The following is a 57,671-nucleotide window of genomic DNA, read 5'->3' on the forward strand; positions in this document are numbered from 1 at the left end:
GAGCTCGCGAAGATCCTGCACATCGATCGCGACCCCAAGCGTCGCGGCATGTTCTCGTCCCGCAAGATCCGCGGCCTGTACCCGGTCAAGGGCGGTGCGGAGGCGCTCGACGCGCGCCTCGCGGAGATCTTCCGCGAGGTGGACGAGGCGATCGAGGACGGCGTGTCCTTCCTGGTGCTGTCGGACCGCGACTCGAACCCCGACCTCGCGCCCATCCCTTCGCTGCTGCTGACCTCCGCGGTGCACCACTACCTGGTGCGTACCCACCGCCGCACGCAGCTGTCGATGGTCGTCGAGGCCGGCGACGTGCGCGAGGTGCACCACGTCGCGCTGCTCATCGGCTACGGCGCGGGCTGCGTCAACCCCTACCTCGCGATGGAGACGGTCGAGGACCTCACCAAGCGCGGCTACCTGGGGGACATCACGCCGGCGCAGGCCACATACAACCTCATCAAGGCGCTCGGCAAGGGCGTCCTGAAGATCATGTCCAAGATGGGCATCTCCACCATGGCGTCGTACCGCGGCGCACAGGTCTTCGAGGCGATCGGCCTGTCGAAGGAGCTGGTGGACCTCCACTTCAACGGCACGCCCTCGCAGATCGACGGGGTGGGCCTCGACGTCATCGCGGCCGAGGTCGAGGCACGCCACGCCGACGCCTATCCCGCGTCGGGCGAGCTCCCGCCGCACCAGACCCTGCGGACGGGCGGCGAGTACCAGTGGCGCCGCGACGGCGAGGAGCACCTGTTCGACCCGGAGACGGTCTTCAAGCTCCAGCACTCGACCCGCACGCGTCAGTACGACGTGTTCCAGCAGTACACGGACCGCGTCGACCACCAGTCCAAGCGCGCGATGACCCTGCGCGGCCTGCTCGAGTTCAACTCGGGTCGTACGCCCGTCGACATCGACGAGGTCGAGCCGATCAGCGAGATCGTCAAGCGCTTCAACACGGGTGCGATGTCCTACGGCTCGATCTCGCAGGAGGCCCACGAGACCCTCGCGGTGGCCATGAACCGCCTGGGCGGCAAGTCGAACACGGGCGAGGGCGGCGAGTCCGTGGACCGGCTCTACGACCCCGAGCGTCGCAGCGCGATCAAGCAGATCGCGTCGGGCCGCTTCGGTGTCACCAGCGAGTACCTGGTCAACGCCGACGACATACAGATCAAGCTCGCGCAGGGGGCCAAGCCCGGCGAGGGCGGCCAGCTCCCGGGCAACAAGGTCTACCCGTGGGTCGCGCAGACGCGTCACTCGACGCCCGGCGTGGGGCTCATCTCCCCGCCGCCCCACCACGACATCTACTCGATCGAGGACCTCAAGCAGCTCATCCACGACGCGAAGAACGCGAACCCGAAGGCACGCGTCCACGTGAAGCTCGTGGCCGAGGTCGGCGTCGGGACCATCGCGGCCGGCGTCGCGAAGTGCAAGTCCGATGTGGTGCTCATCTCGGGTCACGACGGCGGCACGGGAGCGAGCCCGCTCAACTCCCTCAAGCACGCGGGCGCCCCGTGGGAGATCGGTCTGGCCGACACCCAGCAGACCCTGGTGCTCAACGACCTCCGCGACCGCATCGTGGTCCAGGTCGACGGCCAGCTCAAGACCGGCCGCGACGTGGTCGTGGCGGCGCTCCTGGGGGCCGAGGAGTTCGGGTTCGCGACCGCTCCGCTGGTGGTGTCCGGCTGCATCATGATGCGCGTGTGCCACCTCGACACGTGCCCGGTGGGCGTGGCGACGCAGAACCCCGAGCTCCGCTCGCGCTTCTCCGGCAAGCCCGAGTTCGTCGAGACGTTCTTCGAGTTCGTCGCGCAGCAGGTCCGCGAGCACCTCGCGGCGCTCGGCTTCCGCTCGATCGCGGAGGCGGTGGGCCACGTCGAGGCGCTCGAGACCCGTGCCGCGATCGACCACTGGAAGGCGCAGGGGCTCGACCTCGCGCCGGTGCTCGCGCGCCCCAAGGAGGGCGCCGCGCTGCTCAACGCGACCACGCAGGACCACGGCCTCGAGGCGGCGCTCGACAACGAGCTCATCGCCGAGGCCGAGCCGGCGCTCGAGCGCGGCGAGCCGGTGCGGATCTCGCGCGAGGTGCGCAACATCAACCGCACCGTGGGCACGATGCTCGGCTACGAGGTCACGCGCCGGTACAGGGGAGCGGGGCTCGAGGACGACACGATCGACGTGACCTTCACGGGCAGCGCCGGCCAGTCGTTCGGTGCGTTCGTCCCGCGCGGCATCACGCTGCGCCTCGAGGGCGACACCAACGACTACGTGGCGAAGGGCCTGTCCGGCGGCCGCGTCATCGTGCGCCCGGCGCGCGAGTCGATGCTCGACGAGACCCGCGACGTGATCGCGGGCAACGTGGTCGGCTACGGCGCGACCGGCGGCGAGATCCTCCTGCGTGGTCAGGTGGGCGAGCGCTTCCTGGTGCGCAACTCGGGAGCGACCGCGGTCGTCTCGGGCGTGGGCGACCACGGTCTCGAGTACATGACGGGCGGCACGGCCGTGATCCTGGGCCGCACCGGCCGCAACCTGGGCGCGGGCATGTCGGGCGGTACGGCGTATGTGCTCGATCTCCGGCCGGAGCGTGTCAACGCGCAGGCCATCGCCTCGGGCGAGCTCACGCTGAGCGCGCTCGACGCCGAGGACCAGGTGATCGTCCGCACGCTGATCGAGCGGTTCGAGCAGGAGACGCAGTCGCCGGTGGCCCGAGAGCTGCTGGCCGACTGGGGCATGACGGTGGCGCGCTTCACGCGCGTCCTGCCGGCACAGTACGCACGCGTCCGTGAGGCGCTGGCCGAGCTCGATGCGAAGGGCGGGGACCTCTCCGCTCCCGGCGCGTGGGCCGAGTTCCTGGAGGTGACGGGTGGCTGACCCGCGTGGATTCCTGAAGGTTCGCGAGCGCGAGGTCCCCGCGTATCGCCCCGTCCCCGTGCGCCTGCGCGACTGGGCCGAGGTGAAGGACGAGCTCGGGCGTGACGAGGTGGTGCTCAAGCGCCAGGCGGGCCGCTGCATGGACTGCGGCATCCCGTTCTGCCACCAGGGCTGCCCGCTGGGCAACCTCATCCCCGAGTGGAACGACCTCGTGTGGCGCGGCCAGTACGCCGATGCGATCGAGCGTCTGCACGCGACCAACAACTTCCCCGAGTTCACGGGCCGCATCTGCCCGGCCCCGTGCGAGACGTCCTGCGTCCTGGGCATCAACCAGCCTGCCGTGACCATCAAGAACGTCGAGGTCGAGATCATCGAGCACGCGTTCGAGGACGGCAACGTCACGCCGCACATCGCGCAGCGCCACACCGGCAAGACGGTGGCCGTGGTGGGCTCGGGGCCCGCGGGCCTGGCCGCCGCGCAGCAGCTCACGCGTGCCGGTCACACCGTCGCGGTGTACGAGAAGGACGACCGCGTGGGCGGCCTGCTCCGCTACGGCGTGCCGGACTTCAAGATGGAGAAGCACGTCATCGACCGGCGTGTGGTGCAGATGGAGCGCGAGGGCACGCGCTTCCGCACGGGCATCACCATCGGCGAGGACATCACGTGGGACGACCTCCGTGCGCGCTACGACGCGGTCCTCATCGCGACCGGCGCCCCGGTGCCGCGCGACCTGCCGCTGCCGGGCCGCGAGCTCGACGGCATCCACTACGCGATGCCGTACCTGTACCAGGGCAACCAGGTGGTCGCGGGCGAGGAGGTCGCGGACCAGATCCACGCGAGCGGCAAGCACGTCATCGTGATCGGCGGCGGCGACACCGGCTCGGACTGCATCGGCACCGCCCTGCGCCAGGGTGCGGCGAGCGTCACCACCCTCGCGATCGGCAAGAAGCCCCCGACGGAGCGGCCGACGAGCCAGCCGTGGCCCACCGACCCGCGCCTCTTCGAGGTGTCCTCGAGCCACGAGGAGGGAGGTGAGCGCGACTATCTCGCCTCGACGGTGGAGTTCATCGGTGATGACAATGGTCACGTGACAGCGCTGAAGGTCGCCGTGACCCAGTACAACGCCGATGGCTCCCGCACCCCCACTCCGGGGACCGAGCGCGAGATCCCCGCGGACCTTGTGCTCATCGCGATGGGCTTCACTGGGCCTGAGGTCACGAACCTGCAGGCACAGTCGCAAGTAGCGTTGACCCCGCGCGCTCAGATCGAGCGGGCTCACAACTACGCGACCACCCAGGACGGTGTGTTCGTGGCCGGCGATGCCGGTCGCGGCGCCTCGCTCGTGGTCTGGGCGATCGCGGAAGGCCGGGCGGCTGCAGCCGCCATCGATGAATACTTGACAGGGAGCACCGAGCTCCCGGCGCCGGTGACGGCGCACACAACGGCGCTTCGCGCCTGAATACCAAGGTTGGAGAACATGCGTAACGCGAAGATTGTCTGCACGATCGGACCGGCCACCGCGCCGATCGACCAGATGCGCAAGCTCGTGGGGGCGGGTATGGACGTCGCCCGTATCAACCGCAGCCACGGCTCCGCCGAGGAGCACGAGCAGGTCTACCGCAACATCCGTCAGGCGGCGGAGGAGACCGGCCGCAACGTCGCCGTGCTCGTCGACCTCCAGGGGCCGAAGATCCGTCTCGAGAAGTTCGCGAACGGCCCGCACGAGCTCGCGGTGGACGACGTGTTCACCATCACCACGCGTGATGTCGAGGGCACCAAGGACATCTGCGGCACCACGTTCAAGGGGCTCCCGGGCGACTGCAACCCCGGCGACACGCTCCTCATCGACGACGGCAAGGTCCGCCTCGAGGTGACCGAGGTCACCGACACCGACGTGATCACCAAGGTCGTCGTGCCGGGCCCCGTGTCGAACAACAAGGGCATCAACCTGCCCGGCGTCGCGGTCTCCGTGCCGGCGATGTCGGACAAGGACGAGGCCGACCTGCGTTGGGGCCTCAAGCTCGGCGCGGACTTCATCGCGCTGTCGTTCGTGCGCAACGCGGCGGACTACGAGGACGTCGCCCGCATCATGAACGAGGAGGGCCGCACGGTCCCCGTGATCGCCAAGGTCGAGAAGCCGCAGGCGGTCGAGAACCTCGCCGAGATCGTCGACGCGTTCGACGGCGTCATGGTCGCCCGTGGCGACCTGGGCGTCGAGCTCCCGCTCGAGGAGGTGCCTCTGGTCCAGAAGCGCGCGATCGAGCTGTGCCGCTCGCAGGCCAAGCCGGTCATCGTCGCCACGCAGGTGCTCGAGTCGATGACGCACTCGCCGGTCCCGACGCGTGCGGAGACCTCCGACTGCGCCAACGCGATCCTCGACGGCACCGACGCGGTCATGCTCTCGGGCGAGACCTCGGTGGGCGACTACCCGATCGTCACGGTCGAGACCATGGCCCGCATCGTCAAGAACACCGAGGAGAAGGGCTACTCGCGCATCGCGCCGTACCTGTCGACGCCGCACACCCGCGGTGGCGCCATCACGCACGCGGCCGCCGAGATCGCCGAGAACCTCGACATCAAGTACATCGTCACCTTCACGCAGTCGGGCGACTCGGCGCTGCGCATGTCGCGCCTGCGTCCCTCGACCCCGATGATCGCGTTCACGCCCTCGGCGGACACCCAGAAGCGCCTCGCGCTCTCGTGGGGCATCCAGGCGGAGCTCGTCGAGAAGGTCGAGTCGACGGACGAGATGGTGAACCTCGTGGACGGCTACCTCAAGTCCTCGGGTCGCGCCGTCGACGGCGAGTACGTGGTCGTCGTCTCGGGCACCCCGGTGGGCGTGCCCGGCACCACGAACTCGATCTTCGTGCACAAGGTCGGCCAGGTGCGCGGCTAAGCGCCAGCATCCCTGAGCGAGGGCCCCGTCGGCTTCGGCCGGCGGGGCCCTTCGTCGTCCTCCCGGGGCGAAGGACGTTCGGGGGTCGAAACGATCCGACCGACGGAAGTCGTCTACAACGATTGACAAAGCGGGCGAAACCTCGCAAGGATGCGTAACTGTGTGAACGCGCACAATTCGCGAACCTCCACCCCTACACAGCCGTAGGGGGCAGATGGGTCCGCGAAAGTGAGCGATCACATCTGCGGTACCGGGTGGCACGCCACCCGGGTGCGGGCGGGTGTCGAACGTCAAGGAGGACGTAGGCATGGACGATGCGCGGCGGGCTCCCGTCACGGTCGACCCATGCGCGGCATCAGGCCCGTCGGGGCAACCCTCAGCCGACGGCGCGGCGCGCGATGGCGCGCGCCCGTAGCCGTGCATCCCACCTCAGGAGGAGAAGACAGATGACAGCCACCCTCGGGGAGCGGCGCCGGTTCACGGCGCTGCTCACGACGGCGATGATCGCGGCGCTCGTGATCGCGCTCCAGTATCCGGCCGGGCCGGCACGCGCGGCGGTGACCGCGACGCTGCTGGCCCAGTACGACTTCTCCGCGAGCGACGGCACCACGGTGCCCGACGCGAGCGGCAACGGCAACGACGCCAGCATCATCGGCTCCGGCGCGAGCATCGATGGCGATGTGCTCACCCTGCCCGGCGGCGCGAGCGGCAGCGGCGCCGCCTACGTCCAGATGCCGACCGGCATGTTCGACGGTCAGGACACGGTCACCATCAACACGTGGCTGCGCAACCAGACCGGGACCGGCTACTACGCGGCCATGTTCTTCGGCACCACGGAGACCCTGCCGAGCCAGTACTGGCTCCTCAACCCCGCGACGCCGAGCGACGGTCGCTTCAAGACCGTCATCACAGGCTCCCTCGACGCGGCCGCGCCGTGGTGGACGGAGGTGGGGATCAGCCCGACCGACGCCGCCAAGGGGATCGCGGGGCCCGTGACGGACCCCGGGGCCTGGCAGATGTACACCACGGTCATCACCCCGACGTCGATCACCGGCTACCTCGACGGCGAGAAGGTCGGCACGGTGGCGACCACCCGCACCGTGAGCGACTTCGGCACGGACCTGGTCGCGTACATCGGCCGCTCGTCCTACCCCGACATGTTCTACGCGGGCGGGGTCCGCGACGTCGCCATCTACACCGAGGCGCTCTCCGACGCCCAGGTCACGGAGCTCTTCGTCGGCGACCTCACCGACGAGGAGGCCGTCGCGGCCGACCTCGCGGCGCTGACCATCCCGAACCTCGACGACGTGCGCGGCAACATCACGCTCGCGTCCGCCGGGGCGAACGGCTCGTCGATCACCTGGGAGTCCTCGGACGAGTCCGTCATCACCGCCACCGGCGAGGTGACGCGTCCTGCCACGGGTGCGGACCCCGCGACCGTGACGCTCACCGCGACCGTCACCAAGGGCGAGGTCGCCGAGGTCAAGGTCCTCGAGGCGACGGTCGCCCCGCTGCCGGCGGATGCCGACTACGAGGGCTACTTCTTCCCGTACTTCGAGGGCGAGTCCAGCACGGTGGGCGAGGAGATCTACTTCGCGACGAGCGTGGGCGACGACCCGACGAGCTGGAAGGAGCTCAACAACGCGGAGTCGGTGCTCCAGTCGACCATGGGCGAGGAGGGCATCCGCGACCCGTTCATCATCCGCTCTCCCGAGGGCGACCGCTTCTACATGCTGTCGACGGACCTCAACATGTTCGACCGCTACGGCAGCTACGACTTCGGCACCGCGCAGGAGACGGGCAGCCGTCGCCTCAACGTGTGGGAGTCGGACGACCTGGTGACGTGGAGCGCGCAGCGGTCCATCACGGTGTCGAGCGACCTCGCGGGCAACACGTGGGCCCCCGAGGCGTTCTACGACGCCGACGCGGGGGAGTACGTCGTCTACTGGGCATCGAACCTCTACGAGACCTCCGACACGACGTCCCGCGACTACACCACCACCTACAACCGCATGATGTACGTCACCACGCGTGACTTCGTGACGTTCACCGCGCCGCAGGTGTGGGTCGACGTCAAGCGGGGCACGGGTCGCGGCATGATCGACGCGACGGTGGTCGAGGACGGCGGAACCTACTACCGCTTCATCAAGGACGAGGCCACGTTCGACATCCGCCAGGAGCGCTCGACCGACCTGACCGCGACGGTGTCCGGCACCCTTCCCACGGAGGGCTCCGAGGGCTGGCAGCTGGTCAAGGAGCACATCGGCGTGGGCGAGCCCAACCCGTGGGGCGGCACGTTCACGCAGGGCGAGGGCCCGACGGTGTTCGAGGACAACGAGCAGCCCGGCCACTGGTACATGCTGATCGACCAGCCGAGCTACCACGGCGGCGAGGGCTACATGCTGTTCGAGACCGACGACATCGCCTCGGGCGACTGGACGTCGATCCCGTCGGCCCAGCTCCCGTCGAGCGCTCGTCACGGCACCGTGCTGCCCATCACGGCCGATGAGCAGGCGGCCCTGCTGGCCGCGTACCCGGACGACGAGCCCGCGGAGTACACCATCACGGTGGACGATGCGGCGACGGGCGCGGAGATCCCCGACAGCATGTACGGCGTGTTCTTCGAGGACATCAACTGGGCGGCCGACGGCGGGCTCTACGCGGAGCTCGTGCGGAACCGATCCTTCGAGTTCCTGCCCATCGACAACTCGTCCTACACCGGCATGACCGCATGGTCGACCACGGCCACCGGCGACGGCGCGGGCACGGCCACCACCGTGAACGACGACGAGCACCTCAACGAGCGCAACCGCACGTACCTCCAGGTCGAGCTCGACAACCCCGACGGGGGCACGTACGGCGTGCGCAACGGCGGATTCGACGGCGTCGCCCTGAAGGAGGGGGCGCTGTACGACTTCTCCGTGTTCGCCCGCACCACCGCGGAGGCCGGCACACCGCTGACGGTGTCCCTGGTGGACGCGGACGGCGCGGCGCTGTCCGACACCCTCGCGCTCACCGTCGGCGACGACGGCTGGGCCAAGTACGAGGGCGTGCTCACCGCATCGTCCACCACCACGTCCGGACGCCTCGACGTCCAGGCGGGCGGTACCGGCACGCTCCGGCTCGACATGGTCTCGCTGTTCCCCGAGGACACGTACAAGGGCCGGACCAACGGTCTGCGCAAGGACCTCGCGGAGAAGATCGAGGCCCTCGACCCGGGCTTCATCCGCTTCCCGGGCGGCTGCATCGTCAACGTCGACAGCCACCTCGGCTACGACGAGGACTCCGACTACGAGCGCTCGCGCTCCTACCAGTGGAAGGACACCATCGGCCCGGTCGAGGAGCGGGCCACCAACACCAACTTCTGGGGCTACAACCAGTCCTACGGCCTCGGCTACTACGAGTACTTCCAGTTCGCCGAGGACATCGGCGCGATGGCGGTCCCGGTGGTGCCGGCGCTCATGAACGGCTGCGGCCAGTCGCTCATCGCGGGCCAGTACGACAACCAGGAGCTGCTCGACCGCCACATCCAGGACGCGCTCGACCTCATCGAGTTCGCGCGCGGCGACGCCACCACCGAGTGGGGTGCGGTCCGCGCGGAGATGGGTCACCCCGAGCCGTTCGGGCTCGATCGCCTCGAGGTGGGCAACGAGGAGAACTACCCGGTGGAGTTCATCGAGAACTTCGTGCAGTTCCGGGACGCGATCCAGGCCGTCTACCCGGACGTGATGGTGATCTCCAACTCCGGTCCCGACGACCAGGGCGCCTCGTTCGACCTCCACTGGGAGCAGAACGTCGCGAACGATGTCGACATGGTGGACGAGCACTACTACAACAGCCCCAGCTGGTTCCTCCAGAACAACGATCGCTACGACTCGTACGACCGTGAGGGTCCGCTGGTGTGGGTCGGCGAGTACGCCTCGCTCGACAACCGCTGGTTCAACGCGCTGTCGGAGGCCGCCTACATGACGGGTCTCGAGCGCAACGCGGACGTGGTGCAGATGGCGTCCTACGCGCCGCTGCTCGCGAACGCGAGCCACTACCAGTGGTCGCCCGACATGATCTGGTTCGACAACGACGAGTCGTGGGGCTCGGCCGACTACGAGGTTCAGAAGCTCTTCATGAACAACGTGGGCGACCGGGTCATCCCGACCGACGCGACCGGGGACGTCATCGAGCCGACGCCGATCGGCGGCACCGTGGGCCTCTCCACGTGGGCCACCGCGGCGAGCTACGACGACGTCACCGTGACCGACCCCGACGGCAACGTCATCTTCGAGGACGACTTCGACGACGGCGACGCCGACGGCTGGACCTCCCTGGCGGGCATCGGCTCGTGGGCGGTGCAGGACGGCGCCTACGTCCAGTCGAGCACCAGCGCGCTCAACACGCTGGTCTCGGCGCCGTCGTTCGAGGCGGAGGAGTACGACCTCAACCTCAAGGCCACCAAGATCTCCGGCGCCGAGGGCTTCCTCATCGGCTTCGGGGTCAAGGACTCGGGCAACTTCTACTGGTGGAACCTCGGCGGGTGGAACAACACCCGTCAGGTCATCGAGAAGGCGACCGACGGCGCGAAGGAGACCCTGTTCGCGCAGGAGGGCCGCAGCGTCGAGACCGGTCACGAGTACGACATCACCATCTCGGTGCGGGGGACCCATGTGGACCTCTACCTCGATGGCGTGCTCGAGGGTTCGTTCGACGACGACGCGGTGACCGAGCCGTTCGCCCAGGTCCTCACCGAGGACGATGCGACCGGTGACCTCATCCTCAAGGTCGTGAACGCGCAGCGCCGCGCCGCGACCACGCAGATCGACCTCGGGGAGCGGTTCGTGGCCTCCGAGGCCGAGATGACGCAGATCGTCGCGAAGCAGGCGGCGGTCAACACGCGGGTCTCGACCCCCGTCAAGCCCGAGACCACCACGGTCGACGGCATCGCGTCGCAGTTCGAGTGGACGTTCCCGGGCAACTCGGTGACGTTCCTGCGGATCAGCACCGCGAAGGTCACGGGCTTCGCCCCGCCTGTCGACATGCGCGACGTCAACGTCGTGCAGGCAGGCAGCGCGGTCCCGTTGAAGTTCTCCGCGGAGCTCGCCGGCGAGGCGATCACCGATCCGGGGCAGGTGCGGGTCGAGGTCGCGGAGATGGAGTGCGGCGCCGACCCGTCCGAGGCGGGCGACGGCGTGGTCGTCGACTCGTCGCGGATCCGGTACGACCAGCGCTCCGGACAGTTCGTCTACATCTGGAAGACGGACAAGAGGGAGGCCGGCACCTGCTACGCGGCGACGGCGACGGTGGCGGGAGCGCCGGCGTCGACCGGGGTGACCGCGACCTTCGAGCTGCGTGCCAAGGGTTGGGACAAGCCGAACCCGTGCCCGGCGCATCGGCCGGGGGAGGAGCCCCAGGCGACCAAGGCGAAGGTGGTGAAGACCAAGGCCTGATTCCTCGGGGATGACGAGAGGCCCCGTCGGCGGACGCCGGCGGGGCCTCTCTGCGCGGCAACGCATCCTGGTGGGACGATGCGCGGCCGTCCTGCGCTAGCGGTCCTGGTCCTGGTCGAACAGCCAGTCGAGGATCACGTCGTTGGAGTACGTCGGGATCCATGACAGGTGGCTGAAGATCGGCGTCGTGCCGGACTCGATGGTGGTGAACAGGTGCGCGCTGCCGGTGTGGCGCGCCTCCTTGACGGCGGCCTTGGCCAGGGCCTCCTGCGCGTCGTCGGCGAGCAGGCCGGACCACTCGGTCCACACCACGGGCGTGCCGGCGGCCTCGAACGCCTCGAACACGCGGAAGTCCGAGCCGTCGGCGTAGTAGTCGACCACGAAGTCGTCCTCGGAGTGCACGGCCCAGATCGGGAGGTCCGCGAGCTCCGCGGCAGCCGCCTCGACATCGGCGACGCCGCCGCCGCAGACCACGACGGCGCCCGCGAACAGGTCGCTGTGCTCACCGAGGATCGCCCACGAGCCGTACGAGCCCATCGACAGGCCCGTGAGGTAGACGCGCGAGGTGTCGACGTCCGGGTGCGAGGCGATGAAGTCCTCGACAAGGTCGACCACGGCCTCCTGCATCTGCGGGGCCCACCACGCGCCCTTGGTGCCGTCGAACGGGTCCGCCTGCGGCGACAGGACGTAGGCGGGGTCCGTCAGCTGCCGCTCGTCCGAGGCGAAGACGGTGGAGATCTGGTTGCCCGCGAGCTGGCTGAAGTTGTTCGACCCGCTCTCGCCGAAGCCGTGAAGCGAGACGACCAGCGGGTACTTCTTGCCCTTCTTCTGGCCGTTCGTCTCGGGCGTGTAGTAGCGGTAGTCGAGCACCGGGCCTGCGTCCGTCGCGAGAGTGCCCGACGCGTACTCGTCGATGAGCAGGTTCGCCACGTCGCTGTTGGCCACGACGTTCCCGGGCTGCGCCTCGACAGTGATGCGAGGCGACACGATGTCGCCCACCTGGGCCACGGTGTAGCCGCCCGTGAGGTCGTAGTAGTGCGTGATGGTGGTCGACCAGTTGACGTAGGAGGCGGTCGCGGCCGCATCGTCCTCGTCGAGCTCGAGGATCACGTAGCGGCCCGCGCGCTGCTTGCCGGTGATGTCCGGCGAGCCGCTGGTGTAGGCGGCGGTCACGGTCCGCTCGCCGACGAGCGGGGCGATGCCGCCCGCGCCCAGGTCGACCTCGACATCGAACGCATCGACGTCGACGCCGGTGCCGCCGAGCCTTAGCACGCGGTCGTACTCGACCGCGATCGCCGTCACCTTGAGGCCGGACGGCGCCACCTCGGTGATCACCGTCGCGTCGACGACGCTCGCGTCGGCGTCGTGCGCGGGGCTCGCCGATGCGGCGGCGCCGCACGCGGTCACGGCGATCGCGGCGGTGGTGACCGCCGCGGTACGGGTCCACGGAACTGGCATGGGTGCTTCTCCTCGTTGAGATCGCTGTGTCCCGGCGTCTTCGTCGGGACGCCGGCCGGGGATGAGCCCGGCCGACGTTCGGGACGCTAGCGATCCCGATGAGCGAGGGTTTGTCCCACAGTGCCTGAATGCACGAACTGTCGTGTTCGCCGCAAGATCTGCGGCCCGGGACGCGTCAGTCCTGGTCCTCGCCGGGACGCATGGCCTCCCAGTCGCGCGGACCCAGATCGGGCACCTTGCGCTCGTAGCCGTCGCGGAACAGGGGGGAGGAGATGAGGAAGTCGGCCGTCGCGACGTTCGACGCGATCGGGATGTTCCACAGGGCACCCAGGCGCAGCAACGCCTTCACATCGGGGTCGTGGGGCTGCGGCTCGAGGGGGTCCCAGAAGAAGATCAGCATGTCGAGCGCGCCCTCGGCGATCTTCGCGCCGATCTGCTGGTCGCCTCCCACGGGGCCGGACAGGAACCGGTGGACCTTGATCCCGAGCTCGTACTCGAGCATGGTGCCCGTGGTGCCGGTCGCGTACAGCTCGTGCGGGGCCAGCGACCCCTTGTTGAACGAGGCCCACTCGAGGAGCTCGGCCTTCTTGTTGTCGTGCGCCACGAGCGCGATGTGGAGCTGTCGCGCGGGGGCGTTGCTGGGGGAGGTGTCGTCTCTGCTCACGCGTCGAGCATGTCACGGGATGGTCCCGGGCGAGGCATGGATGCCGCATGCGTCGGCGCATGGGCGGCGAGTACCCCGGGTGGGATTCGAACCCACAACACCGCGGGTTTGAGCCGCGTGCCTCTGCCAGTTGGGCTACCGGGGCGAGGGCACTAGGCTAGCGCCTGTGACTGATGACATGGACACTCCCAAGCCGGAGCAGGAGACCCAGCCCACCAAGCGCGCGCGTCGCGCGGTCGTCGCGGAGGACGAGGCGCTGATCCGCATGGACATCGTCGAGACGCTCCGTGAGGGCGGCTACGACGTCGTCGGCGAGGGCGCCAACGGCGAGGAGGGCGTCGAGCTCGCGCGCGAGCACAAGCCGGACGTGGTCGTCATGGACGTCAAGATGCCCGTGATGGACGGCATCACCGCGGCGGAGATCATCGCGAAGGAGCGCATCGCCCCCGTGGTCCTGCTGACCGCGTTCTCGCAGACCGAGCTGGTCGAGCGCGCGCGCGATGCCGGTGCCATGGCCTACGTGGTCAAGCCGTTCACGCCGGGGGACCTGCTGCCGGCGGTGGAGATCGCCGCCTCGCGCTACGTCGAGATCCGCGCGCTCGAGTCGGAGATCGCCGATATCAACGAGCGCATGGAGACGCGCAAGAAGGTCGAGCGCGCGAAGGGCCTCCTCATGGAGAAGATGAAGCTCAACGAGCCCGAGTCCTTCCGCTGGATCCAGAAGACCTCGATGGATCGCCGTCTCACCATGCGAGAGGTGGCCGAGGCGGTCATCGAGCAGATGGGCGGAAAGTAGCGCAAACGCCCACGTGCGCGCTGGGTTGTGTCACGAAATCGTGATGGACACGACGCGAACGTGAAATCTTCCTTCGCTAGCGTGACGGTTACCGCCGGGGGGACTCACCTCCCGGTGCTGTGACCGAGGCGGGGTCATCCCCGCCGAAGTGGGAGGAAGAAAACATGGCACGATGGAACTCCATCGCCCGTGGCGCGGCCTTCGCCGCCGTCGCGACGCTGTCTCTCGCCGCGTGCTCCACGGATTCCGATGGCGGCTCGAGCGCGGACCCGACCGACGGGGGCGCGGCCTCCGGTGACCCGCTCAAGATCGGCAGCTTCCTGCCGGTGACCGGCTCGCTCGCGTTCCTCGGCCCGCCCGAGGTCGCCGGTGTGAAGGTCGCCGTCAACGAGATCAACGAGGCCGGCGGCATCTTCGGTGCCGACGTCGAGCTCATGGAGACCGACTCCGGTGACGCGAACAACCCCACGATCGGTGACCAGTCGATCTCCGAGCTGATCAACGCCGAGGTCTCGGCGATCATCGGTGCGGCATCCTCGGCCTCCACGCTGCTGGTGCTCGACGACGTCGACGCCGCCGGCATCGTCATGGTGTCGCCCGCGAACACCTCGACGTCGCTCTCGGGCTACTCCGACTTCTACTTCCGCACCGCTCCGCCGGACACCGCGCAGGGCGCGGCGGTCGCCGACCTCATGATGGAGGACGGCGCCTCGAACATCGCCATCCTGGTCCAGGGTGACGACTACGGCGTCTCCTTCCGCGACGTCGTGCAGGCACGCGTCGAGGCCGCCGGCGGCACCATCACCTACGGCACCTCGGGCGAGGAAGTCGACCCCGCGGGCGGCAACTTCAACGCCAACGTCGAGGCCGCTCTCGCGACCAACCCCGACGCGATCCTCATGATCGCGTTCGACGTGACCGCGCAGATCGTGCCCGCGATCGCCGACGCCGGCTACGACATGTCGAAGGTCTACATGTCCGACGGCAACACCTCGAACTGGGGCGACACGTTCGCCCCCGGCACGCTCGAGGGCGGCAAGGGCACCATCCCGGGCTCGGCCCCGTCCGACGAGTTCAAGGCCCTCCTCGACGAGGCCAACGGCTCGGAGCTCGAGGACGTCTCCTACGCGAACGAGTCCTACGACGCCGTCATGCTGGTCGCCCTCGCGGCGCTCCAGGGCGGCTCGTCCGACCCGGCCGTGATCCAGGAGAACATGGCCTCGGTCTCGGGCGCCGACGGTGGCACCGAGTGCTCGGGCTGGGTGGAGTGCTCCGACCTCATCAACGAGGGCGAGACCATCAACTACCAGGCGCTCTCGCTCTCGGGTCCGTTCGACGAGAACAACGACCCGACCGCTGCGGTCATCGGCGTGTGGGAGTACGACGCCGACAACAACATCTCGCGCGTCAGCGAGGTGGAGTGGTCGGCCGGCGAGTGATCGCCTGACCATCTGACCTAGGTCGCACGAAGGCCCCCGGGGTTCGCCCCGGGGGCCTTCCGCGTGCTCGGGAGCCCTGCCTCCTCGGGCGTGCCCCGCATCGTCCCTCCGAGCCGGAGGGGCACAGGCGCGCTTCCCGGCCCCGGAACGGCACCCACGTCCCGCCAGGACGATGCGCCGCTCGCACGGGCGCGCCGGAGGCCATCTGCGTGCCCGGACGTACTCCCGCATCGTCCCGCCGCGCCAGCGGGACATGAGTGCACGATCCAGCCGCGAAACGGCACCCATGTCCCGCCAGGACGATGCGCCACGCGTCCGGACACGCGGAAGGGCCCGGCCCCCTGTGCGGGGAGCCGGGCCCTTGGTGGCGCTGGCGTGCGCTGCTAGGCGCCGAGCGTGCCCAGGTAGAGCTCGATGACCTTGGGGTCCTTGAGGAGCTCGCGGCCCGAGGCGGAGTACGCCGCGGTGCCCTGGTCCAGCACGTAGCCGCGATCGCAGATCTGCAGGCAGCGACGTGCGTTCTGCTCGACCATGATCACCGTGACGCCGGTCGCGTTGATCTGCTTGGTGCGCACGAAGGTCTCGTCCTGTCGGGCAGGGGAGAGGCCCGCGCTCGGCTCGTCGAGCAGGAGCACCTTCGGGTCCATCATGAGCGCGCGGGCCATGGCGACCATCTGGCGCTCACCACCCGAGAGCGAGCCGGCACGCTGATCCTTGCGCTCGATCAGGACGGGGAACAGGTCCCCGATGTAGTCGAGTCGCTCCTTGTACGCCTTGGGCCGCTGATAGGCGCCCATCTCGAGGTTCTCGGCGATGGTGAGCGAGGGGAAGACGTTGTTGGTCTGCGGCACGAAGCCGACGCCCTGCTTCACCAGCTGGTCGGCGCGGAGGTTGGTGATGTCCTCCCCGTCGAGGTGGAACGAGCCGCCCGTGACGGGCACGAGCCCGAAGAGCGCCTTGAGGAAGGTCGACTTGCCGGCACCGTTGGGACCGATGATCCCGACCAGCTCGCCCTTCTTCACCTCGAGCGTGCAGCCGTTGAGGATGCTGACACCGGGGATGTAGCCGGCCCACACGTCGTCCGCGGTGATGAGCACGTCCTGCGTCTCGGGCATCAGAGATCCTCTCCGAGGTCGGTGTCGTGGTGCGCGCCCAGGTACGCGTCCTGGACCGCCTCGTTCTGCATCACGGTCGAGGCGGGGCCCTCCGCGATGAGCTCGCCCTGGGCCATGACGGCGACCCAGTCCGAGATGCGGCGCACCATGTGCATGTCGTGCTCGACGAACAGGACGGTCATGCCCTCGTCCTTGAGCTCGATGATGTGCTCGAGGAGCGACTCGGTGAGGGCGGGGTTCACGCCCGCCATCGGCTCGTCGAGCATCACCATGGTGGGCTTCGACATGAGCGCGCGCGCCATCTCGAGCAGCTTGCGCTGACCGCCGGAGAGCGAGCCGGCGGAGTCGTCGCGCTTCTCGTAGAGCTTGAAGCGGTGCAGGAGGTCGTGCGCCTGCTCCGTGATCTCCCGCTCGCGTGCCTTCCACAGCGGCGGCACGAAGGCGGTGAGGAGCGACTCGCCCGGCTGGTCCTGCGCACCGAGGCGCATGTTCTCCATCACCGACATGCCCTCGAGCGCCTTGGTCAGCTGGAACGTGCGCACCATGCCGGAGCGCGCGACCTTGTGCGGCGAGACCTTGCGCAGCGGCTTCCCGTCGAAGGTGCCGGAGCCTTCCTGCGCGGTGTCGAAGCTGGTGAGCAGGTTGAAGAACGTGGACTTGCCGGCGCCGTTGGGCCCGATGAGCGCGGTGATGGTGTTGCGCTGCACCTCGAAGTGCCCGACGTTGACCGCCGTGAGGCCGCCGAAGCGACGCACGACGCCGTCGGCGATGAGGATCGGGTCGGGCTTCGCGACGCCGGGCTCGTGGGCGACCCCGTCCAGGACTGTCGTGTCAGGCATGGAACGCAAGCTCCTTCTTGTTGCCGAGGATCCCCTGTGGTCGGAACACCACGAGGAGGATCAGCGCGATACCGACCAGCATGAGGCCGAACGGCTCGATCGCGGTGGACGGGAGGATGGACTCGGGGATGAAGGCCTTCGCGAGCGCACGGATCAGCGACAGCGCGGCCCAGAAGACCACCGAGCCGACCACGGGCCCCATCACGGTGGCGGCGCCACCCAGGAGCAGGATGGTCCACACCCAGAAGGTGGTGGGACGTCCCATCGCATCGGCGACCACGGCGGATCCATGCGCCCAGATCACGCCGCCCAGCGCACCGATGACACCGCCGATGATGAGCGCCTGCATCTTGTACCAGTAGACGTTCTTGCCGAGCGATCGGACGGCGTCCTCGTCCTCGCGGATGCCCTTGAGCACGCGGCCCCACGGGGAGTTGGAGAGGCGCCAGAACAGGAGCAGGAACAGCGCGACGAGCGTCCAGGCGACCACGCGCAGCCACCAGGAGTCGGAGGCCGAGCCGTGGTAGGTGAACGGCCCCACGGTGATCCGCTCGTCGGGGAACGGCGACAGGTCCTCGAGCGGGCCCTTGTAGTCCTTGCCCTTGATGCCGAGCGAGCCGCCGGTCACGTTGACCAGGGTGTTGGAGCGTCCGACGTATCGGACGATCTCCGCGGCGGCGATCGTGACGATCGCCAGGTAGTCGCCTCGCAGCTTGAGCGTCGGCCAGCCGAGCAGGAGGCCGAAGAGCATCGCGGCACCCATCGCGACGAGGATCGCCGCCCACATGGGCAGCCCCTCGCGGACCGAGATCGCGTAGCCGTACATGCCGAGGAGCATGAAGCCCGCCTGGCCCATGTTGAGCAGGCCGGTGAGGCCGAAGTGGAAGTTCAGGCCGATCGCGGCGATGGCGAAGGCCGCGGTCGCCGGCGTGAACATCTGCTCGAGCGCATTGATGAGGATGTCCATGTCAGCCCACCCGTTCCTTCCTGCCCAGGATGCCCTGCGGTCTCACGAGCAGGACGATGATGAGGATCGCGAGCGCAGAGGCGTAGCGCATGTCGGGCGCGATGACGACGGTGGAGACCTCCGAGACCACGCCGACCACGAGCGCGCCCACGAGCGCGCCGAACGCCTGGCCCAGTCCGCCCAGCGTCACGGCGGCGAACATGAGCAGCAGGATGCGGGCTCCCGAGTCGAAGCCCGCGCCGTTGTCGAACAGAGCCAGCAGGATGCCGCCCAGTCCGGCGAGCGCCGCGGACATCACCCACACGAGGCGGATGATCGAGTCGACGCGGATGCCGGACGCCGCCGCGAGGGCCGGGTTGTCCGAGATCGCGCGGGTCGCGCGCCCCAGGCGGGTCTTGAGCAGGAACAGCGCCACGCCGGTGAGGGCGATCGCGGCGATCGCCACGGACATGAGCGTCTGCGTGCCGATGTAGAAGTCGCCGAAGGTGACGCGTCCGCCCGACGCGTTGGTGAGGCGGTGCCGGCTGGCACCCATCCACCACTGCAGCAGGTTGAGCAGCGCGAGCGAGAGGCCGATGCTGACGACCATCTGCTGCAGGACGGCGACGCGGCGCTTGCGCAGCGGGCCCCACAGCATCTTGTCCTGCAGCCATCCGGTGAAGCCCGAGACGATCACCGCGATGATCGCGGCGAGCCACAGCGGCAGCCCGATGCTGAAGGAGCCGGGCACGAGCGGGATGGTGACCTGCTCGTTGGTGCTGAGGAAGAACGTCAGCAACGCGCCGAAGGTCACCTGCTCGCCGTGAGCGAAGTTGCTCAGGCCCGTGGTGCCGAAGATCAGCGAGAGGCCCACCGCGGCGAGCGCGAGGAGCACTCCGAAGGCGAGGCCGTTGATGACGTTCTGGATGACCAGCGTGGCGGTGGAGGTGCCCGCTGCCACGGGCTCCACCGTCTCGGCCTCTGCGGGACCACCGCCGAGCACGAGCGTCGCGATCACGAATGCGGCCGCTGCGATCAGCAGCAGGCCCGCGGCTTTGTAAAACCGCGTGTCAGGTCTGGTGAACACCGTTCTCCCCTCCGAGTTGGCCCACACATTAGACCGATCGTGTTTCCGGAGTGTTTTCGACGCACGTCAGCGACGCCAAACTGCAACCTTTGCGCCCGGAACTTCGTGGTTTCGGGGCGCCGAGCGCCGGAAAGAGGCTCGCCGATGGCCGCAGCTCCGTCCCGACCCGCCCTCAACGGCTCCGCAGCGCGCAGGTGAGGCGTGCGACGGCGAGCCTCGCCCCCGCATCGTCCTCGACCGTCACCTCGTAGCTCGCGATGGTGCGGCCCAGGTGGATCGCGGTCGCGGTCGCCGTGACGGTGCCGGTGCGGGCGGAGCGCACATGCGTGATGTTGAGGTCGACCCCGACCGCGATGCCGTCGGGATCGAGCGTGAGGACGTGGGCCATCGCGGCCAGGGAGCCGAGCGTCTCCGCGAGGACCGCGGAGGCCCCGCCATGGAGCAGGCCGTACGGCTGGGTGTTCCCCTCGACGGGCATCGTGCCCACCGCGATGTCAGGGGTGACCTTCAGGATGGAGATGCCCATCCGGGCGATGAGCCCGTCCGTGGGCACGTTCAGGACGGGGACCTCGGCGTCTGACATGAAGATAGGTTGGCACCTGTGACCGAATCCACCAAGGGAACACTCCTGCTCGTCGACGGCCTGTCCATGGCCTTCCGCGCATTCTTCGGCCTCCCGGTCGAGAACTTCGCGACGTCGACCGGGGTGCCGACCAACGCCGTCTACGGCTTCACCACGATGCTCGCGACGCTGCTCAAGGACCACCAGCCCACGCACGTCGCCGTGGCGTTCGACCTTCCGGGGGGGACGTTCCGCACCGAGCGCCTGCCGTCCTACAAGGGGACGCGCGACGCGACGCCGCCCGAGTTCGAGCCGCAGGTGCCGCTCATCCGCGAGATGCTCGGCGCGCTGCGCGTCGCGGCGGTGGACAAGGAGCGCTTCGAGGCCGACGACCTCCTCGCGACCTATGCCCGGCTGGGCCGCGAGGCGGGCCTCCGCGTGCTCGTGGTGTCCGGCGACCGCGACACCATCCAGCTGGTCAACGAGGACGTCACGCTGCTCTACCCGCGCAAGGGCGTCTCCGACCTGGTCCATTTCACGCCCGCCTCCGTCGAGGAGAAGTACGGCGTGCGGCCCGAGCAGTACCCGGACATGGCGGCGCTGGTGGGGGAGACCAGCGACAACCTTCCGGGCGTTCCCGGCGTGGGACCCAAGACCGCGGCCAAGTGGATCGTCACCTACGGCGGGCTCGCCGGCATCCTCGACAGCGCCGCCGACGTCCCCGGCAAGGCGGGTCAGAGCCTGCGGGACCACCTCGACCAGGTCAAGCTCAACCGCGAGCTCAACCACCTGCTCACGGATCTCGAGGTCGCGGTCCCGCTGGGCGACCTCGAGTACGCCGGAGCGGACGCGGAGGCGGTGCACCAGGTGTGCGACGCGCTGCAGTTCCGCACGCTGCGTGACCGTCTGCTGCCGTTCGCGGCCGACGCCCACGACGAGGCTCCCGTGGAGACCGCGGCCGTGGTGGTGCGCACCGAGGGCGCCGTCGCGGCGATCACGGCGATGACGGGCCCGGTGGCCCTCCACGTCGAGGGCCGCGGGGGTGCGGACGCCGATGCATGGGCGCTCGGCGTGACCGATGCCGCGGACGCCGCGTGGGGCGTCGACCTCGGTTCCCTCAGCCCGGCGGAGGAGCAGGCTCTCGCGGCCTGGCTGGCGGACGCGGACGTCCCCAAGGTGCTCCATGCCGCGAAGGACGCGTGGCACGCGCTCGCGGCGCGCGGCTGGGAGCTCGGGGGCATCGCAGGCGACACGCAGATCGCCGCGTTCCTGGTGAACCCCGACCAGCGCGGCTTCGCGCTCGAGCAGATCCTGCAGCGTCACCTGGGCCTGTCCCTTGAGGGCGCGTCGACGGCAGGGGAGCTCGACCTCGGGCTGGGCGCCCCGGCCTCCGAGACCGCGGCGGAGCGCGCGGCGCATGTGCGCATGCTGGCCGCCGTGCTCGACCCGATGGTCGAGGAGCGCGGCATGGCAGAGCTGTACGCGGAGCTCGAGATCCCGCTGCTGAGCGTGCTGGCGCGCATGGAGCACGCGGGCATGGCGGTGGACGCCGCCCACCTCCGCACCTTGGCGGACGAGGCACGCGGGCGCGCGGACCGTGCCGCGGAGGAGGCGTACGCCGCGATCGGCGGGGACCGGGTCAACCTCGGCTCGCCCAAGCAGCTGCAGGAGGTGCTGTTCGACCGCCTGGGCATGCCCAAGACCAAGAAGATCAAGACCGGCTACACGACCGACGCCTCGTCGCTGCACGACCTCAACGAGAAGGCGCCGCACCCGTTCCTCACCGCGCTGCTCGCGTACCGCGACGCCACCAAGCTGTCGCAGATCATCGAGACGCTCATCCAGGCCGTCCAGGCGGATGGTCGCATCCACACCACCTTCTCGCAGGTGGTCGCGGCGACGGGCCGGCTCAGCTCCAAGGACCCGAACCTTCAGAACATCCCGATCCGCACGCCCGAGGGCCACCGGATCCGTGAGGCGTTCGTGGTGGGCGAGGGCTTCGAGACCCTCGTGACGGCCGACTACTCGCAGATCGAGATGCGGATCATGGCGCATCTGTCCGGGGACGCCGGTCTCATCGAGGCGTTCCAGGGCGGCGAGGACCTCCATCGCTTCGTCGGCTCCCGGGTCTTCGGGGTCGAGCCCGCCGACGTCACGCCCGAGATGCGCTCGCAGGTCAAGGCGATGTCCTACGGGCTCGCCTACGGGCTGTCGTCGTTCGGCCTCGCTCGGCAGCTGAGCCTGCCCGTCGGTGCGGCGCAGGCGCTCATGGACGACTACTACAAGCGGTTCGGCGGCGTGCGGGAGTACCTCGACGGCGTCGTGGAGAAGGCGCGTGGCGACGGCTACACGGAGACGATCTTCGGACGGCGCCGCTACATCCCCGACCTGACCTCGACCAACCGGCAGCGCCGGGACATCGCCGAGCGGGTCGCGCTCAACGCCCCCATCCAGGGATCGGCGGCGGACCTCATCAAGCGCGCGATGCTGGGCGTGGAGCGCCGGCTGAAGGACGAAGGTCTGGCATCACGGCAGGTACTTCAGGTGCATGATGAACTCGTGGTCGAGACAGCCCCCGGTGAGCGTGCGGCGGTCGAGACCATCCTCAGGGAGGAGATGCACGCCGCAGGCGATCTGAGCGTCCCTCTCGACGTGAACGTTGGAACGGGCGCTGACTGGCGCACCGCTGGACATTAGGGTTGGTGGCATGCGAATCGGTCTTCTCACAGGTGGCGGCGACTGCCCAGGTCTGAACGCGGCGATCCGGGCGGTGGTGAAGAGGGGGACCTCCGAGCTCGGCTGCTCGATCGTCGGCTTCAACAACGGTTGGCAGGGCGTGATCGACGGCGACGCCCGGCCGCTCACCCGCGACGACGTCTCCGGCATCCTGGTCCACGGCGGCACGATGCTCGGCACCGCCCGGTGCCACCCGCACAAGGTCGAGGGCGGCATGGAGGCCGTGCAGGAGACGTTCGAGAACGAGAAGCTCGACGGGTTCATCTGCATCGGCGGCGACGGCACGCTCAAGGCGGCCGGCAAGGTCTCGAAGCAGCTGGGCGTCCCGGTCATCGGCATCCCCAAGACCATCGACAACGATGTGGTCGGCACCGACGCCGCGATCGGTTTCGACACCGCAGTCTCGATCGCGACGGAGGCGATCGACCGCCTGCACTCCACGGCCGAGTCCCACAACCGCGTCATGGTGGTCGAGCTCATGGGCCGCCACTCGGGCTGGATCGCCGTCACCGCGGGCATCGCCGGCGGCGCGGACATCATCCTCGCGCCCGAGGAGCCCTTCGACATCGACGTGATCGCCAAGCGCATCAAGCACCGTCACCGCTACAAGAACTTCTCGATCGTCGCGGTCGCGGAGGGTGCGATCCCGGCGGAGGGCTCGACCTGGACTGGCAAGCAGACCATCGACGCCAAGGGCAACCCGATCGCGGGCTCGATCGGCCACGAGGTCACCAAGGCCATCGAGGCCGCCACGGGCTTCACCACGCGTCTCACCGTGCTCGGGTACACCCAGCGCGGCGGCGTCCCGACCGCCGCCGACCGGCTGCTCGGCACCCGCATGGGTGTCGCGGCGATCGACGGCATCGTCGCGGGGGAGAGCCACAAGTTCACCGCTCTCCAGAGCGGCCACATCGTGCTCGAGCCCTTCGACACGATGATGGGCAAGACCAAGTGGGTGCCTGAGGAGCTCCTCAGCGCCGCTCGCGGCCTCTGAACCCCTCGTCCGCGGGCGCGCCGCATTGCCGTGTGCGCCCCGGACGAGGTAGCATGTTCGTTGGTCTGGCGCGCCTGCGTGCCTGACCACAACTATCCATTCGATTCCCTGTCCACCGGAGCAATTCCTTAATGTCCGTTTCCACCCCCGAGTCCAGCATCGCAGTCAACGACATCGGCACCGCTGAGGATTTCCTCGCTGCTGTTGACGCGACCATCAAGAACTTCGACGACGGTGACCTTGTCGAGGGCACCATCGTGAAGGTCGACCGTGACGAGGTCCTCCTCGACATCGGCTACAAGACCGAGGGTGTCATCCCCTCGCGCGAGCTCTCCATCCGCCACGACGCCAACCCGGATGAGGTCGTCAACGTCGGCGACACCATCGAGGCGCTCGTCCTCACCAAGGAGGACAAGGAGGGTCGCCTGATCCTCTCGAAGAAGCGTGCGCAGTACGAGCGCGCGTGGGGCTCGATCGAGAAGATCAAGGACGAGGACGGCGTCGTGTCCGGCACCGTCATCGAGGTCGTCAAGGGCGGCCTCATCGTGGACATCGGTCTCCGCGGCTTCCTCCCGGCCTCGCTCGTCGAGATGCGCCGCGTGCGCGACCTCGCGCCGTACATCGGCCAGGCCATCGAGGCCAAGATCATTGAGCTCGACAAGAACCGCAACAACGTGGTCCTGTCGCGCCGTGCCTTCCTCGAGCAGACGCAGTCCGAGGTGCGCTCGTCGTTCCTCACCGCGCTCGCCCCGGGCCAGGTCCGCAAGGGTGTCGTCTCCTCGATCGTCAACTTCGGTGCGTTCGTGGACCTCGGCGGCGTCGACGGCCTCGTGCACGTCTCCGAGCTGTCGTGGAAGCACATCGACCACCCGTCCGAGGTCGTCTCGGTCGGCCAGGAGGTCGAGGTCGAGGTCCTCACCGTCGAGATGGACCGCGAGCGTGTCTCGCTGTCGCTCAAGGCGACGCAGGAGGACCCGTGGGCGGTCTACGCCCGCACCCACGCGATCGGCCAGATCGTCCCGGGCAAGGTCACCAAGCTCGTCCCGTTCGGCGCGTTCGTCCGCGTCTACGAGGGCATCGAGGGCCTGGTGCACATCTCCGAGCTCGCCACCCGCCACGTCGAGCTGCCCGAGCAGGTCGTCTCCGCGGACGAGGACGTCTTCGTCAAGATCATCGACATCGACCTCGAGCGTCGCCGCATCTCGCTGTCCATCAAGCAGGCCAACGAGGGCGTGGACCCGCAGGGCGAGGACTTCGATCCCGCGCTCTACGGCATGACCGCCGAGTACGACGCTCAGGGCAACTACAAGTACCCCGAGGGCTTCGACCCGGAGACCCAGGAGTGGCGCGAGGGCTTCGAGTCCGAGCGCGAGGCCTGGGAGGCCGAGTACGCCAAGGCGCACGAGCGCTGGGAGGCGCACAAGTCGTTCGTCGCGAAGCAGGACGCTGCGGCCGCCGAGGCCGAGGCCACCGCTCCCGCGGCGGCGCCCCGCAAGGGCGGCCGCAAGAACGATGCGCCCGCGTCCTACTCGTCGCACGACGAGACCTCGAGCGACATGGGCACCCTCGCCTCGGACGAGCGCCTCGCGGCGCTTCGCGAGAAGCTCACCGGCAACTAGTCGGAACCGCACGAAGGCCGTCACCCCTGGGGTGGCGGCCTTCGTCGCGTCTCGGGACTTTGCGGCTGTCTGTGCCGCGTGTGACACTTCACCCGTGCTACGCATCGGCCTCACCGGGGGGATCGCCTCGGGCAAGTCCACGGCCTCCGCGCGCTTCCGCGCGCTCGGCGCGCGCGTGATCGACCACGACGAGCTCGCGCGACGTGCGGTCGAACCCGGGTCCGCGGCGCTCGTCGACATCGTCTCGGAGTTCGGCGACCGCGTCCTCGACGGGGGAGCGCTCGATCGCGCGGCGCTGGCGCAGATCGTGTTCGCCGACGACCACGCGCGCGCCCGTCTCAACGCGATCGTCCACCCGTACGTGATCGCGATGGGCGCCGCCGCGGACCGGCAGGCGCGACGCGAGGGCGCGAAGGTGGTGGTGCATGACATCCCCTTGCTCGTGGAGAGCGGCCAGGGACAGGACTTCGACCTCGTGGTGACGGTCGCGGCGCCCGAGGACGTGCGGGTGCGGCGCATGGTCGACGCGCGCGGCATGGCCGCCTCCGACGCGGCCGCGCGCATCGCCTCGCAGGCGACGGACCCCGAGCGCGAGGCGGTGGCCGATGCCGTCCTCGACGGGTCGGGCCGGGTCGCCGACCTCGACGCCCAGGTCGACGCCTTCTGGGCTCTCCACGTCCCGGCCTGACGGCGCCGCGATCCGGTGTCGGTGGCCCGGCGTACCGTAGTCGCATGAGCAGCCCCGACCTCCGTCGCAGCGAGGCACCGTTCCAGGTGATCTCCGAGTACCAGCCCTCCGGCGACCAGCCGAAGGCCATCGACGAGCTCGCGCAGCGGATCCAGGCCGGCGAGCAGGACGTGGTGCTGCTCGGTGCGACGGGCACGGGGAAGTCGGCCACCACCGCATGGCTCGTCGAGCGGCTCCAGCGCCCCACGCTCGTGATGGCCCACAACAAGACGCTCGCGGCGCAGCTCGCCAACGAGTTCCGGGACCTGCTCCCCAACAACGCCGTCGAGTACTTCGTCAGCTACTACGACTACTACCAGCCCGAGGCGTACGTCCCCCAGACGGATACGTTCATCGAGAAGGACTCGTCGATCAACGAGGAGGTCGAGCGGCTCCGGTACTCGGCCACGAACTCGCTCCTCACCAGGCGTGACGTGGTGGTGGTCTCCTCCGTCTCGTGCATCTACGGCCTCGGCACGCCGGAGGAGTACATCCAGGGCATGGTGACCCTCGCCGTGGGCGACGTGGTCGATCGCGACTCGCTCCTGCGGGAGTTCGTGCAGATGCAGTACTCGCGCAACGACCTCGCCTTCACACGCGGCACGTTCCGCGTGAGGGGCGACACGGTGGAGATCATCCCGGTCTACGAGGAGCTCGCGATCCGCATCGAGATGTTCGGTGACGAGGTCGAGGCGCTCTACACGCTGCATCCGCTCACCGGCACCGTGGTCGAGCAGCGGCAGCAGGTGCACATCTTCCCCGCGTCGCACTATGTCGCGAGCGAGGACCGGATGAACCGTGCGATCCACACCATCGAGCTCGAGCTCGAGGAGCGCCTCCAGGAGCTCGAGCGCCAGAACAAGCTCCTCGAGGCGCAGCGCCTGAAGATGCGCACCACGTTCGACCTCGAGATGATGCGCTCGGTGGGGACGTGCTCGGGCATCGAGAACTACTCGCGGCACATCGAGCAGCGGGAGGCGGGCACGCCGCCGCACACGCTGCTCGACTACTTCCCGGACGACTTCCTCCTGGTGATCGACGAGTCCCACGTGACGGTGCCCCAGATCGGCGCGATGTACGAGGGCGACACGTCGCGCAAGCGCACGCTGGTCGAGCACGGCTTCCGCCTGCCCTCGGCGCTCGACAACCGGCCGCTCAAGTGGCCCGAGTTCCAGGAGCGCGTCGGTCAGACCGTCTACCTCTCCGCGACGCCGGGCAAGTACGAGCTCGAGCGCGCGGACGGCGTGGTGGAGCAGATCATCCGCCCCACCGGCCTGGTCGACCCGAAGGTCGTGGTGAAGCCCACGGAGGGGCAGATCGATGACCTCCTCGAGAGCATCCGCGAGCGCGTGGAGAAGGACGAGCGTGTCCTGGTGACCACGCTGACCAAGAAGATGGCCGAGGACCTCACCGAGTACCTGGGAGATCGCGGCGTACGTGTCGAGTACCTGCACTCCGACGTCGACACGTTGCGCCGCGTCGAGCTGCTGCGCGAGCTGCGCATGGGACGGTACGACGTCCTCGTCGGCATCAACCTGCTCCGCGAGGGTCTCGACCTCCCCGAGGTGTCCCTCGTGTCGATCCTCGACGCGGACAAGGAGGGATTCCTCCGCTCCGGCACGTCGCTCATCCAGACCATCGGGCGCGCCGCGCGCAACGTGTCCGGGGAGGTCCACATGTACGCGGACTCGATCACGGACTCGATGGCCTCGGCGATCGACGAGACCAACCGTCGCCGCGAGCTGCAGGTCGCGTACAACCTGGAGAACGGCATCGACCCCCAGCCGCTGCGCAAGCGGATCGGGGACATCACCGAGATGCTCGCGCGCGAGGAGGCCGACACCGCCGAGACCCTCGAGCTGGCCAAGCATGGCGGGCAGGCGGGGGAGAAGGCGGCCAAGGCGGGCGGCGGGCTGCTCGCCCAGCGTCCCGCGGAGGAGCTCTCCCAGCTCATCGAGGACCTGTCGAACCAGATGAAGGGTGCGGCGGCGGAGCTGCAGTTCGAGCTCGCGGCGCGCCTCCGAGACGAGATCGGCGAGCTCAAGAAGGAGCTGCGGCAGATGATCAACGCGGGCTGAGCCCGCACCGGCGCCCGCCCGCGCGCATCGTGAGGGCGTGGCGCGCCACTACGATGGTCCGGTGGAATCGACGACCGTCTGGCTGGTGACCATCCTCGGCGTGCTCGCCGTGGTCGCGTTCGACTTCTTGGTCGTGGTGCGGCGTCCGCACGAGCCGACCTTCAAGGAGTCCGTGCGCTGGACCCTGTTCTACGTCGGGCTCGCGGTGGTGTTCGGCGTCGCGATGCTCGCGTGGGCAGGCCCCGACAAGGGCGTCGAGTTCTTCGCCGGCTACGTGACCGAGTGGTCGCTCTCGGTCGACAACCTCTTCGTCTTCCTGGTGATCCTCGCGAGGTTCCAGGTGCCCCCGCGGTACCGGCAGCGCGTCCTGCTGTTCGGCGTGGTGCTGGCGCTGGTGCTGCGCGGCCTGTTCATCGCCGCCGGGGCGGCGGCGCTCCACGCGTTCTCGTGGGTGTTCTACCTGTTCGGCTTCTTCCTGCTGTGGACCGCCGTGAGCGTCGCCCGCGAGGGCGGTGCCGAGGAGGGCGAGGTCGAGTACAAGGAGACCGCGCTCGTGGCGCTCGCGCGCCGGTTCCTGCCGGCCACGGACGGCTACCGCGGCGGCGCCGTGCTGGTGAAGGAGCACGGCAAGCGGCTGGTCACCCCGCTGCTCATGGTGATGATCGCGATCGGCACCACCGACGTGCTCTTCGCGCTCGACTCGATCCCCGCGATCTTCGGCCTCACCGACGACCCCTACATCGTGTTCACCGCGAACGCCTTCGCGCTCATGGGGCTGCGGCAGCTGTTCTTCGTGGTCGAGGGTCTGCTGCGGCGCCTCGTGTACCTCTCCTACGGCCTGTCCGTGGTGCTCGCGTTCATCGGCGTCAAGCTGGTGCTGAGCGCGCTGCATGAGAACTCGCTGCCGTTCATCAACGGGGGAGAGCCCGTCGCGTGGGCGCCCGAGATCCCCACGTGGATGTCGCTCGCGGTGATCATCGTCGCGATCGGCGGCGCGGCGCTCGTCTCCGTCGTCGTCTCGGCACGCACGGGCGAGGAGCTGCCGCGAGAGCACCACCACCGGCACGAGGACGCGCCTGCCGACGAGGTGTGATCCTCTCGCGCTGGGCGCCGCGTCGCGGCAGGCTCAGGCGGGGAAGCCCCGACCGGGCCACGCGCCGAAGGCCGGCCACTCGCGGATGCGGTGCTGCGGGACCAGGCCCGCACGCACGTACGGGTCGCCGGCGACGATGCTTGCGGCGTCCTCCGTCGAGTCGACATCGACGATGATGAGCGCGCCCGGCTCGAGATCGTCGCCGTAACGCCCGATCGCGGTGACGGTGCCCGCATCGGCCAGGGCGCGGAAGTGGGCGAGGTGCTCGGGGCGGCGTGCGTTGCGCTCATCGGCGCGCTCGTCGTACAGGTAGTGGATCGCGTAGAGGCTCATGGGGCCATCCTGCCGGATGCGACCTCGCGACACGCGGCGTCGAACGTGTGTTCGAACGGATTTCCGCGTAGCATGGCCGGGTGAACGACCGTCTCCTCGTCCGCGGTGCTCGCGAGCACAACCTCAAGGGTGTCGACCTCGACCTCCCGCGCGACGCCCTCATCGTCTTCAGCGGACTGTCCGGCTCGGGCAAGTCCTCCCTCGCGTTCGACACGATCTTCGCGGAGGGCCAACGCCGCTACGTCGAGTCGCTGAGCGCGTATGCGCGCCAGTTCCTCGGGCAGATGGACAAGCCCGACGTCGACTTCATCGAGGGGCTGAGCCCCGCGGTGTCGATCGACCAGAAGTCGACCAACCGCAACCCGCGCTCGACGGTCGGCACCATCACCGAGGTGTACGACTACCTCCGTCTGCTGTACGCGCGCGTCGGCACCCCGCACTGCCCGGTCTGCGGCGAGGTCATCCAGGCGCAGACGCCGCAGCAGATCGTGGACTCGGTGCTCGCGCTGCCCGAGGGAACGCGCTACCAGGTGCTCGCGCCCGTGATCCGCGGTCGCAAGGGCGAGTACCAGGACCTGTTCGAGGACCTCCAGCAGCAGGGCTTCGCCCGTGCGCGTGTCGACGGCGAGACGGTGCAGCTGACGGACCCGCCCAAGCTCGAGAAGAAGCTCAAGCATGACATCGAGGTGGTGGTCGACCGTCTGGTCGCGCGCGACGGCGTCCGCCGGCGCCTCACCGACTCCGTCGAGACCGCGCTGAGGATCGCCGACGGCCTGGTGGTGATCGACCCGGTCGACGGTGACATCGAGCCGCGCCGCTACTCGGAGAAGCGCGCGTGCCCGAACGACCACGTCCTCACGCTCGAGGAGATGGAGCCGCGCACCTTCTCCTTCAACGCCCCGTACGGTGCATGCCCCCAGTGCACGGGCATCGGCATCAAGCTCGAGGTGGACCCGGACCTCGTGGTCCCCGACCGGGACCTGTCGCTCGCTCAGGGCGCCGTGGCCCCGTGGGCGGCCACCAGCTCCGACTACTTCTCGCGCACGCTCACGGCGCTGGCGGACGACCTCGGGTTCTCCATGGACACGCCCTGGAAGGAGCTGCCCAAGGACGTCCAGGCGGCGATCCTCACGGGCAAGGACTACAAGGTCCACGTCAGGTTCCGGAACCGCTACGGGCGCGAGCGTCAGTACACCACCGGTTTCGAGGGCGCGATCACGTGGATCGAGCGTCTCCACGAGCAGACCGAGTCCGAGTTCTCCCGCGAGAAGTACGAGTCGTACATGCGCGAGGTCCCGTGCCCCGTCTGCCGTGGTGCGCGCCTCAAGCCGGAGGTCCTCTCGGTGCTCATCGGCGGGAGGTCCATCGCCGAGGTCTGCGAGCTGTCGATCGCGGAGGCACGCGACTTCCTGGTGACCGCCGAGCTCGATGAGCGCGGTCGGCAGATCGCCGTCCAGGTGCTCAAGGAGATCGACGCACGCCTGGGCTTCCTGCTCGATGTGGGCCTCGACTACCTCACGCTCGCGCGCGCCGCCGGCACCCTGAGCGGTGGCGAGGCGCAGCGCATCCGCCTGGCCACGCAGATCGGCTCGGGGCTGGTCGGCGTGCTCTACGTCCTCGACGAGCCGAGCATCGGCCTCCACCAGCGCGACAACCGCCGTCTCATCGAGACGCTCACGCGCCTGCGCGACCTGGGCAACACGCTCATCGTGGTCGAGCATGACGAGGACACCATCCGCACCGCGGACTGGGTGGTCGACATCGGGCCGGGCGCGGGCGAGCACGGGGGAGAGGTGGTCCACTCCGGCTCGTACGAGGACCTGCTCACCAACGAGCGCTCGATCACCGGCGCCTACGTCGCCGGCCGACGCTCCATCGAGCTGCCCGAGGCGCGCCGCCCCATCGACCGCGGACGCAAGGTCACCGTGGTGGGCGCGCGCGAGAACAACCTGCGCGACATCGACGTGGACTTCCCGCTGGGCGTGCTGACGTCCGTCACGGGCGTGTCGGGCTCGGGGAAGTCCACGCTGGTGAACTCGATCCTCTACACGAGCCTCGCCAACACGCTCAACGGCGCGCGCCAGGTCGCGGGCCGCCACACCCGCATCACGGGCACGGACCAGCTCGACAAGACCGTGCACGTGGACCAGGGGCCCATCGGCCGTACGCCGCGCTCGAACCCCGCGACGTACACGGGCGTGTGGGACAAGGTCCGCAAGCTGTTCGCCGACACCCAGGAGGCGAAGGTGCGGGGCTACGGGCCCGGCCGCTTCTCCTTCAACGTCAAGGGCGGACGATGCGAGGCGTGCGCGGGCGACGGCACGCTCAAGATCGAGATGAACTTCCTTCCCGACGTCTACGTGCCGTGCGAGGTCTGCAAGGGTGCCCGCTACAACCGCGAGACGCTCGAGGTGCACTTCAAGGGCAAGAACGTCGCGGACGTCCTCGACATGCCGATCGAGGAGGCCGCGCACTTCTTCGAGGCGATCCCCGCGATCTCGCGCCACCTCACCACGCTGGTCGAGGTGGGCCTCGGCTACGTGCGGCTCGGTCAGCCCGCGCCCACGCTCTCGGGCGGCGAGGCGCAGCGCGTCAAGCTCGCCTCGGAGCTCCAGCGCCGCTCCGCCGGCCGCACCGTGTACGTGCTCGACGAGCCGACCACCGGCCTGCACTTCGAGGACGTCCGCAAGCTGCTCGGCGTGCTCCAGGGGCTCGTGGACAAGGGCAACACCGTCATCGTCATCGAGCACAACCTGGACGTCATCAAGTCCTCGGACTGGGTGATCGACATGGGTCCCGAGGGCGGCTCGGGGGGCGGCATCGTCATCGCCGAGGGCACGCCCGAGGAGGTCGCGCGGGTCGAGGCGTCGCACACGGGGACCTTCCTCGCGGAGATCCTCGGCACGCCCGCGCCGGTGTGATCCGTAGGCTGGCCGCGTGACCGACCCCGCCTCCTACCGCCCGGCACCGGGCACCATCCCGACCAAGCCGGGTGTGTACCGGTTCCGGGACCCCCATGGGCGCGTGGTGTACGTGGGCAAGGCCAAGAGCCTGCGCGCGCGTCTCGCGAACTACTTCCAGGACCCGGCGCAGCTGCATCCGCGCACGCGCGCCATGGTGACCACCGCGGCGTCCGTCGAGTGGACGGTGGTGCGCAACGAGGTCGAGGCGCTCATCCTCGAGCACACGTGGATCAAGCAGTACGACCCGCGCTTCAACGTGGTCTTCCGCGACGACAAGTCCTACCCCTACCTCGCGGTCACCATGAACGAGCAGTTCCCCCGGATCCAGGTGATGCGTGGCGAGCGCAAGAAGGGCGTGCGGTACTTCGGTCCCTATGCGAAGGCATGGGCCATCCGGGAGACGGTGGACACCCTGCTGACCGCGCTCCCGGTGCGCACCTGCGCGCCCGGCGTGTTCCGCAAGGCCGAGCGGCAGGGCAGGCCGTGCCTGCTCGGCTACATCGACAAGTGCGCCGCGCCGTGCGTCGGGCGGATCAGCCCCGAGGATCACCGCGAGCTGGCCGAGCGTGTGTGCCAGGTGCTGGCCGGCGACGCGAAGCCGCTGGTGCGCGACCTCACCGACACGATGCACGCCGCGGCCGAGCGCGAGGACTTCGAGTCAGCCGCGCGCGCCCGCGACAGGCTCCGCGCGCTCGACACCGTGCTCGCGCGCAACGCGATCGTGCTCGACACCGGCGTGGACACCGACATCTTCTCGCTCGAGGACGACGAGCTCGAGGCCGCCGCCCACGTGTTCCATGTGCGCGACGGGCGCATCGCGGGCGAGCGCGGCTGGGTGGTGGACAAGCCCGAGCCGCTGGGCCCGGCCGGCATGGTGGTGCGCCTCCTCGAGGAGGCCTACGGCGCGGCCGATGCCGAGGAGATCCCCCCGGAGGTGCTGGTTCCGCACCTGCCCGAGGACCACGCGGTTCTCACCGAGTGGCTGTCAGGTCTGCGCGGCGCGAAGGTGACGATGCGTGTCCCGGCCCGCGGCAAGAAGGCCGAGCTGGCGGGCACGGGCCACGGCAACGCCGTGCAGGTGCTCGAGCAGCACCGGCTCAAGCGGGCCTCCGACCTCACCACGCGGTCGGCCGCCCTTCAGGAGCTTCAGGAGGCGCTCGGGCTGTCCGAGGCGCCGCTGCGCATCGAGTGCTACGACATCTCGCACACGCAGGGCACCAACCAGGTGGGCTCGATGGTGGTGTTCGAGGACGCGATCGCGCGCAAGCCCGAGTACCGGCAGTTCTCGATCGCGGACGCGGTCGACGACACGGCGGCGATGCATGAGGTCCTGTCGCGGCGCTTCCGGCGCTACCTCGAGGAGTCCCAGCTGCCGCCTGAGGAGCGCGAGTCCGCGCGCTTCGCCTACCCGCCGCAGCTGGTGGTGGTCGACGGCGGTCTTCCGCAGGTGAACGCGGCGCGGCGCACGCTCGACGAGGTCGGGGTCCCCGAGATCGCCGTCGTGGGGCTCGCGAAGCGCCTCGAGGAGGTGTGGGTCCCGGGAGACGACTTCCCCGTGATCCTGCCGCGCGGATCCGAGGCTCTGTACCTACTTCAGCGGGTGCGCGACGAGGCCCACCGCTTCGCGATCCGCCACCATCGCGCGAAGCGGGGCAAGGCCATGAAGGTCTCCGCGCTCGACCAGGTGCCGGGCGTCGGTCCGGGACGCGCGAAGGCGCTGCTCACGCACTTCGGGTCCCTCGCGCGGCTCAAGGAGGCGTCGATCGAGCAGATCGCGCTGGTGCCCGGCGTCGGGGACGGCACCGCGCGGACGGTCTACCAGGCTCTCCGGGGCGAGGCTGGCATGCTGGAGCCATGATGGAAGAGGTCCCGCCAGTCACGTACCCGTCCGGCATCCCGCGCCCGGAGCTCGACATGACCGGGGTCGACGCCGAGGTGATGGTGCTCACCGGCATGTCCGGCGCGGGCCGCACCCGCGCTGCCGCGGCCCTCGCGGACCTCGGCTGGTACGTGGTCGACAACCTTCCTCCCCAGCTGCTCGCGGGCCTGGTCGAGATGATCGGCCGCGGCCCGCATCGCCGCCTCGCCGCGGTGGTCGACGTGCGCGGCGGCTCGTTCTTCCAGGACGTCGAGGCCGTGCTCGACGACCTGGAGACGCGCGGTATCGCCGTGCGCACCGTGTTCCTCGACGCGTCCGACGCGACGCTCGTGCGGCGCTTCGAGGAGGCGCGCCGCCCGCATCCGCTGCAGGGCGACGGGACCATCGTCGAGGGCATCGCGCGGGAGCGGGACGCGTTGGCCGCTGTACGGGAGCGGGCGACCGAGGTGGTCGACACGTCGAGGCTCAACGTCCATCAGCTCCGCGACACGATGACGGAGATCGCGGGGGAGGGGGAGCCGATCCTCCAGGTCAACGTCCAGTCCTTCGGCTTCAAGAACGGCGCGCCCCACGATGCCGACTTCATCGCGGACGTCCGCTTCCTCCAGAACCCTCACTGGGAGCCGGCGCTGCGGCCCCTGACCGGGCTCGACGAGCCCGTCCGCGACTACGTGCTCGCCTCGGACGGTGCGCGCGAGTTCGTCTCCGGCTACGCGGAGGTGATGGGCCTGGTGCTCGACCGCTACCGCGCGCACGACAAGCACTCGGTGACCATCGCGGTCGGCTGCACCGGAGGGAAGCACCGCTCGGTCGCGATCGCGTCCGAGTTGGGCCGCGTGCTCGCGGATCGCGGCTACCAGGTGCGCGTGACCCATCGTGACCGGGAGGCGCGATGAGCGGTCCTCGCGTGGTCGCGCTGGGTGGCGGCCACGGGCTCTACGCCTCGCTGACCGCGCTGCGCGGCGCATGCGAGGGTCTCACCGCGGTGGTCACGGTCGCGGACGACGGCGGGTCCTCCGGTCGTATCCGTGCGGAGATGCCCGTGCCCCCGCCGGGCGACCTGCGCATGGCGCTGTCCGCGCTGTGCGAGGACACCGAGTGGGGACGCACCTGGCGCGACGTCCTGCAGTGGCGCTTCGCGACGGGCGGGCCGCTCGACGGCCACGCGGTGGGCAACCTGCTCATCGCGGGACTGTGGGACCGCACCGGCGGGATCGTCGAGGGGCTCGACTGGGTCGCGCGGCTGCTGCGTGCCGAGGGGCGTGTGCTTCCGGTGTCCACCGAGCCGATCACGGTGAGCGCGGAGGTCGCATGCGTCGACGGCCCGCGCCGCGTCTTCGGGCAGGTCGCTGTGGCGACCGCGCCCGGCCGGGTGACGTCTCTCGCGATCGAGCCGCCCGATCCGGCGGTGCCGGCCGCGACGCTCGATGCGATCGCCCTGGCCGATGCGGTGATCCTGGGGCCGGGCAGCTGGTACACCTCGGTGCTCACGCACTTCCTGGTGCCGCGGGTCGCCGAGGCGCTCGTCGCGGTGGGACCGCGCACCATCCTCACGCTCAACATCGCCGACGAGGACGAGGAGACCGCAGGGACCAACCGGGTGGACGACATCGCCGCGTTGCGCGCGACGGCGCCCGAGTTCCGTCCGGCCGCCGTGCTGGTCGACGCGGCCGAGGACGATGCGGCGCTCCGGTCCGCGGTCGAGGCGTGGGGTGCGCGCTACGTGTGCGCGCCCATGCGCGAGGAGGGCACGCTCGACCGTCACGACGTCGCACGGCTGCGCGACGAGTACCAGGCGCTGGTGGCGTGGGTCATGAGCGGCGGCGCGCTCGCGCGGTAAGTGATGCCATCATTGTCGCCATGGCTTTGACGGCACAGGTGAAGGACGAGCTCGCAAGGGTCCCGCTCGAGAAGGTCTCCGCACGCAAGGCGGAGATCGCGGCGACCCTCCGATTCGCGGGCGGTCTGCACATCGTCTCCGGACGGATCGTCATCGAGGCCGAGCTCGACACCGCGGCGGCGGCGCGTCGCCTGCGCGGCTTCATCCACGAGACCTACGGTCTCGGCTCGGAGATCATCGTGGTCTCCGGTGGCGGCCTCAAGAAGGGCAACCGCTACGTGGTCCGCGTGGTCAAGGAGGGCGAGGCGCTCGCTCGCCAGACCGGGCTGCTCGACCACCGCGGCCGACCCGTCCGCGGGCTCCCGCCCCACGTGGTCGGCGGCGCGATCGAGGACACCGTGGCCGCCTGGCGCGGCGCCTTCCTCGCGCACGGCTCCCTCACGGAGCCCGGTCGGTCCTCGGCCCTCGAGGTGACGTCGCCCGGCCCCGAGGCCGCGCTCGCCCTGGTCGGTGCGGCCCGTCGCCTCGGGCTCAGCGCGAAGTCGCGCGAGGTGCGCGGCGTGGACCGCGTGGTCATCCGCGACGGCGACTCGATCGCGCAGCTGCTCACGCGCCTGGGCGCTCACGAGTCGGTGCTCGCGTGGGAGGAGAAGCGGACCCGCCGCGAGGTGCGGGGGACCGCCAACCGTCTCGCGAACTTCGACGACGCGAACCTGCGCCGCAGCGCGCGTGCCGCGGTGGCGGCCGGCGCGCGTGTGGCGCGGGCGTTCGAGATCCTCGGCGAGGACCTTCCCGAGCACCTGCGCGAGGCGGGCGAGCTGCGCCTCGCGAACCGCGAGGCGTCGCTCGAGGAGCTGGGCAAGCTGGCCGATCCGCCGCTCACCAAGGACGCGGTCGCGGGCCGCATCCGACGCCTCCTCGCCACCGCCGACAAGCGGGCCGAGGAGCTGGGCATCCCGGACACCGAGGCGGGCATCAACCAGGACCTCCTCGACGACGAATAGAGCCCCGGGAACGGTCTCACCTGGGACTTCTGTCCGCTGGGAGCGCCCCTCGATTCGTTGTAGGCTCATCAGCAGTGGCCCGCTTCCGAGCGGCGTCCGGCGCACGTAGCGGTGCGCACCTCACAACATCCACAATCGCGCCGCCCCGGCGGCGCACCGGAGGAGACACACTGTGACCATCAAGGTCGGTATCAACGGCTTCGGCCGCATCGGACGCAACTTCTTCCGCGCCGCGCGCGAGCTCGGCTTCGACTTCGAGGTGGTGGGTGTCAACGACCTCACCGACAACCACACCCTTGCGCACCTCCTCAAGTACGACACCGTCCTGGGCAAGTTCCCGGGCGAGGTGACCTACGACGACGAGAACCTCTACGTCGACGGCAAGGCCATCAAGGCCCTCGCCGAGCGCGACCCCGCCAACCTCCCCTGGGGCGAGCTGGGTGCCGACATCGTCATCGAGTCGACCGGCTTCTTCACCGACGCCGAGAAGGCCAAGGCGCACATCGCCGCCGGCGCCAAGAAGGTCATCATCTCCGCTCCCGCGAAGAACGAGGACGCGACCTTCGTCATCGGTGTGAACCACACCGACTACGACCCGGCCGCCCACCACGTCATCTCGAACGCCTCGTGCACCACGAACTGCCTCGCGCCGTTCGCCAAGGCGCTCAACGACGCCATCGGCATCGAGCGTGGCCTCATGACCACGATCCACGCCTACACGGGTGACCAGAACCTCCAGGACGGCCCGCACAAGGACCTCCGCCGTGCGCGTGCCGCCGCCCAGAACATCGTCCCCACCTCGACCGGTGCGGCGAAGGCTGTGGCGCTCGTGCTCCCGGAGCTCAAGGGCAAGCTCGACGGCTTCGCGATGCGCGTCCCCACGATCACCGGCTCCGCCACCGACCTCACCTTCGAGGCCTCGCGTGAGACCACCATCGAGGAGGTCAACGCCGCGATCAAGGCTGCCGCCGAGGGCCCGATGGCCGGCACGCTGTCCTACGTCGAGGACGACATCGTCTCCTCGGACATCATCGGCGACTCGCACCAGTCGATCTTCGACGCGAAGCTCACCAAGGTGAACGGCTCGACCGTCAAGGTCGTCTCCTGGTACGACAACGAGTGGGGCTACTCGGCGTCGCTCGCCAAGCTGACGAACTACGTCGGCGAGCGCCTCTAAGCACTCTCGATGTGATCGTCGCGACGGCCGTGCACGCTCTGGCGTGTGCGGCCGTCGTCGCGTCACCCTGCTTCACCCTTCCCCCTCTCACGAGAACGGAACATCCATGAAGACCATCGACTCGCTCGGCGACCTCGCCGGCAAGAAGGTGCTCGTCCGCTCGGACCTCAACGTCCCGCTCGACGGCACCACGATCACGGACGACGGCCGCGTGCGCGCCTCCGTGCCCACGATCCAGAAGCTGCTCGACGCCGGCGCCGCCGTCATCGTCACCGCGCACCTCGGCCGCCCCAAGGGCGAGCCTGAGGCCAAGTACTCGCTCGCGCCCGCCGCGGCCCGCCTCGCGGAGCTGCTCGGCAAGCCCGTGACGCTCGCCGAGGACCTGGTCGGCCCGTCGGCCAAGGCCGTCACCGACGCCCTCGAGCCCGGCCAGGTCGCCATGCTCGAGAACGTGCGCTTCGACGCGCGTGAGACCTCGAAGGTCGACGAGGAGCGCCAGGCGCTCGCCGCGGAGCTCGCCGCGTTCGCCGACGCGTTCGTCTCCGACGGCTTCGGAGTGGTGCACCGCAAGCAGGCGTCGGTCTACGACGTCGCGCAGGTGCTCCCCGCCGCCGCCGGCACGCTGGTCGAGAAGGAGGTCGTGTCGCTGGGCAAGGCCGTGACCGACCCGGCCCGCCCGTACGCGGTGGTCCTCGGCGGTTCGAAGGTCTCCGACAAGCTCGGCGTCATCGCGAACCTCCTCACCAAGGCGGACCGCCTCCTCATCGGTGGCGGCATGGTCTTCACGTTCCTCGCCGCCAAGGGCTGCGAGGTGGGCACCTCGCTGCTCGAGGCCGACCAGATCGACACCGTCAAGGGCTACCTCAAGACCGCCGAGGAGAACGGCGTCGAGATCGTCCTCCCGACCGACATCGTCGCCGCGGACAAGTTCGCCGCGGACGCCGATGCGCTCGTGGTCGCCGCGGACGCCATCCCGGCGGACCGCATGGGCCTCGACATCGGTCCCGACTCGGCCGCGCTGTTCGCGTCCAAGCTCGCTGACGCCAAGACCATCGTCTGGAACGGCCCCATGGGCGTGTTCGAGATGGAGGCCTTCGCGGCCGGCACCAAGGCCGTCGCCCAGGCGATGATCGACTCCGACGGCTTCTCGGTCGTCGGTGGCGGCGACTCCGCCGCGGCCGTGCGCCTGCTCGGCTTCGACGAGGCCGGCTTCGGCCACATCTCGACGGGCGGCGGCGCGTCGCTCGAGCTGCTCGAGGGCAAGGTCCTGCCGGGCCTCGCCGTTCTGGAGGACTGATACCCATGGCACGTACCCCCCTGATCGCGGGCAACTGGAAGCTCAACCTCGACCACCTCGAGGCGACGCACACCGTCCAGAAGCTCGCCTGGCTGCTCCGTGACGCCAAGCACGACTTCTCCGAGGTCGAGGTCGCGGTGCTCCCGTCCTTCACCTCGCTGCGCTCGGTCCAGACCCTTGTGGACGCGGACCAGCTCGAGCTGAAGTACGGCGCGCAGGACATCTCCGAGCACGTCTCGGGCGCCTACACGGGCGAGGTCTCCGGCACGCAGCTGTCCAAGCTGGGCGTCTCCTACGTGGCCGTGGGCCACTCGGAGCGTCGCCAGTACCACGGTGAGACCGACGCCGTCGTCGCAGCCAAGACCAAGGCCGCCTTCGAGCACGGCATCGTGCCGATCGTGTGCGTGGGCGAGGGCCTCGACATCCGCAAGGCGGGCGAGCACGTCTCGTACACGCTCGCGCAGGTCGACGGCGCGCTCGAGGGCCTCGACGCCGACAAGGCGAAGGACGTCGTCATCGCCTACGAGCCCGTGTGGGCGATCGGCACCGGCGAGGTCGCGACCCCGGCGGACGCCCAGGAGGTCTGCGCGGCCATCCGTGGCCGTCTCGCGGAGCTCTACGACGCCGAGCTCGCCGCCGGCGTCCGCGTCCTCTACGGCGGCTCGGTGAAGTCCTCGTCGATCGCGCAGCTCATGGCGGAGGAGGACGTCGACGGCGGCCTCGTCGGCGGTGCGTCGCTCGACCCGGAGGAGTTCTCCAAGATCGCGCGCTTCAAGCAGCACAACGCCGCGTAAGCACTCAGGAGCGGGGCCGGACCCTTGAGAGGGGGTCCGGCCCCGCTTCCCATGTCGCGTATCCTTGTGAGCGCAATCCATCATCTGGGAGAACCGTGGACATCCTCGAGACCATCCTCTGGGTCATGCTGGTCGTGACATCGCTGCTGATCATCGGCCTGGTGCTCATCCACCGCGGACGCGGCGGCGGCATCACCGACATGTTCGGTGGAGGCCTCGCGTCCGGCGTCCAGTCGTCCGCCGTCGGCGAGCGCAACCTCTCGCGCATCACGTGGGGTGTCGCTATCGCCTGGGGCGCCGTGGTCGTTCTGCTGGGGCTCGTGTCCCGGTTCTCCATCTAGGCAACGGAGGTCGCACCCATGGCAGGGGGCAACGCCATCCGAGGCTCGCGCGTCGGCGCGGGACCTATGGGAGAGGACGAGCGGGGCGAATCCGCGCCGCGTCAGGTCGTCTCGTACTACTGTGCGCGGGGTCACGTGACCTCGCCGAGCTTCGCGGTCGGTGACGACCAGGAGATCCCCGTCGAGTGGGACTGCCCACGCTGCGGGCTTCCCGGCGGTCTCGACGCGGAGAACCCGCCCGAGCCGATGCGCAACGAGCCTTACAAGACGCACCTCGCATACGTGAAGGAGCGTCGCTCGGACGACGAGGGCAAGGAGCTCCTCGACGAGGCGCTCGCTGCGCTGCGAGCCCGCCGCGGCGATCTCGCGGTCGCGGAGTAGAACGTCGCGAAGGCCGGCCACCTGCACAGGTGGCCGGCCTTCGCGCGTTCGGTGGCAGCGAAAGTGGTATCCCTTTGTCGGTTCTCGCGGCCCGTGCCATCGCAGTGGTAGGTCGTTGTCGACGCCCACGCGCGGCGGCAATGATCGACCACTGCGGCGCGCCCATCGGCCAGAAGCGACCACCATCGACCATGTGCGGTAGGCACGATGCCGCGGCACGGGAATTCGCGCGCACGCCTCCGCGTAGGGGAGAGTGGGACCCGGTTCCCCGACAAGAAGGAGAGAAGATGCAGATCGAGATCGAGTACTGCGTGCCGTGCGGCTACCTGCCCAAGGCGACCGCCGCGCAGACGCGCCTGCTGGAGGAGTTCGGCAACGCGATCGCGGGCGTGACGCTCAAGACCGGCCGCAAGGGCGTGTTCACGTTCCGTGCCGACGGCGAGGAGATCTACGCGAAGCCCGCGGAGTTCGACATCGAGGGCATCGTCGCCACCTTGCGTGAGCGGCTCCCGGAGCGCGACGGCGTGCAGCCCGAGGGCCGTGACCTGCTCATGGGCAAGCGCCACTGACCCCACCCCGCTCCTGACAGTCGCAACGGAGTTCAGCGCGACACGCCGATGGCCGGCCCCGTTTCGGGGCCGGCCATCGGCGTGTCGGTTTCAGATCCGTTGGGACTGTCGGGGAGGTCGGATCGGGTCAGACCTCCGCGACCGCCTCCGCGTCGACCAGCCACAGCGTCTCCTCCGTGCCGCGCACCGCGGCCGCTGGAAGCTCGAGGTCCCCGTGCAGCGCTCGCGCCGTGACCTCGGCCTTCGCCGCGCCCGCCGCGACCACCCAGACCCGCTTCGCGCGGCGGATGCACTCGAGCGTCAGGGACACTCGCGTGGGCGGAGGCTTGGGCGAGCCGTGGACGGCGATGACATCGGCGCCGGTGGCTGCGTAGCCCTCGTGACCCGGGAAGAGCGACGCGACGTGACCGTCCGGTCCCATCCCGAGCATCAGCACGTCCCACGCGGGAGCGCCCTCGGAGGCGATGTCCTCGGCGTACGCGAAGGCGGCCTCCTCCACGGTGGCGAAGTCCGAGGACGCGCCCATCCGGTGGATGTTCTCCTCGGGAAGCGGCAGCGCGCCCAGCATCGCCGCCTGGGCCTGGCCCTCGTTGCGGTCGGCGTCGCCCGAGGGCACGAAGCGCTCGTCGCCCCACCAGACGTGGACGCTGGTCCAGTCGATCGAGGAGGCCAGGGGAGAGCCCGCGGCGGCCGCGAGCGTGGCGATCCCCACGGTGCCGCCCGTGAGCACCACGTCCGCGCGCTCCTGAAGCGACAGGGTGTCGACCAGCGCGAGCAGCAGGCGCGCCGCGGTCGCCTCGGCGAGCGCATCGGCGTCCGCATGCACCACCACGCGACCGTTGCCGGTCACAGCGGGACCGCCGTGTCCTCGGCGAAGGCCGCGAGGACCTCGCCGTAGACCGCGTCCGCGTCGAGGCGGCGCAGCTCCTCCGCGAGCGCCTCCTCGAGGGAGCGGGCGGGCAGAGCGATCTGGTGATCCGGCTGCCCGGGCTGGCGGATGGTCGCGTTGTGGCCGTCGGGGCGCGAGATCTCGATGGACCCCGACGGGGTCTCGAGCACCACGTTCTCGAGCGCCGCGACGGAGTCGTCGTAGGTCGCCTCGATCTCGCAGCCGAGCGTGCTGCGCAGCCACGCGCCGAGCAGCAGGATGGACGGGCTGTTGGTGTCGCCGTGGAGGCGCGCAAGCGTCACCTCGGGCACCTTGACCTGGTCGAGGGCAGCGGCCATGAGCGCGCGCCAGCGCGTCAGGCGCGTCCACGCGAGGTCGGTGTCGCCCGGGCGGTAGCAGTGGGCGAGGCCCAGCAGCACGCCCGCAGGATCGTCCTCGCCCTTGGTGTCGGTGATGCGGCGCTGCGCCATGCGGCCCAGCGAGCGCTTGCCCAGGTCGGACGGCACGCCCGCGGGCCACCACACGACGATGGGCGCGTCGGGCAGCAGGAGCGGCGTCACGAGCGTGTCGTCGTGACCGATCTGATCGCCGCACGGACGCAGCACCACCACCTCGGAGGCGCCGGCGTCGCCGCCCACGCGGATCTCCGCGTCGAGCCGTGCCTCGGACGCGGTCCCAGGGGCGATGACGATGATGCGGCACGGGTGCTCGCGGGAGGCGACGTTCGCGGTGGCGATCGCCTGCTCCGCATCGGCGCCGGTCGCGTCGATCACGAGCGTCATCACGCGGGCGAGCGTGATGACTCCGCCCTCCTTGCGCGAGTCGATGAGGCGCTTGTTGATCGCGCCGGTGGTGGTGTGGGGAAGCTCGATGATCATGGGCGCCTCCAGACGCGTCCGTCGCGGGCCATCATGTCGTCGGACCCGGCGGGGCCCCACGTGCCGGAGCGGTAGGGCTCGGGCTGACCCTGGGTCTCCCAGAACGATGTGATGGGGTCGAGGATCTTCCAGGAGAGCGCAACCTCCTCCTGGCGGGGGAACAGCGGCGGGTCGCCGAGCAGCACGTCGAGGATGAGCCGCTCGTAAGCCTCCGGGGAGCTCTCGGTGAACGCGTTGCCGTACGCGAAGTCCATCGTGACATCGCGGACCTCCATGGCGGTGCCCGGCACCTTGGACCCGAAGCGCAGGGTCACGCCCTCGTCGGGCTGCACGCGGATCACCAGGGCGTTGGTGCCCACGTCGGAGCCGCTGATCTCCTGGAAGTACGGCGAGGGCGCCTTCTTGAACACCAGGGCGATCTCGGTGACGCGGCGCCCCAGGCGCTTGCCTGCGCGCAGGTAGAACGGGGTGCCCGCCCAGCGGCGGTTGGGCACGTCGAGTCGGATCGCCGCGTAGGTCTCGGTGATGGAGTCGGGGGAGATGCCGTCCTCGTCGAGGAACCCGCCCACCTGCTCGCCGCCGCGCCAGCCTGCCGCGTACTGGCCTCGCGCGGTGCCGAGCCCGAGGTCCTCGGGCAGCCGCACCGAGCGCAGCACCTTCTCCTTCTCCATGCGGAGGTCGTCGGCCTCGAAGGAGGCAGGCTCCTCCATCGCGGTGAGCGCGAAGAGCTGGAGCAGGTGGTTCTGGATCACGTCGCGCGCGGTGCCGATGCCGTCGAAGTAGCCGGCACGCGAGCCGATGCCGATGTCCTCGGCCATGGTGATCTGGACGTGGTCCACGTACTGCGAGTTCCAGATGGGCTCGAACAGCTGGTTCGCGAAGCGCACCGCCAGGAGGTTCTGGACCGTCTCCTTGCCCAGGTAGTGGTCGATGCGGAACACCGAGTCCGGCGGGAACACCTCGGACACCACGGCGTCGAGCTCCTCCGCGGACTCGAGGTTGTGGCCGAACGGCTTCTCGATCACCACGCGGCGCCACGTGTCCTCGCGCGGCGCGGACAGCCCGGACTCGCGCAGCTGGGTGACCACCTGCGGGAAGGCCGACGGCGGGATCGAGAGGTAGAAGGCGTGGTTGCCGCCCGTGCCGCGCTCACGGTCGAGCGTCTCGACGGTCTCGCGCAGGCGCGCGAAGGCCTCCGGGTCGTCGAACGTGCCCTGGACGAACCGGATGCCCTCGGACAGCTGCTGCCACGTCTCCTCGCGGAACGGGGTGCGCGCGTACTTCTTGACCGAGTCGTGCACCACCTGAGCGAAGTCCTGCTCGTCCCAGTCGCGGCGCGCGAAGCCCGTGAGGGCGAACGCCGGGGGCAGCAGGCCGCGGTTGGCGAGGTCGTACACGGCCGGCATGAGCTTCTTGCGGGCCAGGTCGCCGGTGACGCCGAACATCACCAGGCCGCAGGAGCCGGCGATGCGGGGCAGGCGACGGTCGCGGGGATCGCGCAAGGGATTGTTCACTCGAGTGACCTTCCAGGGGGGGACGTCGAAGGGGCGGCGACGATGCTTCCGCCATCCTATGGTGGCGGCGCGATGGCGGGGCGCCACCAGGTGAGACGACCCGCTCTTCCCGACAGCAGGAACGGAATCGGTTCCGACACGCCGGGGCGAGGGCCGCATCGTGCCCGATCCTGCGGCGTGTCGCCTCGAACTCCGTTGCGACTGTCAGGCTTGGGTGGGGGAGACGCAGAGGGGCCCCGCACCTTGCGGTGCGGGGCCCCTCCGAGGCGGACGATGCGTCAGCCGGCGGCCGCGATCGACTCGCGGGCCACCGCGGCGACGTTCTCCGCGTTGAAGCCGTACTTCTTGAGCAGCAGCGCACCGTCGGCGGACTCGCCGAAGTGGTCGACCGACACGGTGCGGCCGGCGTCGCCGACCACGTCGCGCCAGCCGAGCGCCGAGCCGGCCTCGACGGAGACGCGGGCCTTGAGGGCGGCGGGGATGACCGACTCGCGGTACTCGGCGTCCTGACGCGCGAAGCGCTCACGCGACGGCATCGAGACCACGCGGGCCTTGACGCCGTCGGCCGCGAGCAGCTCGCGGGCCTCGATGGCAACCGAGACCTCGGAACCCGTGGCGATGATCACCACGTCGGCGTCCTCGTCGGCGCCCGCGAGCACGTAGGCGCCCTTGAGAACGCCCTCGGTCGAGGTGCCCTCGAGGACGGGGAGGTTCTGGCGCGACAGGATGATCGCCGACGGACGGTCGGTGGTCTCGAGGATCGCCTTCCACGCGGCGGCCGTCTCGTTCGCGTCCGCGGGGCGGATCACGTCGAGGCCGGGGATCGCGCGCAGCGTCGCGATGTGCTCGATCGGCTGGTGCGTCGGGCCGTCCTCGCCGAGGCCCACCGAGTCGTGCGTCCACACGAAGGTGGTGGGGATCTGCATGAGGGCCGCGAGACGGACCGAGGCGCGCATGTAGTCGGAGAACACCAGGAAGGTGCCGCCGTACACGCGGGTGAGGCCGTGGAGCGTGATGCCGTTCATGATCGCGCCCATGCCGAACTCGCGGATGCCGAAGTGCAGCGTGCGGCCGTACCACTGGCCGTCGGGGTACGAGTGGGTGGAGCGGCGCGGGGGCAGGAAGGACGGCTCGCCGTCCATCGTGGTGTTGTTCGAGCCGGCGAGGTCGGCAGACCCGCCCCAGAGCTCGGGCAGCACCGGCGCGAGCGCGGTGAGCACCTTGCCGGACGCGGCGCGCGTCGCGACCTTGGCGCCGGGCTCGAAGGTGGGGAGCGCATCGTCCCAGCCCTCGGGGAGCGAGCGGGTGACCAGGCGCGACAGCAGCGCGGCGCGCTCGGGGTTCTCGGCCTCCCAGCGCGAGAACTGCGCGTTCCACTCGGAGTGCGCGGCCTGGCCGCGCTCCTTCACCTGGTGCATGTGGGCGAGGACCTCGGGCTCGACAGCGAAGGACTGCTCGGGGTCGAAGCCGAGCACCTCCTTGAGGCCCGCGACCTCGGCGGCGCCGAGCGCCGAGCCGTGCACGCCGCCTGAGTTCTGCTTGGTGGGCGACGGCCAGCCGATGATGGTCGACAGCGCGATGATCGAGGGCTTGCCGGTCTCGGCCTTCGCGGCCTCGATCGCGTCGAAGAGGGCCTGCGGGTCCTCCTGGTAGCCGTCCTCCTTGACCCACGAGACGGACTGCGTGTGCCAGCCGTAGGCCTCGTAGCGGCCCAGGACGTCCTCGGTGAAGGAGATGTCGGTCTCGTGCTCGATCGAGATCTTGTTGTCGTCCCAGATGACGATGAGGTTGCCCAGCTCCTGCGTGCCGGCGAGGGCCGAGGCCTCGTGCGCCACACCCTCCTGGAGGCAGCCGTCACCGGCGATGACGTACACGAAGTGGTCGAACGGCGACGTGCCCGGGGCGGCGTCGGGGTCGAGCAGGCCGCGCTCACGGCGGGCGGCCATGGCCATGCCGACGGAGGAGGCGATGCCGGTGCCCAGCGGGCCCGTGGTGATCTCGACGCCGTCGGTGTGGCCGTACTCGGGGTGGCCCGGGGTGAGCGAGCCCTCGGTGCGCAGCGCCTTGAGGTCCTCGAGGCCGAGGTTGTAGCCGGACGCGAAGAGCTGGAGGTAGAGCGTCAGCGACGAGTGGCCGGCGGACAGCACGAACCGGTCGCGGCCCAGCCAGTGCGAGTCGGACGGGTCGTGGCGCATGACGTTCTGGAACAGCAGGTACGCGGCGGGGGCCAGCGAGATCGCGGTGCCCGGGTGGCCGTTGCCGACCTTCTCGACGGCGTCGGCGGCCAGAACACGGAGGGTGTCGACGGCGCGGCGGTCCGTGTCGGTCCAGTTGATGGTCACAGGTGTCTCCCTCGACAGGTAGCGGGTACGGGGGTCAGCCTACCCGTGCCCTCCGCCTTTGTAGTACGTTCACATTTCTGTCAACGCTTGCATGGACGATGCGTCGGCGGGGCGCCGAGGCGGCGCACCGGCGCCCCGGACCTCGGTCCCGGTCGCCGCGGCTACACTGTCCGCATGCCGATCGCCACCACCGAGGCTCCTGCCGCCGCGCCCATCGCGGTACCCCGCCGGGTGGCGGCCACGGTCGGCGCGTACATCGCGCTCACCAAGCCCCGGATCATCGAGCTGCTGCTCGTCACGACCATCCCGACGATGGTCCTGGCAGCCGACGGCTGGCCGTCGCTGGGGCTCCTGCTCGGCACCCTGATCGGCGGCGCGCTGTCCGCAGGCGGCGCCCAGGTGTTCAACAGCTACCTCGATCGCGACATCGACGCGGTGATGAAGCGCACGCGACGGCGCCCGCTGGTGACCGGCGCGGCCTCGCCGCGCGGCGCGCTGGTGTTCGCGTGGGTGCTCTCGGTGGTCTCGACGCTCTGGTTCTGGCTGGTGGTCGGCTCGGCGCTCGCCGCGGTGCTCAACGTGCTCGCGATCTTCGGCTACGCGGTGGTCTACACGATGATCCTCAAGCGCCGCACCGCGCAGAACATCGTGTGGGGCGGGATCGCGGGCTGCATGCCTGTGCTCATCGGCTGGGCTGCCGTCACGCAGGAGCTCGCATGGACGCCGTTCCTGCTGTTCCTCATCATCTTCTTCTGGACCCCGCCGCACTACTGGCCGCTGTCGATGAAGTTCAAGGGCGACTACGAGCAGGCCCGCGTGCCGATGCTCCCCGTGGTCGCGCCGGTCCGCAAGGTCGCGGTCGAGATGATCGGCTACGCGGCGGCGATGGTCGCCACCAGCCTGGTGCTCGCGTGGGTCGCGAACCTCACCTGGATCTACGTCGCCGCGGCGGCAGGCGCGGGCGCCTGGTTCCTGTGGGGCTGCGTGTCGCTCTACCTGCGCTCGAGCCGGGGCGAGGAGCGTCTCAAGGAGATGCGCCTGTTCCACGCGTCGATCACCTACCTGTCGGTGGTCTTCGCCGCGGTGATGGTGGATCCCTTCATCACCGACGTCCTCGCGGTCCGCTGAGGATGCTGACGCGGCAGCGTGACGCCTACCTGGCGCACGTCGCCGTGGAGCGCGGGTTGAGCCCGAACACCGTCGCCGCGTACCGACGCGACCTCGACCGCTACGCCGCCTTCCTCCGTGCGCGGGGCCTCGACGACCTCAAGGAGGTGGCGCGAGGAGACGTCGCGGACTTCGCGCAGGCCGTGAGCTCGGGGGATGACGGCGGACGCGCCCTGGCACCCGCATCGGCCTCCCGCACCGTGGTCGCCGTGCGCGGCTGGCATCGCTTCGCGGTGCTCGAGGGATGGACCGAGGCGGACCCCTCCGCCCAGGTGAAGCCGCGCGCGATCCCCAAGCGGCTGCCCAAGGCGATCAGCATCGAGGACGTCGGGCGGATCCTGGCCCAGGCGGGGGCCGGCGACGGCCTTGCGCCGCTGCGCGACCGCGCGCTGCTCGAGCTGGTCTACGCGACCGGCGCACGCATCTCCGAGGCCGTGGGGCTCGACGTGGACGATGTCGAGCTGGTGCCCGACCAGGAGACGGTGCTGCTGCGGGGCAAGGGGCGCAAGGAGCGGATCGTGCCGGTGGGCGGCTACGCGGTGGAGGCGCTCGAGGCCTACCTGGTGCGCGCGCGGGCCGCCTACGTCCAGGCTGGAGGAGGCACCCCCGCCATGTTCCTCAACACCCGTGGCGGACGCCTGTCGCGACAGTCCGCGTGGGCCATCCTGCGGGCCGCGGCCGAGCGCGCGGGAGTCGAGGACGTCTCGCCCCACACGCTGCGCCACTCGTTCGCGACGCACCTGCTCACGGGCGGTGCGGACGTGCGCGTGGTGCAGGAGCTGCTGGGCCATGCGTCCGTGACGACCACCCAGATCTACACGCTCGTGACGCGTGACACGCTCCGCGAGGTCTATGCCGCGGCGCATCCGCGCGCCCGCTGAGGACCGTCCGTGCCGGGCGGTAAGGTTGGCGCGTGACCGACTTCCCTGCACCTGAACCCCTTCCCAGCCACGGTCCCGCGCGCGTCGTCGCGCTGTGCAACCAGAAGGGCGGGGTGGGCAAGACCACCACCTCGGTCAACCTCGCCGCGGCGCTCGCCGAGTACGGCCGCAAGGTGCTCCTCATCGACTTCGACCCGCAGGGTGCCGCCTCCGCGGGCCTCGGGATCAACGCCGATGCGCTCGACCGCACGGTCTACGACCTGCTCATGGAGACGGGCGTCGCGACCAAGGACGTCATCCTCGAGACCAAGATCCCCGGCCTCGACCTGCTGCCCGCGAACATCGACCTGTCCGCGGCGGAGGTGCAGCTGGTGGGCGAGGTCGCGCGCGAGAGCGCGCTCGCCCGTGCGCTGCGCCCCGTGCTCGACGACTACGACGCGATCCTCATCGATTGCCAGCCCTCGCTGGGGCTGCTCACCGTCAACGCGCTGGTGGCGGCCCACGGCGTGGTGATCCCGCTCGCGTCGGAGTACTTCGCGATGCGCGGCGTCAAGCTCCTGGTGGACACCATCCAGAAGGTGCAGGACCGCCTCAACACACGCCTCACCATCGATGCCATCGTGCCCACGCTGTACGACGGCCGCACGCTGCACGCCCAGGAGGTCGTGGAGCGCGTCCGGGACGCCTTCGGCGAGCGCGTCACCGACACCATGATCCACCGCACCGTGAAGTTCCCGGATGCGACGGTCGCGGCGGAGCCGATCACCACCTTCGCGCCCGCGCACGCCGGCGCCGAGGCCTACCGTCAGCTCGCGCGCGAGCTCGTGGCGCGCGGGGTCGCCGCCTAGCGTGACCGAGCAGGCCGCGCCCGAGGCCCCCCGGGGCTTCGAGGTCCACCTCGACAACTTCGAGGGACCGTTCGACCTGCTGCTGAGCCTCATCTCGAAGCATCAGCTCGAGATCACCGAGGTCTCGCTCGCGCGCGTCACGGACGAGTTCCTCGCGACCATCGCGGCGCGCGAGGGCGACTGGGACCTCTCGCAGGCCTCGGAGTTCCTGGTGGTGGCGGCGACGCTGCTCGACCTCAAGGCGGCACGGCTGCTCCCGCAGGGGGAGGTCGACGACGTCGAGGACCTCGAGCTGCTCGAGGCGCGCGACCTGCTGTTCGCGCGCCTGCTCCAGTACCGCGCGTTCAAGCAGGCCGCCGCGGCCTTCGAGACGATGCTCGCGGCGCCGCGGCGGATCCCGCGGGACGTGCCGCTCGAGCCTCAGTTCGCGATGCTCCTGCCGGAGCTCGTGTGGACGGTGACACCCGAGATGCTCGCGCAGCTCGCGGCGCATGCGCTGCAGCCCAAGGCGGTGCCCACCGTGAGCATCGCCCACCTGCACAACCCTGCGGTCAGCGTGCGCGAGCAGGCGGTGGTCATCACCACGCGCCTCCAGCGCGAGGGCGCGGTGAGCTTCCGCTCGCTGGTGCACGATGCGGGGCACGTCAGCGTGGTCGTCGCCCGCTTCCTGGCGCTGCTCGAGCTGTTCCGGGAGGCCGTGGTCGCCTTCGACCAGGTACGCTCCCTCGGCGAGCTGACGGTCCGGTGGACCGGCGGCGACTCCGCGGTCGAGGTGTCCGCGGAGTTCGACGAGGACGATGCCATGGGCGTGGCCACGCAGGCCGCCGGCATCGGTACCGAGGACGGGGAGACGGTGTGAACGACGTGACGCTGCGCGGGGCGCTCGAGGCGGTGCTGATGGTGGTGGACGAGCCCGTCCCCGCCGCCGAGCTCGCCGCGGCCCTCGAGGTGCCGCTGGGCGAGGTCGAGGCCGCGATCGAGGCGCTCCGCGACGAGTACGCGGACCCCGACGCGCCGCGCGGCTTCGAGCTGCGCGAGGTCGACGGCGGCTGGCGCATCTACTCGTCGCGGCTGTTCGCCGACGTGGTGGGCCGGTTCATCGTGGACGGCCAGTCCGCACGCCTGTCCCAGGCGGCGCTCGAGACGCTCGCGGTGGTCGCCTACCGCCAGCCCGTCACGCGCGGGCAGGTCTCGCAGGTCCGCGGCGTCAACGTGGACTCCGTGATGAAGACGCTCGCGGCGCGCGGCCTGGTCACCGAGGTGGGCGAGCTCGGGGGAGCGGTGCTCTACGGCACCTCCACCGAGTTCCTCGAGCGCATGGGCATGTCCACGCTCGACGACCTCCCGCCGCTCGCGCCATACCTGCCCGACCTGGCCGACATCGATGGGGAGGGCCGCTGATGTCCGAGCTCGAGATCCACCGTCCCGAGGGCACCCGCCTCCAGAAGGTGCTCGCCGCGGCGGGCGTCGGCTCGCGCCGCAAGTGCGAGGAGCTCATCGAGCGCGGCCGTGTCACGGTCAACGGCGAGGTGGTCGACCAGCTGGGCGTGCGCGTCAACCCCGACGAGGTGGTGATCGCCGTCGACGGCGAGCGGATCTCCGTCGACGCCGGTCACGTCACCGTGGTGCTCAACAAGCCGTGGGGCGTGGTGTCGACCATGAGCGACCCGCAGGGCCGCCCCGCGCTCGACCAGTTCGTGAGCCAGTACCAGGAGCGGCTGTTCCATGTGGGCCGCCTCGACGCGGAGACCACGGGTCTGCTGCTGCTCACCAACGACGGGGAGCTCGCCAACCGTCTCGCGCACCCGACCCACGGCGTGTCCAAGGTGTACGTCGCCAAGGTCAGGGGCCGCGTCTCCAAGCACCTGCCCACGCAGCTGAAGCAGGGGGTCGAGCTCGACGACGGCCCCGTGCGCGCGACCGCGTGCACGGTGCTCGACGTCGCGAGCGACTCGTCGCTGGTGCAGGTCGAGCTCCACGAGGGCCGCAACCGCATCGTCCGCCGCATGCTCGACAAGGTCGGCCACCCGGTCCTCGAGCTGGTGCGCACGCAGTTCGGCCCCATCCGGCTGGGCACCATGGCGCCGGGGGAGGTCCGCGAGCTGTCGCCCGGCGAGGTCGGGCGGCTCATGGACATCGCCGGGCTGTAGCCCGCGCCCCGACCGATACGATGTGGCCATGACAATCCGTGCGATCCGTGGCGCCATCACCCTGGACCGCGACGAGAAGGACCACCTGCACGCGCGCACCATCGAGCTCGTCGAGGCGATGATGGCGGACAACGCGCTCCACACGGACGACCTCATCTCCGTGATCTTCACGTGCACCCCGGACATCGTGAGCGACTTCCCGGCCGCCGCCGCGCGCACGCTCGGCTTCGGCGCGGTGCCGCTCATGTGCGCCCAGGAGATGGCCGTCCCGCACGCGTTGCCGCTCGTGGTGCGCGTCATGATGCACGCGCACCTCGACCGTCCTCGCGACGAGATCTCGCACGTGTACCTGCGCGACGCCGTGCGCCTGCGCCGCGACCTCGCGCAGTAGGAGCGTCATGTCACCCCGCACGCACATCATCGGTGCCGGCCTCATCGGGGCGAGCATCGGTCTCGGCCTCAGCGCCGAGGGCTGGACCGTCACCATCGAGGACAACGACGCCGAGGCGCAGGCCCTGGCGCGCTCCATCGGTGCGGGAGCGGCGCCCTCCGAGGACGCGCCGGAGCTCGTGATCGTCGCCGTCCCGCCGTCGGCCGCACCCGCCGTGGTCGCGGCCGCGCTCGGCCGCTACCCCGACGCCGTGGTCACCGACGTCGCGAGCGTGAAGGCGCCCATCGCCGCCGCGGCCGCCGCGACCGAGGCATCGTCCCGCTACGTCGGCTCCCACCCGATGGCCGGCCGCGAGGTCTCCGGCGGCCTCGGGGCCCAGGGTGACCTGTTCAAGGCGCGCCCGTGGGTGCTGTGCCCCAACGGCGCCTCCTCCGAGGCGCTGGCGATGGTCGCCTCGGTGCCCGCCGCGCTGCAGTGCGACGTGGTGACCATGGAGGCCGCGGCGCACGATGCCGCGGTCGCGCGCGTGTCCCACGCGCCGCAGGTCGCGGCCTCCGCCGTCGCGGCGGCGCTGGGCATCCTGTCCGCGGACGACGTCGCCCTCGCGGGCCAGGGCCTGCGCGACGTCACCCGCATCGCGGCATCCCTGCCCGGCATGTGGGCCGACATCGCGCGCATGAACCGCGCGCACCTGATCGAGACGCTCGACCACATCATCGCGGACCTCGAGGAGGTGAGGGAGGCTGACGATATCGGCGAGGCCCTCACGGACCTCATCGACCGCGGTCGCTACGAGGTCGCGCGCATCCCCGGCAAGCACGGCGGGGCCACGCGCGACTGGACGCCGGTCACCGTCATCGTCCCCGACACCCCCGGCCAGCTCCTGCGCCTCCTCCAGGACACCGCAGAGGTCGACGTGAACGTCGAGGACATCTCCATCGAGCACTCGCCGCGGCAGCCGGTGGGTCTGACAACGCTCTACGTGCTGCCCTCGAGCGCGGGCGACCTGGTCGCCGCGCTCGAACGGCAGGGTTGGGAGATCGCTGCATCATGACCGGAATCTCGATCGCGATCGACGGCCCTGCGGGGACCGGCAAGTCGACGGTGGCCCGCGAGGTCGCCCAGCGGCTCAAGCTCGCGTACTTCGACACGGGCGCGACGTACCGCGTCGCGACGCTGTGGTGCATGCGCGAGGGCGTGGACCTCGCGCAGGAGTCCGACGTCGCCGCGCTGGTGGAGACCATGAACGTCGCGCTGGTGCTCGACCCGCGCAACCCGCGCGTGGTGCTCGAGGACGAGGACGTGAGCTCGCTCATCCGCTCCGACGCCGTCGCGCTCACGGTGTCCAAGGTGGCCACCAACCTCGAGGCGCGCGCCGCGCTCGGACAGTGGCAGCGCGACGTCATCGCGTCCGAGCTCGAGGGCGGCCTGTCCGAGGGCCGCGGCATCGTGTCCGAGGGCCGCGACATCACCACCGTGATCGCGCCCGACGCGGACGTGAGGATCCTCATGACGGCCGACGAGGAGATCCGGGTCGCGCGGCGCGCGGGCGAGGGCGCCGACCTTGCGACGGTGCGCGAGGCGGTGCTCGGACGCGACAAGAAGGACGCGACCGTGGTGCAGTTCCACACGGCCGCCGACGGCGTCCACACGCTCGACACGTCGGAGCTCACCATCGAGGAGGCCGTGCAGGCCGTGCTCGACCTGGTGGCCGAGGTGCAGGGCGAGGAGCCGGGCGCGTCGTCCATCGAGGCCGTTCCCGAAGAGCCCGCCGAGTGAGCGCATCCGTCCCGAGCCGGTGGGGGCCGCGCTGGTCCCGCTGGGTGGGTCGGTTCCTCGCGCGCATCCTGTGGCGCACCGAGGTGCGGGGGCGCGCGAACGTGCCGCGGCACGGCGCCGCCATCGTCGTCTGCAACCACGTGGGCCTCATCGACGGACCGGTGGTGCACGGCGTGATCCCGCGCGGCTCCCACTTCCTCATCCGCAAGGGCATGATGACGGGACCGTTGGGAGCGATCCTGCGCGCCGCGCAGCAGATCACCGTCGAGGGCTCCGGGCGCGACGCGCTCGCCCAGGGCCTCGCGGTGCTGCGCCGCGGCGACGTCATCGGCGTGTTCCCCGAGGGCACGCGAGGAGCCGGGACCGCGGAGGCGGTCCACGGCGGCGCGGCCTGGCTGGCCATCCAGTCGGGGGCGCCCGTGGTGCCCACCGCGATCATCGGATCGCGCCGCACGGGCGAGTCCGTGAACGTGTGGCCGAAGCCGGGCCGCCGCCTGCTGGTGGCCTTCGGGGAGCCCATGGTGCTCACCCCTCCGGACGATGTGCGGGGCGGCCGCGCGAAGCAGGCGTGGGCGGCCGAGAGGCTCGCCGAGGCGCTTCGCGACCAGGTGGCCCGTACCCTTGACACGACAGACCTCGAGCTTCCGCTCGACGACCCGCGCGGTTCCGCGCGCGAAGAGAAGGACCCCGCATGACTGACGAGCTTCCCGCGCCCCACGAGTCGGACGCGCCCGAGTCGCTCGACGAGATCCGCGAGGCCGCGCTCCGCGCCGGCCTCGACGCCTACGACCTGAGCCCCGAGGACCTCGCCGACCTCGCCGGCGAGCCCGAGCCGCTCACCGAGGAGGCGCTGCCGGTCCTCGCGATCATCGGCCGCCCGAACGTGGGCAAGTCGACCCTGGTCAACCGCATCATCGGCAAGCGCCTCGCCGTGGTCGAGGACAAGCCCGGCGTCACACGCGACCGCGTCGCGTACCGCGCCGAGTGGGCCGGTCGGGACTTCACGCTGCTCGACACGGGCGGCTGGGAGAAGAACGTCACCGGCATCGACCTCTCCGTGGCGCAGGCCGCGGAGGCCGCGATCGAGATGGCGGACGCCGTCCTGTTCGTGGTGGACGCCATGGTCGGAGCGACGGCCACCGACGAGCAGGTGGTGCGGCTGCTGCGCAAGGCCGACAAGCCCGTGGTGCTCGCCGCCAACAAGGTGGACGGCCCCCAGGGCGAGCTCGAGGCGGCGGCGCTGTGGAACCTGGGGCTCGGCGAGCCGTACCCCGTGTCCGCGCTGCACGGCCGCGGCACGGGCGACCTGCTGGACGCCGCGATGGCGATCCTGCCCACCGAGATGCACCAGGTGGAGGTCGACGAGGACGCGCCGCGACGCATCGCGCTCGTGGGGCGCCCGAACGTCGGCAAGTCCTCGCTGCTCAACAAGCTCGCGGGCACGGAGCGCGCGGTGGTCAACGAGCTCGCCGGCACCACGCGCGACCCGGTCGACGAGCAGGTCGAGATCGGCGGACGCCCCTGGACGCTCGTGGACACCGCGGGCATCCGTCGCCGCGTGCACATGACCAAGGGCGCAGACTTCTACGCCTCGCTGCGTACGCAGACCGCGATCGAGCGCGCCGAGGTGGGCGTGGTGCTGCTCGACGCGTCGACGCCGCTCACCGATCAGGACCTGCGCGTGGTGCAGCAGGTGGTCGATGCGGGCCGCGCGATGATCTTCGTGTTCAACAAGTGGGACCTGGTGGGCGAGGACGAGCGCTTCCTGCTCGAGCGGTCCATCGAGAAGGACATGGTCCAGCACACGTGGGTGCCGCGCGTGAACCTGTCCGCCATGACGGGCTGGCACACCAACCGGCTGCTGCCCGCGCTCGAGCTGGTGCTGTCGAGCTGGGACCAGCGCATCTCCACCGGTCGCCTCAACTCGTTCCTGGGCGAGCTGGTCGCGGAGCACCCGCACCCGGTGCGCGGTGGCAAGCAGCCCAAGATCCTCTTCGCGACGCAGGCCGCGACGCGCCCGCCGCGGTTCGTGATCTTCGCCTCGGGCTTCCTCGAGCCGCAGTACCGCCGGTTCATCGAGCGTCGCCTGCGCGAGAACTTCGGCTTCGAGGGCACGCCCATCCAGATCTCGGTGCGCGTGCGCGAGAAGCGCGGGGCCAAGCGCAAGTAGCCGCGGACGGCCCGTCAGGCGGTGGCGTCGAGATCGCCGCGCGCATAGGCGATCTCGACCAGGTCCTCGAGCACCTCGAGGTCGACCCGGTCGAGCCGCCTGACGTACACGCAGCCCTTGCCCTCGGTGATCTCGCCGAGGGCGGGGAGCAGCCCGGCGCCCTCGGGCGTGTCCTTGAGCCCGTAGAACACCAGCTGCGCCTTGCGCGGGGAGAAGCCCACCTTCATCCAGTCGCCCTCACGCCCGCTCGCGTAGCGGTAGTGCAGGGTGCCCCAGCCGATGATCGACGGTCCCCACATCACGGGCTCGGTCCCGGTGGCGGCGGAGACGAGCGCCACCACCCGCCGGGCCTCGGCCCTCCGTCGCTCGGGTTCGACCGCGGCGAGGAAGGCCTCCACAGGGACGTCGGTCGGGACCGTGGCGTTCATCGGTCGAACCAGGACCACATGCCGCGCGCGACCAGCACCTCCTTGAGGAGGTCGGCACGGTCCGACACGATGCCGTCGACGCCCGCATCGATGAGCGACTCCATCTCCTCGCGTCGGTTGACGGTCCACACGTGCACCGCACGCCCGGCGTCATGCGCGAGGCGGATGTGGCGCTGCGTGAGCACGGGCAGCATGCCCACGCGCCACGGGATCTGCAGCGCGTCCACGCCGCGCAGGGACCGCAGCGTGCCCAGGCCCAGCAGACCGCCCGCGAAGAACCGCGCAGCCTCGGAGGTGCCGGCCGACGTCG

The 57,671-nt window shown here is 70.2% G+C and carries 48 protein-coding genes and 1 tRNA gene (2 of these 49 running past the window's edge); 34 read left to right on the top strand and 15 right to left on the bottom strand.

Translation table 11 applies throughout. The annotated features are described in order from the left end of the window. The 4 genes from gltB to AOM00_RS15275 form a co-directional block, all read left to right on the top strand. A protein-coding gene (gltB, locus tag AOM00_RS12860; protein WP_062518172.1) for a glutamate synthase large subunit crosses the window boundary here: on the top strand, positions 1 to 2,859 show its 3' portion. It extends 1,677 nt beyond the left edge of the window; only the last 2,859 of its 4,536 coding nucleotides appear in the window; its start codon lies off the left edge, out of view; the stop codon is at positions 2,857 to 2,859. After that, the gene (locus AOM00_RS12865; RefSeq protein WP_062518173.1) at positions 2,852 to 4,318 is read left to right on the top strand and encodes a glutamate synthase subunit beta; all 1,467 of its coding nucleotides are present in this window, start codon (positions 2,852 to 2,854) and stop codon (positions 4,316 to 4,318) included. The genes gltB and AOM00_RS12865 overlap by 8 nt, the downstream gene beginning before the upstream one ends. 18 nt (positions 4,319 to 4,336) lie before the next feature. After that, positions 4,337 to 5,755, top strand: a complete 1,419-nt coding sequence (pyk, locus tag AOM00_RS12870) for a pyruvate kinase (protein ID WP_062518174.1) — start codon at positions 4,337 to 4,339, stop codon at positions 5,753 to 5,755. 446 nt (positions 5,756 to 6,201) lie between these two features. Continuing rightward, the gene (locus AOM00_RS15275; RefSeq protein ID WP_169746858.1) at positions 6,202 to 11,193 is read left to right on the top strand and encodes an alpha-L-arabinofuranosidase family protein; all 4,992 of its coding nucleotides are present in this window, start codon (positions 6,202 to 6,204) and stop codon (positions 11,191 to 11,193) included. 96 nt (positions 11,194 to 11,289) lie between these two features. On the opposite strand, the gene AOM00_RS12880 is transcribed toward AOM00_RS15275, so the two are convergent. From AOM00_RS12880 to AOM00_RS12890, 3 genes are all read right to left on the bottom strand, one after another. After that, on the bottom strand, positions 11,290 to 12,651 hold the full coding sequence (locus AOM00_RS12880) for an alpha/beta hydrolase-fold protein (RefSeq protein ID WP_062518175.1): 1,362 nt from the start codon (positions 12,649 to 12,651) through the stop codon (positions 11,290 to 11,292). A gap of 175 nt (positions 12,652 to 12,826) precedes the next feature. Continuing rightward, positions 12,827 to 13,315, bottom strand: coding sequence for a methylglyoxal synthase (locus AOM00_RS12885; protein WP_062518176.1), 489 nt, complete (start codon positions 13,313 to 13,315; stop codon positions 12,827 to 12,829). 71 nt (positions 13,316 to 13,386) lie between these two features. Then, positions 13,387 to 13,460 (bottom strand) — tRNA-Leu (locus AOM00_RS12890). Between the two features lie 33 nt (positions 13,461 to 13,493). Between AOM00_RS12890 and AOM00_RS12895 the strand changes: the two genes are divergently transcribed. Beyond that, positions 13,494 to 14,111, top strand: coding sequence for an ANTAR domain-containing response regulator (locus AOM00_RS12895; RefSeq protein ID WP_062518177.1), 618 nt, complete (start codon positions 13,494 to 13,496; stop codon positions 14,109 to 14,111). Between the two features lie 164 nt (positions 14,112 to 14,275). After that, positions 14,276 to 15,550: an ABC transporter substrate-binding protein gene (locus tag AOM00_RS12900; RefSeq protein WP_062518178.1), complete on the top strand. Its 1,275-nt coding sequence runs from the start codon at positions 14,276 to 14,278 to the stop codon at positions 15,548 to 15,550. Positions 15,551 to 15,933: 383 nt separating this feature from the next. Here the strand turns inward: AOM00_RS12900 and AOM00_RS12905 are convergent, their stop codons facing one another. The 5 genes from AOM00_RS12905 to AOM00_RS12925 form a co-directional block, all read right to left on the bottom strand. Beyond that, complete coding sequence (locus AOM00_RS12905) at positions 15,934 to 16,665, bottom strand: ABC transporter ATP-binding protein (protein ID WP_062518179.1); 732 nt, start codon at positions 16,663 to 16,665, stop codon at positions 15,934 to 15,936. Then, positions 16,665 to 17,504 carry an ABC transporter ATP-binding protein gene (locus AOM00_RS12910; protein WP_062518180.1) on the bottom strand — a complete coding sequence of 280 codons (840 nt, stop codon included), beginning with the start codon at positions 17,502 to 17,504 and terminating at the stop codon, positions 16,665 to 16,667. The genes AOM00_RS12905 and AOM00_RS12910 overlap by 1 nt, the downstream gene beginning before the upstream one ends. After that, entirely contained in the window at positions 17,497 to 18,471 is a 975-nt protein-coding gene (locus tag AOM00_RS12915) for a branched-chain amino acid ABC transporter permease (protein ID WP_062518181.1), read from the bottom strand. The genes AOM00_RS12910 and AOM00_RS12915 overlap by 8 nt, the downstream gene beginning before the upstream one ends. Before the next feature lies 1 nt (position 18,472). Beyond that, positions 18,473 to 19,537: a branched-chain amino acid ABC transporter permease gene (locus AOM00_RS12920; RefSeq protein WP_169746859.1), complete on the bottom strand. Its 1,065-nt coding sequence runs from the start codon at positions 19,535 to 19,537 to the stop codon at positions 18,473 to 18,475. A 172-nt stretch (positions 19,538 to 19,709) separates the two neighbouring features. Continuing rightward, positions 19,710 to 20,120, bottom strand: a complete 411-nt coding sequence (locus AOM00_RS12925; protein WP_062518183.1) for a PaaI family thioesterase — start codon at positions 20,118 to 20,120, stop codon at positions 19,710 to 19,712. A gap of 18 nt (positions 20,121 to 20,138) precedes the next feature. Between AOM00_RS12925 and polA the strand changes: the two genes are divergently transcribed. The 6 genes from polA (at position 20,139) to AOM00_RS12955 (ending at position 29,346) form a co-directional block, all read left to right on the top strand. Next, positions 20,139 to 22,796, top strand: coding sequence for a DNA polymerase I (polA, locus tag AOM00_RS12930; protein ID WP_082097060.1), 2,658 nt, complete (start codon positions 20,139 to 20,141; stop codon positions 22,794 to 22,796). A gap of 10 nt (positions 22,797 to 22,806) precedes the next feature. Then, positions 22,807 to 23,829, top strand: a complete 1,023-nt coding sequence (locus tag AOM00_RS12935; RefSeq protein ID WP_062518184.1) for a 6-phosphofructokinase — start codon at positions 22,807 to 22,809, stop codon at positions 23,827 to 23,829. 131 nt (positions 23,830 to 23,960) lie between these two features. After that, complete coding sequence (rpsA, locus tag AOM00_RS12940) at positions 23,961 to 25,448, top strand: 30S ribosomal protein S1 (RefSeq protein WP_062518185.1); 1,488 nt, start codon at positions 23,961 to 23,963, stop codon at positions 25,446 to 25,448. Positions 25,449 to 25,542: 94 nt separating this feature from the next. Next, the gene (gene coaE / locus AOM00_RS12945) at positions 25,543 to 26,136 is read left to right on the top strand and encodes a dephospho-CoA kinase (protein ID WP_062518186.1); all 594 of its coding nucleotides are present in this window, start codon (positions 25,543 to 25,545) and stop codon (positions 26,134 to 26,136) included. Between the two features lie 44 nt (positions 26,137 to 26,180). Continuing rightward, complete coding sequence (gene uvrB / locus AOM00_RS12950; protein WP_062518187.1) at positions 26,181 to 28,253, top strand: excinuclease ABC subunit UvrB; 2,073 nt, start codon at positions 26,181 to 26,183, stop codon at positions 28,251 to 28,253. Between the two features lie 61 nt (positions 28,254 to 28,314). Beyond that, positions 28,315 to 29,346, top strand: coding sequence for a TerC/Alx family metal homeostasis membrane protein (locus AOM00_RS12955; protein WP_062518226.1), 1,032 nt, complete (start codon positions 28,315 to 28,317; stop codon positions 29,344 to 29,346). Between the two features lie 33 nt (positions 29,347 to 29,379). Here the strand turns inward: AOM00_RS12955 and AOM00_RS12960 are convergent, their stop codons facing one another. Beyond that, the gene (locus AOM00_RS12960; protein WP_062518188.1) at positions 29,380 to 29,679 is read right to left on the bottom strand and encodes a YciI family protein; all 300 of its coding nucleotides are present in this window, start codon (positions 29,677 to 29,679) and stop codon (positions 29,380 to 29,382) included. An 80-nt stretch (positions 29,680 to 29,759) separates the two neighbouring features. Between AOM00_RS12960 and uvrA the strand changes: the two genes are divergently transcribed. The 11 genes from uvrA to AOM00_RS13015 all read left to right on the top strand — a co-directional run bounded on the left by uvrA (position 29,760) and on the right by AOM00_RS13015 (position 41,924). Then, positions 29,760 to 32,600 carry an excinuclease ABC subunit UvrA gene (gene uvrA, locus AOM00_RS12965; RefSeq protein WP_062518189.1) on the top strand — a complete coding sequence of 947 codons (2,841 nt, stop codon included), beginning with the start codon at positions 29,760 to 29,762 and terminating at the stop codon, positions 32,598 to 32,600. A gap of 16 nt (positions 32,601 to 32,616) precedes the next feature. Next, a complete protein-coding gene (gene uvrC / locus AOM00_RS12970; protein ID WP_062518190.1) occupies positions 32,617 to 34,500 on the top strand; it encodes an excinuclease ABC subunit UvrC in 1,884 nt (627 codons plus the stop codon). After that, positions 34,497 to 35,417: an RNase adapter RapZ gene (gene rapZ / locus AOM00_RS12975; RefSeq protein WP_082097062.1), complete on the top strand. Its 921-nt coding sequence runs from the start codon at positions 34,497 to 34,499 to the stop codon at positions 35,415 to 35,417. The genes uvrC and rapZ overlap by 4 nt, the downstream gene beginning before the upstream one ends. Further along, positions 35,414 to 36,361, top strand: a complete 948-nt coding sequence (locus tag AOM00_RS12980) for a gluconeogenesis factor YvcK family protein (RefSeq protein ID WP_062518191.1) — start codon at positions 35,414 to 35,416, stop codon at positions 36,359 to 36,361. The genes rapZ and AOM00_RS12980 overlap by 4 nt, the downstream gene beginning before the upstream one ends. A 20-nt stretch (positions 36,362 to 36,381) precedes the next feature. Beyond that, the gene (gene whiA, locus AOM00_RS12985; protein ID WP_062518192.1) at positions 36,382 to 37,365 is read left to right on the top strand and encodes a DNA-binding protein WhiA; all 984 of its coding nucleotides are present in this window, start codon (positions 36,382 to 36,384) and stop codon (positions 37,363 to 37,365) included. Positions 37,366 to 37,537: 172 nt separating this feature from the next. Further along, a complete protein-coding gene (gap, locus tag AOM00_RS12990) occupies positions 37,538 to 38,542 on the top strand; it encodes a type I glyceraldehyde-3-phosphate dehydrogenase (protein WP_062388731.1) in 1,005 nt (334 codons plus the stop codon). 106 nt (positions 38,543 to 38,648) lie between these two features. Beyond that, the gene (locus tag AOM00_RS12995; RefSeq protein WP_062518193.1) at positions 38,649 to 39,839 is read left to right on the top strand and encodes a phosphoglycerate kinase; all 1,191 of its coding nucleotides are present in this window, start codon (positions 38,649 to 38,651) and stop codon (positions 39,837 to 39,839) included. A gap of 5 nt (positions 39,840 to 39,844) precedes the next feature. Next, the gene (gene tpiA, locus AOM00_RS13000) at positions 39,845 to 40,633 is read left to right on the top strand and encodes a triose-phosphate isomerase (protein WP_062518194.1); all 789 of its coding nucleotides are present in this window, start codon (positions 39,845 to 39,847) and stop codon (positions 40,631 to 40,633) included. A 95-nt stretch (positions 40,634 to 40,728) separates the two neighbouring features. Then, complete coding sequence (secG, locus tag AOM00_RS13005; protein ID WP_062306854.1) at positions 40,729 to 40,974, top strand: preprotein translocase subunit SecG; 246 nt, start codon at positions 40,729 to 40,731, stop codon at positions 40,972 to 40,974. Between the two features lie 18 nt (positions 40,975 to 40,992). Further along, positions 40,993 to 41,355 (top strand): RNA polymerase-binding protein RbpA, encoded by a 363-nt coding sequence (locus AOM00_RS13010; protein ID WP_062306850.1) that lies wholly within the window; start codon positions 40,993 to 40,995, stop codon positions 41,353 to 41,355. A 287-nt stretch (positions 41,356 to 41,642) separates the two neighbouring features. Continuing rightward, positions 41,643 to 41,924 carry a SelT/SelW/SelH family protein gene (locus AOM00_RS13015; protein WP_062518195.1) on the top strand — a complete coding sequence of 94 codons (282 nt, stop codon included), beginning with the start codon at positions 41,643 to 41,645 and terminating at the stop codon, positions 41,922 to 41,924. Between the two features lie 127 nt (positions 41,925 to 42,051). On the opposite strand, the gene pgl is transcribed toward AOM00_RS13015, so the two are convergent. The 4 genes from pgl to tkt all read right to left on the bottom strand — a co-directional run bounded on the left by pgl (position 42,052) and on the right by tkt (position 47,547). Continuing rightward, a complete protein-coding gene (gene pgl / locus AOM00_RS13020) occupies positions 42,052 to 42,774 on the bottom strand; it encodes a 6-phosphogluconolactonase (RefSeq protein ID WP_062518196.1) in 723 nt (240 codons plus the stop codon). Beyond that, positions 42,771 to 43,691: a glucose-6-phosphate dehydrogenase assembly protein OpcA gene (locus AOM00_RS13025; RefSeq protein ID WP_062518197.1), complete on the bottom strand. Its 921-nt coding sequence runs from the start codon at positions 43,689 to 43,691 to the stop codon at positions 42,771 to 42,773. The genes pgl and AOM00_RS13025 overlap by 4 nt, the downstream gene beginning before the upstream one ends. Further along, positions 43,688 to 45,205, bottom strand: a complete 1,518-nt coding sequence (zwf, locus tag AOM00_RS13030) for a glucose-6-phosphate dehydrogenase (RefSeq protein WP_228373505.1) — start codon at positions 45,203 to 45,205, stop codon at positions 43,688 to 43,690. The genes AOM00_RS13025 and zwf overlap by 4 nt, the downstream gene beginning before the upstream one ends. A gap of 278 nt (positions 45,206 to 45,483) precedes the next feature. Beyond that, positions 45,484 to 47,547, bottom strand: a complete 2,064-nt coding sequence (gene tkt / locus AOM00_RS13035; RefSeq protein ID WP_228373506.1) for a transketolase — start codon at positions 47,545 to 47,547, stop codon at positions 45,484 to 45,486. A gap of 174 nt (positions 47,548 to 47,721) precedes the next feature. Between tkt and AOM00_RS13040 the strand changes: the two genes are divergently transcribed. Genes AOM00_RS13040 through der form a run of 11 tightly spaced genes read left to right on the top strand, consistent with a single transcriptional unit; the run spans position 47,722 to position 56,933 of the window. Next, entirely contained in the window at positions 47,722 to 48,675 is a 954-nt protein-coding gene (locus AOM00_RS13040) for a heme o synthase (protein WP_062518199.1), read from the top strand. A gap of 2 nt (positions 48,676 to 48,677) precedes the next feature. Beyond that, positions 48,678 to 49,595, top strand: coding sequence for a site-specific tyrosine recombinase XerD (locus AOM00_RS13045; RefSeq protein WP_062518200.1), 918 nt, complete (start codon positions 48,678 to 48,680; stop codon positions 49,593 to 49,595). A gap of 32 nt (positions 49,596 to 49,627) precedes the next feature. Further along, entirely contained in the window at positions 49,628 to 50,443 is an 816-nt protein-coding gene (locus AOM00_RS13050) for a ParA family protein (protein ID WP_062306820.1), read from the top strand. 1 nt (position 50,444) lies between these two features. Continuing rightward, entirely contained in the window at positions 50,445 to 51,302 is an 858-nt protein-coding gene (locus AOM00_RS13055; protein WP_062518201.1) for a segregation and condensation protein A, read from the top strand. A 38-nt stretch (positions 51,303 to 51,340) separates the two neighbouring features. Beyond that, positions 51,341 to 51,844 carry an SMC-Scp complex subunit ScpB gene (gene scpB, locus AOM00_RS13060; protein ID WP_439644933.1) on the top strand — a complete coding sequence of 168 codons (504 nt, stop codon included), beginning with the start codon at positions 51,341 to 51,343 and terminating at the stop codon, positions 51,842 to 51,844. Beyond that, the gene (locus tag AOM00_RS13065) at positions 51,844 to 52,593 is read left to right on the top strand and encodes a pseudouridine synthase (protein WP_062518203.1); all 750 of its coding nucleotides are present in this window, start codon (positions 51,844 to 51,846) and stop codon (positions 52,591 to 52,593) included. Before scpB ends, AOM00_RS13065 begins: the two co-directional genes overlap by 1 nt. Positions 52,594 to 52,621: 28 nt before the next feature. After that, positions 52,622 to 52,984, top strand: a complete 363-nt coding sequence (gene aroH, locus AOM00_RS13070) for a chorismate mutase (RefSeq protein WP_062518204.1) — start codon at positions 52,622 to 52,624, stop codon at positions 52,982 to 52,984. Between the two features lie 7 nt (positions 52,985 to 52,991). Beyond that, positions 52,992 to 54,038: a prephenate dehydrogenase gene (locus AOM00_RS13075; RefSeq protein ID WP_062518205.1), complete on the top strand. Its 1,047-nt coding sequence runs from the start codon at positions 52,992 to 52,994 to the stop codon at positions 54,036 to 54,038. Next, positions 54,035 to 54,763, top strand: coding sequence for a (d)CMP kinase (gene cmk, locus AOM00_RS13080; RefSeq protein ID WP_062518206.1), 729 nt, complete (start codon positions 54,035 to 54,037; stop codon positions 54,761 to 54,763). The genes AOM00_RS13075 and cmk overlap by 4 nt, the downstream gene beginning before the upstream one ends. Beyond that, positions 54,760 to 55,458: a lysophospholipid acyltransferase family protein gene (locus AOM00_RS13085; protein WP_062518207.1), complete on the top strand. Its 699-nt coding sequence runs from the start codon at positions 54,760 to 54,762 to the stop codon at positions 55,456 to 55,458. Before cmk ends, AOM00_RS13085 begins: the two co-directional genes overlap by 4 nt. Further along, positions 55,455 to 56,933 (top strand): ribosome biogenesis GTPase Der, encoded by a 1,479-nt coding sequence (der, locus tag AOM00_RS13090; RefSeq protein ID WP_062518208.1) that lies wholly within the window; start codon positions 55,455 to 55,457, stop codon positions 56,931 to 56,933. Before AOM00_RS13085 ends, der begins: the two co-directional genes overlap by 4 nt. A 14-nt stretch (positions 56,934 to 56,947) precedes the next feature. On the opposite strand, the gene AOM00_RS13095 is transcribed toward der, so the two are convergent. Both AOM00_RS13095 and AOM00_RS13100 read right to left on the bottom strand, forming a co-directional pair. Continuing rightward, on the bottom strand, positions 56,948 to 57,361 hold the full coding sequence (locus AOM00_RS13095) for a DUF1801 domain-containing protein (protein ID WP_062518209.1): 414 nt from the start codon (positions 57,359 to 57,361) through the stop codon (positions 56,948 to 56,950). Further along, positions 57,358 to 57,671, bottom strand: partial view of a glycerophosphodiester phosphodiesterase family protein gene (locus tag AOM00_RS13100; RefSeq protein ID WP_062518210.1) — the end only. 472 nt of this gene lie beyond the right edge of the window; 314 of the gene's 786 nt are visible here — the last part of the coding sequence; its start codon lies beyond the right edge, outside the window; the stop codon is at positions 57,358 to 57,360. Before AOM00_RS13100 ends, AOM00_RS13095 begins: the two co-directional genes overlap by 4 nt.

The sequence above is a fragment of the Demequina gelatinilytica genome (genome assembly GCF_000971115.1).
Taxonomy (GTDB): Bacteria; Actinomycetota; Actinomycetes; order Actinomycetales; family Demequinaceae; genus Demequina; species Demequina gelatinilytica.

Excerpts from the sequence above, each read along its gene's own strand:
- AOM00_RS13065 (WP_062518203.1), top strand. The coding sequence starts at position 51,844 with ATGTCCGAGCTCGAGATCCACCGTCCCGAGGGCACCCGCCTCCAGAAG.
- tpiA (WP_062518194.1), top strand. The coding sequence starts at position 39,845 with ATGGCACGTACCCCCCTGATCGCGGGCAACTGGAAGCTCAACCTCGAC.
- AOM00_RS12960 (WP_062518188.1), bottom strand. The coding sequence starts at position 29,679 with ATGAGCCTCTACGCGATCCACTACCTGTACGACGAGCGCGCCGATGAG.
- whiA (WP_062518192.1), top strand. The coding sequence starts at position 36,382 with ATGGCTTTGACGGCACAGGTGAAGGACGAGCTCGCAAGGGTCCCGCTC.
- AOM00_RS13075 (WP_062518205.1), top strand. The coding sequence starts at position 52,992 with ATGTCACCCCGCACGCACATCATCGGTGCCGGCCTCATCGGGGCGAGC.
- AOM00_RS13040 (WP_062518199.1), top strand. The coding sequence starts at position 47,722 with ATGCCGATCGCCACCACCGAGGCTCCTGCCGCCGCGCCCATCGCGGTA.
- AOM00_RS12900 (WP_062518178.1), top strand. The coding sequence starts at position 14,276 with ATGGCACGATGGAACTCCATCGCCCGTGGCGCGGCCTTCGCCGCCGTC.
- AOM00_RS15275 (WP_169746858.1), top strand. The coding sequence starts at position 6,202 with ATGACAGCCACCCTCGGGGAGCGGCGCCGGTTCACGGCGCTGCTCACG.
- scpB (WP_439644933.1), top strand. The coding sequence starts at position 51,341 with ATGGTGGTGGACGAGCCCGTCCCCGCCGCCGAGCTCGCCGCGGCCCTC.
- AOM00_RS12995 (WP_062518193.1), top strand. The coding sequence starts at position 38,649 with ATGAAGACCATCGACTCGCTCGGCGACCTCGCCGGCAAGAAGGTGCTC.
- AOM00_RS12910 (WP_062518180.1), bottom strand. The coding sequence starts at position 17,504 with ATGCCTGACACGACAGTCCTGGACGGGGTCGCCCACGAGCCCGGCGTC.
- cmk (WP_062518206.1), top strand. The coding sequence starts at position 54,035 with ATGACCGGAATCTCGATCGCGATCGACGGCCCTGCGGGGACCGGCAAG.
- rapZ (WP_082097062.1), top strand. The coding sequence starts at position 34,497 with ATGATGGAAGAGGTCCCGCCAGTCACGTACCCGTCCGGCATCCCGCGC.
- AOM00_RS12880 (WP_062518175.1), bottom strand. The coding sequence starts at position 12,651 with ATGCCAGTTCCGTGGACCCGTACCGCGGCGGTCACCACCGCCGCGATC.
- AOM00_RS12935 (WP_062518184.1), top strand. The coding sequence starts at position 22,807 with ATGCGAATCGGTCTTCTCACAGGTGGCGGCGACTGCCCAGGTCTGAAC.
- pyk (WP_062518174.1), top strand. The coding sequence starts at position 4,337 with ATGCGTAACGCGAAGATTGTCTGCACGATCGGACCGGCCACCGCGCCG.
- AOM00_RS12915 (WP_062518181.1), bottom strand. The coding sequence starts at position 18,471 with ATGGACATCCTCATCAATGCGCTCGAGCAGATGTTCACGCCGGCGACC.
- AOM00_RS13095 (WP_062518209.1), bottom strand. The coding sequence starts at position 57,361 with ATGAACGCCACGGTCCCGACCGACGTCCCTGTGGAGGCCTTCCTCGCC.
- AOM00_RS13025 (WP_062518197.1), bottom strand. The coding sequence starts at position 43,691 with ATGATCATCGAGCTTCCCCACACCACCACCGGCGCGATCAACAAGCGC.
- rpsA (WP_062518185.1), top strand. The coding sequence starts at position 23,961 with ATGTCCGTTTCCACCCCCGAGTCCAGCATCGCAGTCAACGACATCGGC.
- AOM00_RS12980 (WP_062518191.1), top strand. The coding sequence starts at position 35,414 with ATGAGCGGTCCTCGCGTGGTCGCGCTGGGTGGCGGCCACGGGCTCTAC.
- uvrB (WP_062518187.1), top strand. The coding sequence starts at position 26,181 with ATGAGCAGCCCCGACCTCCGTCGCAGCGAGGCACCGTTCCAGGTGATC.
- aroH (WP_062518204.1), top strand. The coding sequence starts at position 52,622 with ATGACAATCCGTGCGATCCGTGGCGCCATCACCCTGGACCGCGACGAG.
- AOM00_RS12925 (WP_062518183.1), bottom strand. The coding sequence starts at position 20,120 with ATGTCAGACGCCGAGGTCCCCGTCCTGAACGTGCCCACGGACGGGCTC.
- AOM00_RS12905 (WP_062518179.1), bottom strand. The coding sequence starts at position 16,665 with ATGCCCGAGACGCAGGACGTGCTCATCACCGCGGACGACGTGTGGGCC.
- AOM00_RS13010 (WP_062306850.1), top strand. The coding sequence starts at position 40,993 with ATGGCAGGGGGCAACGCCATCCGAGGCTCGCGCGTCGGCGCGGGACCT.
- der (WP_062518208.1), top strand. The coding sequence starts at position 55,455 with ATGACTGACGAGCTTCCCGCGCCCCACGAGTCGGACGCGCCCGAGTCG.
- AOM00_RS12895 (WP_062518177.1), top strand. The coding sequence starts at position 13,494 with ATGGACACTCCCAAGCCGGAGCAGGAGACCCAGCCCACCAAGCGCGCG.
- AOM00_RS13015 (WP_062518195.1), top strand. The coding sequence starts at position 41,643 with ATGCAGATCGAGATCGAGTACTGCGTGCCGTGCGGCTACCTGCCCAAG.
- AOM00_RS13045 (WP_062518200.1), top strand. The coding sequence starts at position 48,678 with ATGCTGACGCGGCAGCGTGACGCCTACCTGGCGCACGTCGCCGTGGAG.